This window comes from Streptomyces gardneri, from assembly GCF_006539185.1.
Taxonomy (GTDB): domain Bacteria; phylum Actinomycetota; class Actinomycetes; order Streptomycetales; family Streptomycetaceae; genus Streptomyces; species Streptomyces gardneri.
This window is the reverse complement of sequence record NZ_BJMN01000026.1, coordinates 54,812-109,358: the sequence shown is the minus strand read 5'-3', so window position 1 is coordinate 109,358 and position 54,547 is coordinate 54,812. Positions and strand designations below refer to the sequence as shown.

At 72.7% G+C, this 54,547-nt stretch carries 55 protein-coding genes; 21 read left to right on the top strand and 34 right to left on the bottom strand.

Going from position 1 to position 54,547, the window contains the following annotated elements:
- Window positions 1-165 precede the first annotated feature (165 nt).
- Entirely contained in the window at window positions 166-3,396 is a 3,231-nt protein-coding gene (gene afsR, locus SGA01_RS20460; protein WP_229918171.1) for an SARP-family global regulator AfsR, read from the top strand.
- 232 nt (window positions 3,397-3,628) lie between these two features.
- Window positions 3,629-3,847, top strand: coding sequence for a hypothetical protein (locus tag SGA01_RS20455; RefSeq protein ID WP_141297890.1), 219 nt, complete (start codon window positions 3,629-3,631; stop codon window positions 3,845-3,847).
- 228 nt (window positions 3,848-4,075) lie between these two features.
- Here the strand turns inward: SGA01_RS20455 and SGA01_RS20450 are convergent, their stop codons facing one another.
- Genes SGA01_RS20450 through SGA01_RS20440 form a run of 3 tightly spaced genes read right to left on the bottom strand, consistent with a single transcriptional unit; the run spans window position 4,076 to window position 6,781 of the window.
- A complete protein-coding gene (locus SGA01_RS20450) occupies window positions 4,076-4,498 on the bottom strand; it encodes a VOC family protein (RefSeq protein WP_174867394.1) in 423 nt (140 codons plus the stop codon).
- A 50-nt stretch (window positions 4,499-4,548) separates the two neighbouring features.
- A complete protein-coding gene (locus SGA01_RS20445; protein WP_141297889.1) occupies window positions 4,549-6,108 on the bottom strand; it encodes a sensor histidine kinase in 1,560 nt (519 codons plus the stop codon).
- A complete protein-coding gene (locus tag SGA01_RS20440; protein ID WP_141297888.1) occupies window positions 6,101-6,781 on the bottom strand; it encodes a response regulator transcription factor in 681 nt (226 codons plus the stop codon). The genes SGA01_RS20445 and SGA01_RS20440 overlap by 8 nt, the downstream gene beginning before the upstream one ends.
- Between SGA01_RS20440 and SGA01_RS20435 the strand changes: the two genes are divergently transcribed.
- Entirely contained in the window at window positions 6,780-8,276 is a 1,497-nt protein-coding gene (locus tag SGA01_RS20435; RefSeq protein WP_141297887.1) for a DUF2079 domain-containing protein, read from the top strand. The genes SGA01_RS20440 and SGA01_RS20435 overlap by 2 nt on opposite strands.
- On the opposite strand, the gene SGA01_RS20430 is transcribed toward SGA01_RS20435, so the two are convergent.
- Genes SGA01_RS20430 through SGA01_RS20420 form a run of 3 tightly spaced genes read right to left on the bottom strand, consistent with a single transcriptional unit; the run spans window position 8,264 to window position 10,546 of the window.
- The gene (locus SGA01_RS20430; protein ID WP_141297886.1) at window positions 8,264-8,659 is read right to left on the bottom strand and encodes a hypothetical protein; all 396 of its coding nucleotides are present in this window, start codon (window positions 8,657-8,659) and stop codon (window positions 8,264-8,266) included. The genes SGA01_RS20435 and SGA01_RS20430 overlap by 13 nt on opposite strands.
- The gene (locus tag SGA01_RS20425; RefSeq protein ID WP_141297885.1) at window positions 8,656-8,955 is read right to left on the bottom strand and encodes a hypothetical protein; all 300 of its coding nucleotides are present in this window, start codon (window positions 8,953-8,955) and stop codon (window positions 8,656-8,658) included. The genes SGA01_RS20430 and SGA01_RS20425 overlap by 4 nt, the downstream gene beginning before the upstream one ends.
- Before the next feature lie 34 nt (window positions 8,956-8,989).
- Window positions 8,990-10,546, bottom strand: coding sequence for a FadD3 family acyl-CoA ligase (locus SGA01_RS20420; protein WP_141297884.1), 1,557 nt, complete (start codon window positions 10,544-10,546; stop codon window positions 8,990-8,992).
- 85 nt (window positions 10,547-10,631) lie between these two features.
- Here SGA01_RS20420 and SGA01_RS20415 point away from each other — a divergent pair, with 85 nt between their 5' ends.
- The 3 genes from SGA01_RS20415 to SGA01_RS20405 are packed head-to-tail and all read left to right on the top strand — an operon-like array spanning window position 10,632 to window position 13,003.
- A complete protein-coding gene (locus tag SGA01_RS20415; protein ID WP_141297883.1) occupies window positions 10,632-11,774 on the top strand; it encodes a lipid-transfer protein in 1,143 nt (380 codons plus the stop codon).
- Between the two features lie 20 nt (window positions 11,775-11,794).
- Window positions 11,795-12,226 (top strand): Zn-ribbon domain-containing OB-fold protein, encoded by a 432-nt coding sequence (locus tag SGA01_RS20410; RefSeq protein WP_141297921.1) that lies wholly within the window; start codon window positions 11,795-11,797, stop codon window positions 12,224-12,226.
- Complete coding sequence (locus SGA01_RS20405; protein ID WP_141297882.1) at window positions 12,227-13,003, top strand: enoyl-CoA hydratase/isomerase family protein; 777 nt, start codon at window positions 12,227-12,229, stop codon at window positions 13,001-13,003.
- Here SGA01_RS20405 and SGA01_RS20400 read toward each other — a convergent pair.
- The gene (locus SGA01_RS20400) at window positions 12,990-13,607 is read right to left on the bottom strand and encodes a hypothetical protein (RefSeq protein ID WP_141297881.1); all 618 of its coding nucleotides are present in this window, start codon (window positions 13,605-13,607) and stop codon (window positions 12,990-12,992) included. The two genes, SGA01_RS20405 and SGA01_RS20400, sit on opposite strands and share 14 nt — an antisense overlap.
- A gap of 124 nt (window positions 13,608-13,731) precedes the next feature.
- Between SGA01_RS20400 and SGA01_RS20395 the strand changes: the two genes are divergently transcribed.
- A complete protein-coding gene (locus tag SGA01_RS20395; protein ID WP_141297880.1) occupies window positions 13,732-14,337 on the top strand; it encodes a hypothetical protein in 606 nt (201 codons plus the stop codon).
- A 31-nt stretch (window positions 14,338-14,368) separates the two neighbouring features.
- On the opposite strand, the gene afsK is transcribed toward SGA01_RS20395, so the two are convergent.
- Window positions 14,369-16,822, bottom strand: coding sequence for a protein serine/threonine kinase AfsK (afsK, locus tag SGA01_RS20390; RefSeq protein WP_141297879.1), 2,454 nt, complete (start codon window positions 16,820-16,822; stop codon window positions 14,369-14,371).
- 137 nt (window positions 16,823-16,959) lie between these two features.
- Entirely contained in the window at window positions 16,960-17,745 is a 786-nt protein-coding gene (locus tag SGA01_RS20385) for a VOC family protein (RefSeq protein WP_141297878.1), read from the bottom strand.
- Between the two features lie 333 nt (window positions 17,746-18,078).
- Here SGA01_RS20385 and SGA01_RS20380 point away from each other — a divergent pair, with 333 nt between their 5' ends.
- Window positions 18,079-18,726, top strand: a complete 648-nt coding sequence (locus SGA01_RS20380) for a TetR family transcriptional regulator (protein WP_055642901.1) — start codon at window positions 18,079-18,081, stop codon at window positions 18,724-18,726.
- A 128-nt stretch (window positions 18,727-18,854) separates the two neighbouring features.
- Here the strand turns inward: SGA01_RS20380 and SGA01_RS20375 are convergent, their stop codons facing one another.
- Entirely contained in the window at window positions 18,855-19,325 is a 471-nt protein-coding gene (locus tag SGA01_RS20375; RefSeq protein ID WP_141297877.1) for a nitroreductase family deazaflavin-dependent oxidoreductase, read from the bottom strand.
- Complete coding sequence (locus tag SGA01_RS20370) at window positions 19,326-20,675, bottom strand: acyl-CoA dehydrogenase family protein (RefSeq protein WP_141297876.1); 1,350 nt, start codon at window positions 20,673-20,675, stop codon at window positions 19,326-19,328. It abuts the gene before it with no gap.
- Between the two features lie 106 nt (window positions 20,676-20,781).
- Here SGA01_RS20370 and SGA01_RS20365 point away from each other — a divergent pair, with 106 nt between their 5' ends.
- The 3 genes from SGA01_RS20365 to SGA01_RS20355 all read left to right on the top strand — a co-directional run bounded on the left by SGA01_RS20365 (window position 20,782) and on the right by SGA01_RS20355 (window position 24,014).
- Window positions 20,782-21,945, top strand: a complete 1,164-nt coding sequence (locus tag SGA01_RS20365) for a thiolase C-terminal domain-containing protein (protein ID WP_141297875.1) — start codon at window positions 20,782-20,784, stop codon at window positions 21,943-21,945.
- Between the two features lie 132 nt (window positions 21,946-22,077).
- Window positions 22,078-23,355 (top strand): FAD-dependent monooxygenase, encoded by a 1,278-nt coding sequence (locus tag SGA01_RS20360; protein WP_141297874.1) that lies wholly within the window; start codon window positions 22,078-22,080, stop codon window positions 23,353-23,355.
- The gene (locus SGA01_RS20355; protein WP_141297873.1) at window positions 23,352-24,014 is read left to right on the top strand and encodes a pyridoxine/pyridoxamine 5'-phosphate oxidase; all 663 of its coding nucleotides are present in this window, start codon (window positions 23,352-23,354) and stop codon (window positions 24,012-24,014) included. Before SGA01_RS20360 ends, SGA01_RS20355 begins: the two co-directional genes overlap by 4 nt.
- A gap of 56 nt (window positions 24,015-24,070) precedes the next feature.
- Here SGA01_RS20355 and SGA01_RS20350 read toward each other — a convergent pair whose 3' ends face one another.
- The 4 genes from SGA01_RS20350 to SGA01_RS20335 all read right to left on the bottom strand — a co-directional run bounded on the left by SGA01_RS20350 (window position 24,071) and on the right by SGA01_RS20335 (window position 28,793).
- On the bottom strand, window positions 24,071-25,963 hold the full coding sequence (locus SGA01_RS20350) for an AMP-dependent synthetase/ligase (protein ID WP_141297872.1): 1,893 nt from the start codon (window positions 25,961-25,963) through the stop codon (window positions 24,071-24,073).
- 99 nt (window positions 25,964-26,062) lie between these two features.
- Entirely contained in the window at window positions 26,063-26,701 is a 639-nt protein-coding gene (locus SGA01_RS20345; RefSeq protein WP_141297871.1) for a TetR/AcrR family transcriptional regulator, read from the bottom strand.
- A gap of 121 nt (window positions 26,702-26,822) precedes the next feature.
- Window positions 26,823-28,175: a dicarboxylate/amino acid:cation symporter gene (locus SGA01_RS20340; protein WP_167534145.1), complete on the bottom strand. Its 1,353-nt coding sequence runs from the start codon at window positions 28,173-28,175 to the stop codon at window positions 26,823-26,825.
- A gap of 351 nt (window positions 28,176-28,526) precedes the next feature.
- A complete protein-coding gene (locus SGA01_RS20335; protein ID WP_141297869.1) occupies window positions 28,527-28,793 on the bottom strand; it encodes a DUF4229 domain-containing protein in 267 nt (88 codons plus the stop codon).
- A gap of 156 nt (window positions 28,794-28,949) precedes the next feature.
- On the opposite strand from SGA01_RS20335, the gene SGA01_RS20330 reads away from it, so the two are divergent.
- Entirely contained in the window at window positions 28,950-29,483 is a 534-nt protein-coding gene (locus SGA01_RS20330; RefSeq protein ID WP_141297868.1) for a GNAT family N-acetyltransferase, read from the top strand.
- Window positions 29,484-29,580: 97 nt separating this feature from the next.
- On the opposite strand, the gene mqnE is transcribed toward SGA01_RS20330, so the two are convergent.
- Complete coding sequence (mqnE, locus tag SGA01_RS20325) at window positions 29,581-30,744, bottom strand: aminofutalosine synthase MqnE (protein ID WP_055642892.1); 1,164 nt, start codon at window positions 30,742-30,744, stop codon at window positions 29,581-29,583.
- Between the two features lie 49 nt (window positions 30,745-30,793).
- On the bottom strand, window positions 30,794-31,249 hold the full coding sequence (locus tag SGA01_RS20320) for an Lrp/AsnC family transcriptional regulator (RefSeq protein WP_055642891.1): 456 nt from the start codon (window positions 31,247-31,249) through the stop codon (window positions 30,794-30,796).
- A 113-nt stretch (window positions 31,250-31,362) separates the two neighbouring features.
- Between SGA01_RS20320 and SGA01_RS41125 the strand changes: the two genes are divergently transcribed.
- Window positions 31,363-31,500 (top strand): hypothetical protein, encoded by a 138-nt coding sequence (locus SGA01_RS41125; protein ID WP_167534144.1) that lies wholly within the window; start codon window positions 31,363-31,365, stop codon window positions 31,498-31,500.
- Here SGA01_RS41125 and SGA01_RS20315 read toward each other — a convergent pair.
- From SGA01_RS20315 to SGA01_RS20300, 4 genes are all read right to left on the bottom strand, one after another.
- Window positions 31,497-32,165: a UbiX family flavin prenyltransferase gene (locus tag SGA01_RS20315; RefSeq protein WP_141297920.1), complete on the bottom strand. Its 669-nt coding sequence runs from the start codon at window positions 32,163-32,165 to the stop codon at window positions 31,497-31,499. The two genes, SGA01_RS41125 and SGA01_RS20315, sit on opposite strands and share 4 nt — an antisense overlap.
- A 70-nt stretch (window positions 32,166-32,235) precedes the next feature.
- The gene (locus tag SGA01_RS20310) at window positions 32,236-33,324 is read right to left on the bottom strand and encodes a lipid II:glycine glycyltransferase FemX (protein WP_167534143.1); all 1,089 of its coding nucleotides are present in this window, start codon (window positions 33,322-33,324) and stop codon (window positions 32,236-32,238) included.
- A gap of 26 nt (window positions 33,325-33,350) precedes the next feature.
- Window positions 33,351-34,439 (bottom strand): aminoglycoside phosphotransferase family protein, encoded by a 1,089-nt coding sequence (locus SGA01_RS20305; RefSeq protein ID WP_167534142.1) that lies wholly within the window; start codon window positions 34,437-34,439, stop codon window positions 33,351-33,353.
- Between the two features lie 40 nt (window positions 34,440-34,479).
- A complete protein-coding gene (locus SGA01_RS20300; RefSeq protein WP_229918167.1) occupies window positions 34,480-35,760 on the bottom strand; it encodes a carboxylate--amine ligase in 1,281 nt (426 codons plus the stop codon).
- Window positions 35,761-35,961: 201 nt separating this feature from the next.
- Between SGA01_RS20300 and SGA01_RS20295 the strand changes: the two genes are divergently transcribed.
- Genes SGA01_RS20295 through SGA01_RS20275 form a run of 4 tightly spaced genes read left to right on the top strand, consistent with a single transcriptional unit; the run spans window position 35,962 to window position 40,391 of the window.
- Window positions 35,962-37,797, top strand: coding sequence for a glycosyltransferase (locus SGA01_RS20295; protein WP_141297865.1), 1,836 nt, complete (start codon window positions 35,962-35,964; stop codon window positions 37,795-37,797).
- Window positions 37,798-37,808: 11 nt separating this feature from the next.
- A complete protein-coding gene (locus tag SGA01_RS20290) occupies window positions 37,809-38,204 on the top strand; it encodes a hypothetical protein (protein ID WP_141297864.1) in 396 nt (131 codons plus the stop codon).
- A gap of 40 nt (window positions 38,205-38,244) precedes the next feature.
- Complete coding sequence (locus SGA01_RS20285; RefSeq protein ID WP_141297863.1) at window positions 38,245-39,504, top strand: FAD-dependent oxidoreductase; 1,260 nt, start codon at window positions 38,245-38,247, stop codon at window positions 39,502-39,504.
- A complete protein-coding gene (locus SGA01_RS20275) occupies window positions 39,501-40,391 on the top strand; it encodes a glycoside hydrolase family 16 protein (RefSeq protein WP_167534141.1) in 891 nt (296 codons plus the stop codon). The genes SGA01_RS20285 and SGA01_RS20275 overlap by 4 nt, the downstream gene beginning before the upstream one ends.
- Window positions 40,392-40,405: 14 nt before the next feature.
- On the opposite strand, the gene SGA01_RS20270 is transcribed toward SGA01_RS20275, so the two are convergent.
- From SGA01_RS20270 to SGA01_RS20250, 5 genes are read right to left on the bottom strand one after another with little or no spacing between them, the layout of a single operon-like run.
- Window positions 40,406-41,209 (bottom strand): polysaccharide deacetylase family protein, encoded by an 804-nt coding sequence (locus tag SGA01_RS20270; RefSeq protein WP_141297861.1) that lies wholly within the window; start codon window positions 41,207-41,209, stop codon window positions 40,406-40,408.
- Entirely contained in the window at window positions 41,206-42,189 is a 984-nt protein-coding gene (locus SGA01_RS20265; RefSeq protein WP_141297860.1) for a glycosyltransferase family 2 protein, read from the bottom strand. The genes SGA01_RS20270 and SGA01_RS20265 overlap by 4 nt, the downstream gene beginning before the upstream one ends.
- Window positions 42,186-43,565, bottom strand: coding sequence for a lipopolysaccharide biosynthesis protein (locus tag SGA01_RS20260; protein WP_141297859.1), 1,380 nt, complete (start codon window positions 43,563-43,565; stop codon window positions 42,186-42,188). The genes SGA01_RS20265 and SGA01_RS20260 overlap by 4 nt, the downstream gene beginning before the upstream one ends.
- Entirely contained in the window at window positions 43,562-44,920 is a 1,359-nt protein-coding gene (locus SGA01_RS20255; RefSeq protein WP_229918165.1) for a glycosyltransferase family 2 protein, read from the bottom strand. The genes SGA01_RS20260 and SGA01_RS20255 overlap by 4 nt, the downstream gene beginning before the upstream one ends.
- On the bottom strand, window positions 44,917-45,795 hold the full coding sequence (locus SGA01_RS20250) for a glycosyltransferase family 2 protein (RefSeq protein WP_229918163.1): 879 nt from the start codon (window positions 45,793-45,795) through the stop codon (window positions 44,917-44,919). Before SGA01_RS20250 ends, SGA01_RS20255 begins: the two co-directional genes overlap by 4 nt.
- A 171-nt stretch (window positions 45,796-45,966) precedes the next feature.
- On the opposite strand from SGA01_RS20250, the gene SGA01_RS20245 reads away from it, so the two are divergent.
- The gene (locus SGA01_RS20245; RefSeq protein ID WP_141297858.1) at window positions 45,967-46,719 is read left to right on the top strand and encodes a TetR/AcrR family transcriptional regulator; all 753 of its coding nucleotides are present in this window, start codon (window positions 45,967-45,969) and stop codon (window positions 46,717-46,719) included.
- On the opposite strand, the gene mqnP is transcribed toward SGA01_RS20245, so the two are convergent.
- Together mqnP and SGA01_RS20235 are read right to left on the bottom strand one after the other, a co-directional pair.
- A complete protein-coding gene (gene mqnP / locus SGA01_RS20240) occupies window positions 46,709-47,611 on the bottom strand; it encodes a menaquinone biosynthesis prenyltransferase MqnP (protein WP_141297857.1) in 903 nt (300 codons plus the stop codon). The two genes, SGA01_RS20245 and mqnP, sit on opposite strands and share 11 nt — an antisense overlap.
- Window positions 47,608-49,065 (bottom strand): menaquinone biosynthesis decarboxylase, encoded by a 1,458-nt coding sequence (locus SGA01_RS20235; RefSeq protein ID WP_141297856.1) that lies wholly within the window; start codon window positions 49,063-49,065, stop codon window positions 47,608-47,610. Before SGA01_RS20235 ends, mqnP begins: the two co-directional genes overlap by 4 nt.
- Window positions 49,066-49,155: 90 nt before the next feature.
- Between SGA01_RS20235 and SGA01_RS20230 the strand changes: the two genes are divergently transcribed.
- Window positions 49,156-49,521, top strand: a complete 366-nt coding sequence (locus tag SGA01_RS20230) for a PLD nuclease N-terminal domain-containing protein (RefSeq protein ID WP_141297855.1) — start codon at window positions 49,156-49,158, stop codon at window positions 49,519-49,521.
- Window positions 49,521-50,411 (top strand): LysR family transcriptional regulator, encoded by an 891-nt coding sequence (locus SGA01_RS20225; RefSeq protein ID WP_141297854.1) that lies wholly within the window; start codon window positions 49,521-49,523, stop codon window positions 50,409-50,411. The genes SGA01_RS20230 and SGA01_RS20225 overlap by 1 nt, the downstream gene beginning before the upstream one ends.
- Here SGA01_RS20225 and SGA01_RS20220 read toward each other — a convergent pair.
- Window positions 50,308-51,243 (bottom strand): DMT family transporter, encoded by a 936-nt coding sequence (locus SGA01_RS20220; RefSeq protein ID WP_141297853.1) that lies wholly within the window; start codon window positions 51,241-51,243, stop codon window positions 50,308-50,310. The genes SGA01_RS20225 and SGA01_RS20220 overlap by 104 nt on opposite strands.
- Window positions 51,244-51,414: 171 nt before the next feature.
- Here SGA01_RS20220 and SGA01_RS20215 point away from each other — a divergent pair, with 171 nt between their 5' ends.
- Entirely contained in the window at window positions 51,415-52,029 is a 615-nt protein-coding gene (locus SGA01_RS20215) for a flavodoxin family protein (protein WP_141297852.1), read from the top strand.
- A gap of 62 nt (window positions 52,030-52,091) precedes the next feature.
- On the opposite strand, the gene SGA01_RS20210 is transcribed toward SGA01_RS20215, so the two are convergent.
- The 5 genes from SGA01_RS20210 to SGA01_RS20190 form a co-directional block, all read right to left on the bottom strand.
- Window positions 52,092-52,307, bottom strand: coding sequence for a DUF6243 family protein (locus SGA01_RS20210; protein ID WP_141297851.1), 216 nt, complete (start codon window positions 52,305-52,307; stop codon window positions 52,092-52,094).
- 188 nt (window positions 52,308-52,495) lie between these two features.
- Window positions 52,496-52,846 (bottom strand): DUF1330 domain-containing protein, encoded by a 351-nt coding sequence (locus tag SGA01_RS20205; RefSeq protein ID WP_141297850.1) that lies wholly within the window; start codon window positions 52,844-52,846, stop codon window positions 52,496-52,498.
- A 95-nt stretch (window positions 52,847-52,941) separates the two neighbouring features.
- Complete coding sequence (locus tag SGA01_RS20200; protein ID WP_141297849.1) at window positions 52,942-53,415, bottom strand: hypothetical protein; 474 nt, start codon at window positions 53,413-53,415, stop codon at window positions 52,942-52,944.
- A 12-nt stretch (window positions 53,416-53,427) separates the two neighbouring features.
- Window positions 53,428-53,910 (bottom strand): hypothetical protein, encoded by a 483-nt coding sequence (locus SGA01_RS20195; RefSeq protein WP_141297848.1) that lies wholly within the window; start codon window positions 53,908-53,910, stop codon window positions 53,428-53,430.
- Window positions 53,911-53,912: 2 nt separating this feature from the next.
- The gene (locus tag SGA01_RS20190; RefSeq protein ID WP_167534140.1) at window positions 53,913-54,509 is read right to left on the bottom strand and encodes a zinc metalloprotease; all 597 of its coding nucleotides are present in this window, start codon (window positions 54,507-54,509) and stop codon (window positions 53,913-53,915) included.
- Window positions 54,510-54,547 lie beyond the last annotated feature (38 nt).

Here is a 54,547-nt window from a genome sequence, read left to right as displayed (position 1 = left end):
CGCCGATCTGACGACCCGTCAGCTATCGTGGCGCACAACGGTCCGGCAACGACCCGGTTCCAGGCCCGCTCCGACCCCCGCTCTCGGCCGACCCGATGCTGACGGACTCCCTCCGGACAAGGCAGACTGTCCTGGGCGAAACCAGCGGTACGGGCAGGGGGAGCTATGGACCGTGAAGACGGGCCGCGAGTTCCGGTGCAGCGGGCTCCGAAGACGAGCGCGGGTGCCGACGCGGGCGCGAGCACGGGTTCCGAAGGCAGAACGAACACGGGTACGGGCACGGGAACGGGCCCTGACGCGGGCGCGGGTACGGGCCCCGATGCGGGCGCGGTTACGCGCCCTGGTGCAGGCGCGGTTACGCGCCCTGGTGCAGGCGCCCGCAGCGGCACCGGCACGAGCACGGAGCACGCGACCGGCACCGGCACCGGCACCGGCACCGGCACCGGCACCGAGCGTGCGACCGGCACCGGCACCGAACGTGCGGCCGGCACCGAGACCACGACCGGCGGTGAGCTGCGCTTCGGCGTGCTCGGCCCCGTGCGCGCCTGGCGCGACGGCGAAGCCCTGCCCACCGGCTCGCCCCAGCAGCGCGCCCTGCTCGCCGCCCTGCTCCTGCGCGGCGGACGCACCGCCACCGCCTCCGAGCTGATCGACGCACTCTGGGGCGAGGAACCGCCCTCGCAGGCCCTCGCGGCGGTACGGACGTACGCCTCCCGGCTCCGCAAGGCCCTCGACCCGAAGGTCCTCGTCAGCGAGTCCGGCGGCTACGCCCTGCGCACCAAGGCCCTGGACCTCCTCACCGCACAGGAACTGGCCGCCGGGGCCGAGAAGCTGCGGGCGTCCGGAGACCGGGCGGGCGCGCGGGCGCGGCTCGCCGAGGCCCTCGCGCTGTGGGACGGCGAGGTGCTCGCCTCCGTACCCGGCCCGTATGCCGAGACGCAGCGGACCCGCCTGGAGGAATGGCGGCTCACGCTCCTGGAGACCCGCCTCGACATCGACCTGGAGGTCGGCGCGCACGCGGAGGCCGTCTCCGAGCTGACCGCGCTGACCGCCGCGCACCCGCTGCGCGAGCGGCTCCGCGAGCTGCTGATGCTCGCCCTCTACCGGGGCGGGCGGCAGGCGGAGGCGCTCGCCGTGTACGCGGACACGCGCCGGCTCCTCGCCGACGAGCTCGGGGTCGACCCGACGCCCGAACTCTCCCGGCTCCAGCAGCGCATCCTCCAGGGCGACGCCGAACTCGCCCGCCCGGTCGAGGAGGCGGCCCCGGCCGCCGCACCCGTCGCACGCCCCGCCCAGCTCCCCGCCACCGTCCCGGACTTCACGGGCCGGACCTCCTTCGTACGCGAACTGGGCGCCCGGCTCGCGACCGCCGAGGGCCACGTCATGGCGGTCTCGGCGCTCGCGGGCATCGGCGGGGTCGGCAAGACGACGCTCGCGGTGCACGTGGCCCACGAGGCGCGGCGGCACTTCCCGGACGGGCAGCTGTACGTGGACCTCCAGGGCGCCGGCCACCGCGCCGCCGCCCCGGAAACCGTCCTCGGCTCCTTCCTCCGGGCCCTCGGAACGCCCGACTCGGCCATCCCGGACTCCCTCGACGACCGGGCCGCGCTCTACCGCTCGACCCTGGACGGCCGGCGGGTCCTGGTCCTCCTGGACAACGCCCGGGACGCGGCCCAGATCCGCCCGCTGCTTCCCGGCACGGCCGGCTGCGCGGCCCTGGTCACGAGCCGCATCCGCATGGTCGACCTGGCGGGCGCGCACCTGGTGGACCTGGACGTGATGTCCCCGGAGGAGGCGCTCCAGCTCTTCACGAGGATCGTCGGCGAGGAGCGGGTCCAGGCCGAGCGGGAAGCGGCCCTCGACGTGGTCGCGGCCTGCGGTTTCCTCCCCCTCGCGATCCGTATCGCGGCCTCCCGGCTGGCGGCCCGCCGCACGTGGACGGTCTCGGTCCTGGCGGCGAAGCTGGCGGACGAGCGGCGGCGCCTCGACGAACTCCAGGCGGGCGACCTCGCGGTCAAGGCGACCTTCGAACTCGGCTACGGCCAGCTGGAACCGGCCCAGGCCCGCGCGTTCCGCCTGCTGGGCCTGGCGGACGGCCCGGACATCTCCCTCGCGGCGGCGGCGGCGGTCCTGGACCTGCCGCTCTGGGACACGGAGGACCTCCTGGAGGCCCTCGTCGACACCTCGCTCCTGGAGTCGGCGGCTCCGGGCCGCTACCGCTACCACGACCTGGTCAGGCTCTACGCGCGTGCGTGCGCGGACCGGGACGAACAGCCCCCGACGGAGAAGGAGGCGGCGCTCTCCCGCCTCCTGGACTTCTACCTCTCGACGGCGGCGCGCGTCTACGCGATCGAACGCCCCGGCGACCGACTGGTGGACCACCTGGAACCGACGGCGTACGAGGGCCTGACCTTCACGGACCGCCACGAGGCCCAGGACTGGCTGTACGCCGAGGCCAACTGCCTCCTGGCCACGGTCCGCCAGTCGGCCTCGGCCCCCGGCACCCTCCGCCGCGCGGTGGACCTGCTGTGGGCGTCGCTGGACCTGGCGGAGTCGGGCGCGAACTCCAAGGAGTACGAGGCGGTGGCGACGGTGCTGCGGGAGGCCGCGGGCCGCACCGACGACACCCGGGCGGCGGGCCGTGCGGCGATCACGTCGGCGTACGTCCACCACGTGTCCGGACGGTTCGACCAGGCCGACCAGGAGGCCCGCGAGGCCATGGGCCTGGCCGACCGGGTCGACGACCGGATGCCTCGCTCCTGGGCGGCCAACACCCTCGGCGTCATGGCGGTCTACCGCAACCGGTACGAGGAGGGCGAGGAGTTCCTCAACCGGGCCATCGAGGAGTTCCGGGACTGCCAGGACGAACCGGGGGAGGCCAGCGCCCTGTGCAACCTCTCCCGGATCCACCTGCTCACCGGACGCACGAGCAGCGCCGTCGTCCTGGCCCGCCAGGGCACGGCCATGTACGACCGCATGGGCCATGCCCTGAAGGGCGCCAACGGCCGGTACGCCATGGGAGTCGCACTGACGCAGAGCGGCCAGCTCACCGACGCCTACGCCAGCCTGGCGGCGGCTCTGGACGTCTTCCGGGACAGTCGGCAGCGGCTGTGGGAGGGCATGACGCTGTTCCGCATGGCCGAAGTGGACGTCGCGGGGCGCCGATACGCGCAGGCGGCCTCCAGCGCGGAAATGGCACTGACCGTGCTGCGCGGGATCGGTGGCGAGTGGCGTCGCGGCAATGTCCTCACCGTGCTGGGCCGCGCCCTCACCGGCATCGGCCAGTCCGGCCGGGCCGAGGTCTGCTGGCGGGACGCGCTGGCCATCTACGAAGAGCTGCACTCCCCCGAGGCCACGGAGGTCCGGACTCTCCTCGCACCCGCCGCGGCCGCCTGACGGCCCGGATCACGGGACCGGGCTGGGCGTTCATCGTTCGTTTATCGCCGGAGGCCATGCTTCTCTTATCGATCCGTCGCCTCGGGGGGCAGACGGGTCGCCGAAGAGGCCGTCCAACCGGAGCACTAGGGTGAGCGGCCCTGTAGAGAGACCCCGCCCGGCAGTCCACGGGGGAACAGCCGGGCGGGCCTCGACGACCCATCTGTCTCAAGAAGAACCACGGGAGGTTGCGATGAGCGACGAATCGATCATCAAGCCGACGAACATTCACGTCACCGGCGGCGAGGCCGACATCGAGACCAAGAACATCCACGTCACCGGCGGCGAGGCCGAGGACGCCATCGCCGAGAAGATCGGCATCAAGAACATCCACGTCACCGGCGAGCCGGCTGCCGCCGAGACCGCCGCTCCGCTCGGCAACATCCACGTCACCACGGAGCCGGCCAAGTAGACCATTCCCGACGGGGAAAGGCCGCGGCGGCGACTTCGGGGGAGCCGCCGGGGCCCAGGGAGGTCCGGTCGACGGGGGAGCACACGGGCTCGGGGGACACCCGACGGAACCAGGGGGAACCGTCCGGGCAGGGCCCGTGCGCAACGCGATCGGACCACCGCACGAGGAGGGGCCGGGCAGCTGCCCGGCCCCTCCGGTGTGTACGGCGACGATCTCGCCGGGGTCCCGTCAGGCCTCCGGGCGGAGGAATTCGAGCCGGTTGCCGTGGCAGTCGGCGACGTAGAAGCGCCGGTGGCCGGGGAAGTTGTCGTCCCAGGTGACCTCGGTGCCCAGGGCCGTCAGCCGCGCGGCGAGCCCGTCGAGGTCGGCGACGAGGATGCCGGGGTGGCCCTTGCGGGCCGGGCGGAAGTCCTCCTCGACGCCCAGGTGGATCTCCAGCGCGTCCGACCGCACCCACAGCCCGCCGCGGGCCGCGAGGACCGGCGGCTTCCGGATCTCGGTCATGCCGAGGACGTCCACGTAGAACCGCCGGCACACCTCCTCCTCGCCCGGCGGCAGGCTGAGCTGCACATGGTGCAGTCCGAGCCCGAAGGGCGAGGTCGCCGCCGTGGTGTCGTAGGACAGCGCGTGTTCCCTGGCGTCGGTTGCCATGCCGTTCTCCCCCGTGGTCGATTCGCCACGAGGATAGTCACACCGAGGCGTCATCCGGACGGGCGAGCGCCCGTCGGGAAGCGAGCCGTCAGGCGCGCCCCGCGCGCCGAGTCCTCGATCGTGAGGGTGCCGCCGTGGTGGGTGGCGATGTCGCGGGCGATGGGGAGGCCCAGGCCCGCGCCGCCCGAGGTGCGGGTGCGCGAGGCGTCGAGGCGGGTGAAGCGGTCGAAGACGCGGGACCGGTCGGCGGGCGGGATGCCCGGGCCGTCGTCCTGCACGGTGAGCACCACGGAGGGGCCGTCCGTTTCGACGGTCACCCTGATCGCGGTCTCCGCGTGGCGGCAGGCGTTCGCCAGGAGGTTGCGGACGAGGCGCTCCAGGCGGGTCGCGTTGCCGTGGACGAGCGCCGGCGCCGGGGCCTCGCACGTGAGGAGGAGGCCCGTCGCGTCCGGGAGGTGCTGGTGTTCGCGGACCAGGTCCTCCGCGAGCGCCGCCAGGTCGACCGGCTCCCCCGCCGGCGCTGTCGCCCGGTGGCTCGCGAGGAGCAGCAGGTCGTCGGCGAGGGCCTGGAGCCGTACGACGTCGGCGGCGGCCTCCGCCACCACCTCCGGCCAGTCCGTCACCGAGTCCGGGTGGCGCAGGGCAGTCTCCAGCTGGGCCCGCAGGGCCGCGAGCGGGCTGCGGAGTTCGTGCGCCGCGTCCGCGACGAACTGCTGCTGGCGGGACGAGGCCTGTTCCAGGCGGTCGAGGGTGTCGTTCGTGGTGACGGCGAGCCGGGCGATCACGTCGCCCGTCGGCGGGACCGGGACCCGGCGGTCGAGGGACTGGCCCGTGATGTCGGCGAGTTCGCGCCGGATCGCCTCGACGGGCCGCAGCGCCCGCGCCGCGGTGACGTGGACGAGGACGCCCGTGAGGAGGGCGACGAGGGGCGCGCCGGTGGTGAGCGCGATCCAGTAGGGCTGCCCCGGCGCGTGGTCCGGCTGCGCCCGCCGCAGGACCTCGATGCCCGCCGCGAACAGCGCCCCGGTCGCGACCCCAGCCACCAGAGCCGTCCGGCTGCGGTACGGCAGCCGGTCCTCCCCGCCGCCTCGGCCTGCCCGACCGGCGAGGGTCGCCCCGCCGCCCAGCGCCGCCCACACGGCCGCCGCCGTCAGCAGCCCCGTCGAGGGGCCGATGAACATCAGGCCCCAGCGGTACGCCTCCTTCGCGACGAGCCACGGCTTGAGCGGGTTCTCCTGTTCGAGCCAGCGCGTGTACGTGAAGAGCAGCGCGCCCGACGTCAGGAAGGCGACCGCCGCCGCCCTGAGCCGTACCGCCCACGCGTGCCCGTGGGCGGCGAGCCAGCCGGCCGCGCCGACGGCCGCCGCGCCCCACAGGAAGCCCGGCCAGGCGAGGAACGCGATCTGCGGGCCCACCCGGTCGGTGTGGATCACCTCGGGGATCACCCAGGGGAGCGCCCCCACGGCGAGGTCCTCCGCCTGCAGCCAGATCACCGCCGCCGCGACGACCAGCGCCGCCGCGAGGCCCGCCGCCCACACCGGCCAGTACCGGTGGTGCCGCAGGACGGCGAGCGGGCCGCGCCGCCCCTGGCGTCCCCGCTGCTCAGCCACGGCCGCCACCCGTCACCCGGTACCCCGCCCCGCGCACCGTCTCGATCGTCTCGCGGCCGAAGGGCGCGTCGATCTTCTTGCGTACGGCCCTGATGTAGACGTGCACGATGTTCGGGTCGCCCGTGAAGTCCGCCGACCAGACCTCGTCGAGGACGTCGAGCGTGGGCACCACCTCGTCCTGGCGGAGCAGCAGGCAGTGCAGCACCGCGAACTCCTTCGGGGTGAGCGCGATCTGCGTCGTGCCCCGGCCGCAGGTCCTGCGCGCCGGGTCGAGCCACAGGTCGCCGCACTCCAGGAGCGTGCGGGTGCGGGCGCCGCCGCGGCGGAGGAGGGCGCGGAGGCGGGCCTCCAGGACGACGTACGAGAAGGGCTTCGCAAGGTAGTCGTCGGCGCCCGTGTCGAGGCCCTCGGCCTCGTCGTACTCGCCGTTCTTGGCCGTCAGCATCAGGACCGGCACGTCGTTGGACTCGGCGCGCAGCCGCGAGCAGACCTGGTAGCCGTTGAGACCGGGCAGCATGATGTCGAGGAGGACCGCGGCGTAGCGGTGCTCCCGGGCCAGGCACAGGCCGGTCACGCCGTCGTGGGCGACGTCGACCGTGTAGCCGACGGCCGAGAGTCCGCGCCGCAGGGAGGCGGCGATCCTCTCCTCGTCCTCGATCACCAGTACGCGCATGGGATCGAGTATCGCCGGGCCGCCGGAAGCGGGGCTGAGTAAATCCTCAGGTCTCCTCAGCGGCACCTCAGGGGTCGTCGCCGAGGCTCCCCGCATGGCCCTGATCACCGCTTCTCCCCCCGCTCGCCGCACATCTCGCCCCGCCTCCCTCCCCCGCACCGTCCCCGCGCTCCTCGCCGCCGCCTTCTTCGCCGTGTTCGCCGTGTTCGCGCTGCGCGAGCACGCCCGCTTCCGGACGACCGGATACGACCTCGGGATCTTCGGGCAGGCCGTGCGCGCCTACGCGGAGGGGCGGGCGCCCGCCTCCGGGATACGGGCCGCGACCGCCCCGCCCGGCTTCGCCGCCGACGCGTACCCGCTCCTCGGCGACCACTTCCACCCGGTCCTTGCCCTCCTCGCGCCGCTCTACCGGATCGCCCCGCACGTCGGCACGCTCCTCGTCGCGCAGGCCGCGCTCGTCGCCCTCGCCGTGTACGTCCTCGCCCGCACCGCCCAGCAGCACCTGCCGGAGCGACGGTTCGCCGCGCCGGCGGTCGGGACGGCCTGCGGGCTCGGCTGGGGAGTGCAGCAGCTCATCGGCTTCGACTTCCACGAGGTCGCCTTCGCCGTGCCCCTGCTCGCCCTCGCCTGCCGCGCCCTCCTCGACGGGCGGACCCGCGCCGCCGCGTGCTGGGCGGCCGCCCTGCTCCTGGTGAAGGAGGACCTGGGCGCGACCGCCGCCGTCTTCGGGCTGCTGCTCGCCCGTCAGGACCGTCGCACCGGACTCGCCCTCACGGCCGGGTCCGTGCTCGGCACGGTGCTGATCGTCTACGGGGTGATCCCGGCCTTCGCGCCGGACGGGCGGTATCTGTACGCGGGCCAGGTCACCGGTGCGTACGGGCTCCTCGACGGCTGGCACGTGAAGGTGCTGACCGTCCTGCTGCTGCTCGCCGTGACCGGCGGGCTCGTCGTGCGCAGCCCGCTCGCCCTGCTGCTCCTGCCGACCCTGGCCTGGCGGTTCACCTCCGCCAACCCGGCCCACTGGGAGCCGGGCCTGCACTACTCGGCGGTCCTCGTGCCGATCGCGCTCGCCGCCCTCGTCGACGCCCTGCGCCGGGGCGTACGGCTGCCGCTCTCCGTGCCCGTGGCCGTCGCGCTCCTGCTGCTGCCCACGCAGCCCCTGGCCTCGCCGGCCACGCCGGGCTTCTGGCGGACGAGCCCCCGGGAGGCCGCGGCCCGCGAGGCCCTGGCCCTCGTCCCCGACGGGGCCCGGGTCGCCGCGAGCAACAGTCTCGCCCCGCACCTGACCGACCGGACGACCGTGCACCTGGTCGCGGACGGGGTGCTCGGCCGGAGCCCCGCCGTGGAGTGGGTCGTGGCGGACCGGACGGACGCCTGGCCCGCGGGAGCGGTCGGGCGCGTGCTGCGGCAGGCCGCGGGGGACGGCGGGTGGCGGGTCGTGCGGGACGAGGCCGGGATCGTCGTCCTCGTCCGTCAGCGGGGTCAGACGCGCTGAACCCGCACGTGCGGGGGACACAGCTTGGTCATGTCGTCCTCGTCGGAGGTGAACACCGTCACGAGCCCCCTCTGCCGCCCCGCGATCACCGCGAGCGCGGCGTCGATCGCGTACTTGTGTCCATGAAGGCCGGCGTTCTTCAGGACGCTGATCGCCGAGTCCGCGATCTCCTCCGTGACCGGTTCGACATTGATCCGGGAGAGGAGCCACCTCCAGGCCGGGTACGGGACCTTGGAGTGGTAGGCCTCGATCATCGTCATGGAGCTGGTCGCCACGCGAACGCCGACGCCACGCGCATCCTTGAGACGAGCCTTCATCACGGGGTCGCCGAGCACCGCCCTGGAAAGCCCCTCGCTGTCCAGGACGTAACAGATCTCGGTCATGCGGCGTCCGCCCGCCGCTCCTCCGGGACGTCGGACTCCGCGCGCTCACGCGCCACCCGTTCCTCGTGCCAGCGGATGATCTCCTGCCGCTCGGCCTCGGCGGCCGCCAGCTCCTCCTTGGTGACGGGGCCGAATTCGGTCTCCATCCAGTCCACCAGCTCCCCCAGCCGGTCCTGCTCCCGCTGGCGCTGTATGGCCTGCGTGACATACGCGCTGAAGCCGCCCTGCCCCACCTCGCGGCGGATCTCCTCGGCAAGCTCTTCAGGCAGGGTCACGGTGTACTTCTTCGTTGCCATACCAGTCACCATACCATCGCGCGAGTGATCCACATCACACGGCCTGGCGGTCCCGCAGCTCCCCCTTCACCACCTTCCCGCTCGCGTTCCTCGGCAGCTCCGTCACGAACTCGACCTCCCGCGGCACCTTGTAGTTCGCCATCTCCCGCCGCGACCAGGCGATCAGGTCGTCCGCCGTCACCCGCGCCCCCGCCCTGCGCACCGCGAAGGCCTTGCCGACCTCGCCGAGCCTCGGGTCGGGGATGCCGACGACCGCGACGTCCGCTATGTCGGGGTGCAGGCCGAGAAGTTGCTCGATCTCGGCCGGGTAGGCGTTGAAGCCGCCCACGATGAACATGTCCTTCAGCCGGTCCGTGATCCGCAGGTTCCCCGCCTCGTCCAGGACCCCGACGTCCCCGGTGCGCAGCCAGCCGTCCTCGTCGATCGCCGCCGCCGTCGCCTCCTCGTCCTCGAAGTAGCCGCGCATGACGTGGTGGCCGCGGACGAGGACCTCGCCGGTGGGCGAGAGCCTGACCTCGGTGTCGGGGATCGGGCGGCCCGAGGTGGTGGCGACGGTCTCGGCCGGGTCGTCGCGGCGGCACATGGTGACGATGCCGCTCGCCTCGGAGAGGCCGTACGCCGTGAGGACCGTGCCGATCCCCAGCTCCTCGCGGAGGCGTTCGACGAGCCGCAGGGGGACCACCGCCGCACCCGTCACGACGAGGCGGAGCGAGGAGAGGTCGTGGGCCGCCCGGGCGGGGTGATCCAGGAGCGACTGGTGGAGGGTGGGCGGCCCGGGCAGGACGGTGATGCGCTCGGCGGCGATGTTGGCGAGGACGGTGTCCACGGTGAAGACGGGCTGCGGGACGATCACCGCGCCGCGCATCAGGCAGGCGAGGATCCCCGCCTTGTAGCCGAAGGTGTGGAAGAACGGGTTGACGACGAGATAGCGGTCGCCCTCCCGGAGGCCGGCGAGCTCGGACCAGACCTCGTAGCAGCGCAGGCTCTGGGCGTGGCCGATGACGGCCCCCTTGGGCCGGCCCGTGGTGCCCGAGGTGTAGATGATGTCGGAGGGGTCGGAGGGGGCGATCGCGTCGACCCGGGCGCGGACCCGCGCGGCCGGGACCCGGTCGCCCTCCGCGAGGAAGGCCTTCCAGGTCGTCCAGCCCGTGTCGTCGGGCGCGGTGTCGCCGAGGACGACGGCCTTCTCCAGGTGCGGGAGCGCGATGCCCGAGCGGCGCAGGGAGGCCACGTACGAGGTGCCGAGGAAGGTACCGGTGACGAAGAGCAGGCGGGCCCGGGAGCGCTGGAGGACGTAGGCCGCCTCGGTGCCCTTGAAGCGGGTGTTCAGGGGGACGAGGACGGCGCCGGCGGTGACGGCGCCGAGCGCCGAGACGATCCAGTCGAGGGTGTTGGGTGCCCAGATCGCCACCCGGTCCCCCGTCCGTACCCCGGTGGCGATACAGGCGGCCGCCGCCCGCTCGACGCGCTCGCCGAGTTCGGCGTAGGTGACACGGACGCGTCCGTCGACGACGGCCTCCCGCTGCCCGTACCGCTCGGCCGCCGCCCGTACGAGCCCGGGGATCGTGCCCCACTCCAGGTCGCCGCGCATACCCACCCCTCCCTGTAGCTGACTATCCGTCAGATTAGTTGTAACCTGACGCGCTGTCAGTAGTGCTGCCCCAGAAGGAGGTACGGTGCTCAAGGACGCCACGGCCATCGTCGGCATAGGACAGACCGCCTTCGCGAAGAACCTGCCCGAGTCCGAGAAGGCCCTCGCCTGCCGGGCGATCCTCGCGGCCCTCGACGACGCCGGGATCGACCCCTCCGAGGTCGACGGCTTCGCCTCGTACACGATGGAGGAGACCGACGAGGTCGAGGTCGCCAAGGCCATCGGCGCCGGCGACGTCACCTTCTTCTCCAAGGTCGGCTACGGCGGCGGCGGCTCCTGCGCCACCGTCGGCCACCTCGCCGCCGCCGTCGCCACCGGCCAGGCCAGCGTCGGCGTCGCCTGGCGCTCCCGGAAGCGCGGCTCCGGCCCCCGCCCCTGGAAGAACACCGCCGCCCAACTGCCCACCCCCGGCCAGTGGACCCGCCCCTTCGGGCTGCTCCGCCCCGCCGACGAGATCGGCATGCTCGCCCGCCGCTACATGCACGAGTACGGCGCCACCCGCGACCACCTCTTCAACGTCGCGCTCGCCTGCCGCAACCGCGCCAACCAGAACCCCGCCGCGATCATGTACGAGCGGCCCCTGACCCGCGAGATGTACATGACCTCCCGCTGGATCAGCGAACCCCTCTGCCTCTTCGACAACTGCCTGGAGACCGACGGCGCCCTCGCCTGCGTCATCGTCTCCGCCGAGCGGGCCCGCGACTGCCGCCAGAAGCCGGTCTACGTCCACTCCGCCGCCCAGGGCCTGCCCGCCCAGCACCACGGCATGGTCAACTACTGGAACGACGACCCGCTCTCCGGACCCGCCTGGACCGCCGCCCGACACCTCTGGAAACAGGCCGACTTCGGCCCCGAGGACGTCGACGTCGCCCAGATCTACGACGCCTTCACCCCGCTCGTCCCGCTCTCCCTGGAGGGCTACGGCTTCTGCGGGCGCGGCGAGGGCGCCGCATTCACCGAGGGCGGCGCCCTGGAGATCGGCGGCCGGCTGCCCCTCAACACCGGCGGCGGCGGACTGAGCGAGGCGTACGTCCACGGCTTCAACCTCATCAACGAGGGCGTGAAGCAGCTCCGCGGCAGCTCCACCGCCCAAGTGCCCGACGCCGCCACCTGCCTGGTCACGGCCGGCGAGGGCGTCCCCACCTCCGCGATCCTCCTTCGAGCCTGAGGAGCCGAGACACCATGCCGATGCTGACACCCGTCGCCGACGAGGACGGCGCCCCCTTCTGGGAGTACACCGCCCGGGGCGAGCTCCGTGTCCAGGCCTGCGCGGCGCCCGACTGCGGCGAGCTCCGCTTCCCGCCCCGCCCCTGCTGCCCGCACTGCCACTCCTTCGACAGCGAGTGGCGGCTCATGTCCGGACGCGGCCGCATCTGGTCGTACGTCCTGCCCCACCCGCCGCTCCTGCCCGACTACGCCGCCCAGCCCGGGTACAACGCGGTCCTCGTCGAACTGGCCGAGGCCCCCCGCATCCGCCTCGCCGGCAACGTCGTCACCGCCCCCGACGCCCCCCTGAACTCGCTCGACCCGGGCCGGCTGCGCATCGGCGCCCCGGTGAAGGTCGCCTTCGCCGAGGTCGACGGCGTCACCGTCCCCCGCTGGCTCCTGGAGCGCGGCTAGATGACCGTCCGCGTCGAACGCGACAAGGAGACCGGGGTCGCGGTCGTCACCCTCGACCGGCCGGAGAAGCACAACTCGATCACCCTGGACATGGCCCGTGAACTCGCCGCCGTGTGGAAGGGATTCCGGTACGAGGACGAGATCCGCGCGATCGTCGTCACCGGGGCCGGCGGGCGGGCCTTCTGCACGGGGATCGACCGGGACGCCGTCGGGAACATCCCGCAGCCCTCGTCCCCGTACACGATCGACGACCCCCTCCTCACGATCGGCCCCAAGGCGAACGACCTGTGGAAGCCGGTGATCGCCGCCGTCGAGGGCATGGCCTGCGGCGGGGCGTTCTACCTGCTCGGCGAGGCCGAGTTCCTGGTCGCCGGAGAGGACGCCACCTTCTTCGACCCGCACACCACCTACGGGATGGTCAGCGCCTTCGAGACCATCCACATGGCGCAGCGGATGCCCTACGGGGAGATCGCCCGGATGGCCCTGATGGGCAGCGCGGAACGGGTCTCGGCCCGGCGCGCGTACGAGACGGGGCTCGTCTCCGAGCTGACCCCGGCCGGCGGGGCCCTGGAGGCCGCCCTGCGGGCCGCGGCCGTCGTCGCCGCGCACCCGACCGAGGCCGTCCAGGGGACGGTCCGGGCGCTCTGGTCGGTCACGGAGGCATCCCGCACCCCGGCCCTCGCCCACGCTCCGCACCTGGTGGCGCTGGGGAACCTGCCACCGGAACGTCAGGCGGCGCTGTTCACCCGGCGGGGGGCGGGGTTCAGGACGCGGTAGCGGACGGCGTCGCGGTCGCGGAGGGCGTAGCGGCCTCGGACGGCGTAGCGGTCGTGTCGGAGCTCCGGCGCACGTCGTACACCCAGCAGTCCTTCACCCGGCCGACGGCCTTCGGGGTCTTCATCTCGACCTCGAAGGTCTTCGTCCCGCCGCCCTCGACGGTGACGAGGGCCTCGGTCGAGTCCACCGCGGACCCCGTGGAGCCCTTGAACTCCAGGGTGACCTCGAACGTCTCCGTGTACGCGCTCTTCGAGGTGATCCGCAGGGTCGCCGAGGTGTCCGCCTTCCGGGCCGGCTTGCCCTTGCGCTTCTTCTGCGCGGGCTTCACGCAGTCGACGACCACGACCTCGGCCACCGCGCGGGACGCGGTGGGGGTGGGCGCCGTCGTCTGCGATCCGGAGCCGCCCGAGCCGCTGTAGTCGTCGTTGCCCTTCTCGTCGCTGGAGCAACCGCCGCCCGAGTCGTCGTCGCCGCCGCGGCTCTTGCCGCTCTTGCTCTTCCCGCTCCCGCCACCACTGCTGCTGCCGTGGCCGGTCTGGAAACCGGTCAGCGCGAGCACCACCACCGTGAGCGTCGCCGCCATCTTCAGGCGCGTGCGCACCATCGGTCCTCCTCGTCCTGTCGTGTCCGCGCCACCCTAGGGCATGTTCCGGGCCGCAAATGGCGGGCCCCCCGCACCCGGCGTAGCGTCGGGAACGAGAGCCGGACCCCGTCTAGGAGGCCGAACGATGATCCGCAATGTCATCGGCTCGGTCCTGGCCCTCACCGGAGCGACGGCCGCCGTCTGGAGCCCCTTCCGTGCCTGGTACGACGGCCGTCACGGGCGCGACTACGCGATCGACGAGCTGTTCACCGGCATCACGGATGCGAAGTCCGAGGTCATCGGCTCGATCCTGCTGCCCTTCGCCTTCGCCGCCCTCGTCGCGGTCCTCGGGGTCGTCCTGCGCTCCCGGCTGCTCGTCGCCCTCGCCGGGCTCGTCGTCCTCGGCTTCACGATCTTCTGGATGGTGCGCGTCGGGCAGGCCGAGGGCAGCCTCGTGATCTCCGGCGACGGTACGGGCCTGGGCGACGGGGTCGCCAACGCCTTCGGCGGCGGGGTGCTGCTGCTCCTCGGCGCGCTCGTCATGTCGGGCCGGACCCGCACGCACCGGGTGGACCGCGTGGACCACGGGCCGCGGCCCACGCATCCCACGCTGGACGGGCCGCCGCCCGTCGACGACGTCACCGACGAGCCCCGGCACCCTCCGCAGGCCTCGACCCCGTACGGCGCCCCGACCCAGCCCTACGACGTCCCGACCTGGGACCCGGACCGCGACGGGCCCCCGCAGCGCTAGCGGGGAGCCGTCGTCCGGCGGGAAGCCGCCGTCAGCGGGGCGCGGACCCCCTGCCCGTGGCCGTGCCCTTGACCGCGTCGAGCGCGTACACGCAGCGGTCCTTGCTGCACGCGTACACGACCCCGCCCTTCGCCACCGGGGAGCCGGTGATCTCGCCGCCCGTCGCGAGCTTCCAGCGCAGCTGGCCGCCGGTCGCGTCCAGCGTGTAGAGGACGTGGTCGGCGGAGCCGAAGTGCACCCGTCCGTCGGCGACGACCGGGGAGCCGACGAGCTCGCCGCCCGCCGCGAACCGCCACCTCGGGGTGCCGGTGACCGCGTCGAGCGTGTAGAGCGCGCTGCCGCTGCCCACGTGGACGTTCCCGTCGGCGACGAGCACCGGCTCGGCCGACTGGCGCGGCTCGGTCGCGATCCGCCACCGGTCCTGGCCGGTCGTGGCGTCGAGCGCGTACACCGTGCCGAGATGGTCGGAGAGGTACACCCCGCCGCCCGTGACGGCCGGGCCCGGCGCGAAGGCCGGCGGGGAGAGGAAGACGGCGGGCGCCTCGAAGTGCCAGCGGACGTGCCCGGCGGCGATGTCGATCGAGAGGACCCGGGTGCCGGCCGAGACATACACGCAGCCGTCCTCGGCCGGCGCGACCCGCACGGGCACGTTGGCACAGGAGGCGGCGTCGCCGATGGGGTACGACCAGCGCTCGACACCCGTCCGGGCGTCGAGGGCCTGGAGCCGGGCGTCCTTCCAGACGTACACGGTGTCGCCGTGCACGGCGGGCCCCGCCTCCGGGGTCTCGAAGTCGGTCTGGGCGCCGGTGACCTCCCACAGCTTGGCGCCGTTGGAGGCCTCCCAGCCCTGGACCCCGCCACCGCGCGTCCCGGTGACGACCGTGCCCCGGTCCACCCGGAGGGAGTACACCCAGGCGTCCGTGTGCAGCCGCCAGCGCTCGCTGCCGTCGGTCGCGTCGAGCGCGTACAGCGTGGGCCCGTCGGAGGCATGGATACGGCCCGCGGAGACGGCCATCGACCAAGCCACGTCCCGGGTCTTGAACTGGCGCCGGCCGCTCCCGGTGTCCAGGGCGTGCACCTCGAAGGAGGTCACGTAGAGCAGGTCGCCGTCGACGACCGGGGTGCCCCAGACGTCGTTCGACATCCGGAAGCGCCAGGGCCGCCAGGGGCCGGGCTCCGGCGGCTGCGCCGGGGCGGCGTCCCCCTGCGGGGGTACGGCGACGGGGCGGGAGCCGGGCAGCGGGCCGGGCTCGGCGCCGTGCGGGCCGCCGGCGGGCGGCCTGATCCAGCCGGTCGCCGGGCCCGCGTCGGCGCTCCGGCCGACGGCGAGCGCGGCCCGGGTGTCGGAGACCCGGGGACCGGGGCCGATCGGCACGGTGGCGCCGCCCAGCCGGACGGGACCGCCGGCGCTCTCGGCGGGACCGGCGTGCCGGCCGCCGAGGTGCGCGGGCTCGGGCTGCCTGCCGCCGACGTGGGAGGGCTCGGGCCGTCCGGGGCCGGGCTCCGGGGAGCGCGGGTCGCCGGACCAGTCGGCGGGCTCACGGGGCGGGCGCGGCGGCATCGGCGGGGCGGTCGGCCCGGGGACCGGACGGCCGCCGTTGCGCCGCTCCTCGATCATGGCGGTGGCGCGGTGCGGCAGCCAGGCCGAGGCCGTGCCGCTGTCGTCGCTGCCGGGACCGAAGAGGTGCGGGGCGAGCTGGGCCTGGAGGTCGGCCGGGCTGGGTCGCCGGGTGACGTCCATCTGCATGCAGGAGTCGATGAGGGGCCGGAGCTCGTCCGGCAGGCCCTCCAGGTCCGGCCCCTCCCGGAGCAGCATGAAGACGGTCTCGACCGGGTTGGCGCCGTGGAAGGGCGCGTGGCCGGTGGCGGCGAAGACCAGCATCGAGCCCAGCGAGAACACATCGCTCGCGCCGGTGACGCTGCGCGAGTCGCGGGCCTGCTCGGGCGACATGTAGGCGGGGGTGCCGACGGCGACATTGGTCATGGTCAGGCGCGTGTTGGAGACGCCCGACGCGATGCCGAAGTCGATCACCCGGGGACCGTCCTCGACGACGAGGACGTTGGAGGGCTTGAGGTCGCGGTGGACCAGGCCCGCACCGTGGATGGACTGGAGGGCCTCGGCGACACCGGCAGCGAGCCAGCGCACGGCCTGGGCCGGGAGCGGCCCGCACTCGTTCACTATCTCTTCGAGGGAGGGCGCGGGGACGTAGGCGGTGGCCAGCCACGGCACGGCGGCACGCGGGTCGGCGTCGACCACGGCGGCCGTGTAGAAACCCGAGACCGCCCGGGCGGCCTCCACCTCCCGGGTGAAGCGGACCCGGAACAGCTGGTCCTCGGCGAGCTCCGTACGCACGGTCTTGATCGCCACGCGCCGGCCCGAGGCCGAGCGAGCGAGATAGACCAGGCCCATTCCGCCCGCGCCGAGCCGGCCCAGCACTTCGAAGGGCCCGATACGTCTCGGGTCGTGCTGCGTCAGCTGTTCCACTTGCCTGCCACCTCCCCGTACGGGCCATGAGGGTACGGCCCCGTGGCCCTGATTCTTCCTGTCCGAGGGCCTGGTTGCGAACCCGGGGGCGGATCGGGGTGTCACACCTCATATCGGAGCCATCCGGAGCGGATGCCTCACGGTGTGGCGGACGGCTCCGAGAGGACGGCGAAGCGGGCGCCCTGGTTGTCGTGGAGGACGGCGATGCGGCCGTGCGGGGTGTCGAAGGGCGGGGTGGCGACCCGGCCGCCGAGCCGGACGGTGGTCTCGCAGGCCTCGTCGCAGTCGACGACGACGAAGTAGACGAGGACGTGGCCGGGCATCTCGACGGGGAAGTCGTCGGAGATGACCGCGCGCCCTCCGAAGGCGCTGTCGTCGCCGGGCCGGGAGCCGGGGGGCGACCAGACGCGGTAGTCGAAGCCGGGGTCCCGGCCCTCGTCGCCGGGGTCGGCCTGGCGGCCGAGGTAGCCGAAGACGGTGGCGTAGAAGGTGTCGACGGCGTCCGGCCGGCGTGTGTACACCTCCATCCAGCAGAAGGCGCCCGGCTCGTTCGTCTTCTCGAAGCCGTCGTCGTCGCCGGCCTGGCGGAGACCGAAGACGGCGCCGCCGGGGTCGGCCGCGAGCGCGAGGACGCCGAACGGGCCGACCGGGTAGGGCTCCATGACCATCTGCCCGCCGGCGTCCTTGATCCGCTGGGCGAGGGTGCCCGCGTTCTCGGTGGCGAGGTAGACGGTCCAGGTGGTGGGCATGCGGCCGTCCCGCTTGGGGAGGAGCCCGGCGACCCGGCGACCGTCGAGGAGGGCCTCGTCGCGGTCGGCGTCGAAGGTCCAGCCGAAGAGCTCGCCGTAGAAGCGCTTGCCCGCTTCGAGATCGGGAAGCTGCGCGTCCACCCAGCAGGGGGTGCCCTCAGTGCGTACGGCCATGGCTCCACGCTAGGACGGTGAGGGGCCTCCCGCACGCCCTGACATGCGAACATAAAGGCGATTTATACCCCGGGAACCCTTGGGGCGCTTGAGTTGTCCACCGAAGTTGTCCACAGGCTGTTCATAAGCCAATCCGGGCAAGGGCCTCCACCGGCCGATCCGGCGAACGCGGCGACCCGTCCGCCGCCGTGGCTTGAACCCGCCCCTCCACCCCGGACCGCGGGCCCCCGCCGGCGCACCGCGCCGACCTCGTGGAACGCCCCCGGAACAGGGCCGCACCCCATTTGCAGTCGGCCGAATCGCGCGCCGATCCCCCCTCGGTAAGCTGACGGCATGACAGGACAAGTACGCACCGTCGACGGCCGCGTGGCCGGACGACGCGGTCAGGCGACGCGGCAGAAGCTGCTCGACTGCCTCGGTGAGATGCTCAGCTCCTCGCCCTACCGGGACGTCAAGGTCATCGATGTGGCCCGGAAGGCGGGTACTTCACCCGCGACGTTCTATCAGTACTTCCCGGACGTCGAGGGTGCGGTTCTCGAGATCGCGGAGGAAATGGCCAAGGAGGGCGCCGGGTTGACCGAGCTGGTCTCCGGCCGCTCCTGGGTCGGCAAGGCCGGCTGGCAGACCTCCGAGGAACTCGTCGAAGGCTTCCTGGACTTCTGGCGCAAACACGACGCGATCCTCCGTGTCGTGGACCTCGGTGCCGCCGAGGGCGACAAGAGGTTCTACAAGATCCGCATGAAGATCCTGAACTCGGTCACCAACTCCCTCACGGACGCGGTGAAGGAGCTCCAGGCCAAGGGCAAGGTCGACAAGGAGGTCAACCCGGCCGCCATGGCGGGCTCCCTGGTGGCGATGCTGGCCTCGGTCGCCGGCCACCAGAAGGGCTTCCAGACCTGGGGCGTCAAGCAGGCCGAACTCAAGCCGAACCTCGCCCTCTTGGTCCACCTGGGCATCACCGGCAAGAAGCCGACCAGATAGCCCTTCCCTCCTCCACCCGTCCTGTCGTCGACGCCGACGGCGGTCCCGCCCCGCCCCCACGGAGCGGAGACCGCCGTCGGCGTCGGCGTTTCCCGGGCCGGGGGTCCGGCCGGCCCGTCGGCGCCCGGTCAGCGCCGGGTCAGCCGGAAGAGTCTGATCTCGCGCTCCACCCGCTGCTGGTACGTGGCGTACGGCGGCCAGAACTCCAGCGCCGCCTTCCAGGCCGCCGCCCGCTCCTCCCCCGCGAGGAGCTCCGCCCGTACGGGGATGGACTCGCCCCGCCAGTTGACCTCGACGTCCGGGTGGGCGAGGAGGTTCGCCGTCCAGGCGGGGTGACCCGGGCGGCCGAAGTTGGAGCCGATGAGCAGCCAGCCGCCGTCCGGCTCCGGCATGCAGGCGAGCGGCGTCACCCGCGGCAGCCCGCTCCTCGCACCCCGCGCGGTGAGGATCACCCCCGGCAGCATCCGGGCGCTGAGCAGCACCTTTCCCCCGGTCAGCCGGTGCACGGCCTTGTCCATCGCCGGGATGACGTGCGGGGCGATCCGGGCGAACGTCCGGGTCGAGGACACCTTCTGCATCAGTCTCACGCCGACGGGCATCTACGCCGCCACCTCTCCGAAGAGTCCGGTCCGCTCCGCCGCCCGGGCGCGCAGCCGCCGGGCGGGGCCGAAGAGCAGTTCGTCGGAGGCGGCCCGCCGGTAGAAGTGCCGTGCCTCCCGCTCCCCGGTGGTGCCGCCGCCGTGGAGCCGGACGCTTTCGCCCGCCGTGGCGCTCAGCGCCTCCAGGGCCTGGGCGAGCGCGAGCGGCCCGCCCTCGGGTCCGGGTCCGGGCTCCCGGGCCGCGCAGTACGTCAGGGAGCGGGCGGCCTCGACCCGGACGTAGAGGTCGGCGAGGGTGCTCCTGGCCGCCTGGAGGGAGCCGGCGGGCCGGCCGGGGCGGGCGCCCGGGCCGAGGCCGGCGATGGCCCGGTCGAGCGCCGCGCCGGCCGCGCCGACGGCCTCGGCGGCGAGCATCACGGCGGCGGTGCGGCCGGTGGCGGCGAGCGCGCCGAGGACGTCGGCCGGTTCCTCGCCGAGGAGTTCGGCCTCGGCGTCCCGGAGTTCGAGGGTGGCGTGGGGGCGGGTGAGGTCGAGGGCGGCGCCCCGGGTCCGTACGAGCCCGGGGATCCCGCCGTCCCGCCCTCTCACGAGGAAGAGCAGCGTGCGGCTCCGGGCGAAGCCGCCGGTGTGGGCGGCGACGATGAGCAGGTCCGCGCTGTGCCCGTCGAGGACCTGGGCGGCCTCGCCGTACAGCCGCCAGCCCCTTCCCCCGCTCCCGGCCTTGCTCTCGTCCCTGCCCCCGCTCCCGGCCGTGCTCCCGGCGGGGCCCTCGTCCCTGCCCCCGCTCCCGCCGTCGGCCACGGCGCGCGCCTGGATCCCGCCGGCGCGGCCGCCGCCCGACCAGTCCTCCGCCGTGTTGTCGCCGGTCAGGCCGAGGGCTAGCGCGAGGGAGCCGCCCGGGACGGCGAGGGCGCAGGTCAGGCTCCCGTCGATGACGCGCGGGAGGAGTTCGGCGCGCTGGGCGGGGGTGCCGAGGGCCGCGATCAGCGGGGCGGCGAGCACGGCGGTGGCGAGGAGCGGGGAGGGTGCGAGGGTGCGGCCGGTCTCCTCGCAGGCGAGGGCGAGTGCGGCGGGTCCGTGGCCGCCGCCTCCGTACTCCGCGGGGAGGGCGAGTCCGGCGAGGCCGAGGGTGCCGGACAGCCGGGCCCAGAGCTCGGGGTCGTACCCCTCGGGGGTGGCGGTGGCGGCGTGGTTCTCCTCCGGTCCGGTCCGTTCGGCGAGCACGTCCCGCAGGGTGCGGCGGATCTTCCGCTGCTCCTCGGTGAGCGCGAGCGCGGCTTCGGGTGCGAAGGCTTCGGGGTCGGCGTCTGCCGCTGTGGCGGCGTCGGCTGCTGTATCGGCGGCGTCCATGGAGCTCCCTCCGTATCTGACGGTCCGTCATGCTAGGGCGGTACAGTGCCGGTTGCCCAGAGAAGCGCCGGTCCCGATTCAGCAAATCTGATGTACCGTCAGATTCATGGTCGCCACTCCACGCAGCCCCCGCCGCGTCGCCGTCGTCGGCGTCTCCCTCTCCGACTGCGGACGCGTCGACGAGGCCACTCCGTACGCACTCCACGCCCAGGCCGCCCGGCGCGCCCTCGCGGACAGCGGCCTCGACCGCTCGCTGATCGACGGCCTCGCCTCGACGGGGCTCGGCACGCTCGCCCCGGTCGAGGTCGCCGAGTACCTGGGCCTCCGCCCCCGCTGGGTGGACTCGACCGCCGTCGGCGGCGCCACCTGGGAGGTCATGGCCGCGCATGCCGCCGACGCCATCGCCGCCGGCCACGCGAACGCGGTGCTGCTCGTGTACGGCTCCACCGCGCGCGCCGACATCCGGGCCCGGCGCCGCACCGCGAACCTCTCCTTCGGCTCGCGCGGCCCGCTGCAGTTCGAGGTCCCGTACGGACACACGCTGATCGCCAAGTACGCGATGGCCGCCCGCCGCCACATGCACGAGTACGGGACGACCCTGGAGCAGCTCGCCGAGGTCGCGGTGGAGGCGCGGGCGAACGCGGCGCTCAACCCCGAGGCGATGTTCCGGGACCCGATCACCGTCGACGACGTCCTGGACGGCCCGATGATCGCGGACCCGTTCACCAAGCTGCACTGCTGCCTGCGCAGCGACGGCGGCTGCGCGGCGCTGCTCGTCGCCGAGGAGTACGTGAAGGACTGCCGGACGTCCCCCGTCTGGGTCCTCGGCACGGGCGAGCACGTCTCGCACACCACGATGTCGGAGTGGGAGGACTTCACCGTCTCCCCGGCGGCGGTCAGCGGCCGGCTCGCCTTCGAGCGGGCGGGGGTGCGCCCGGCCGATGTCGATCTCGCCGAGATCTACGACGCCTTCACCTATATGACGCTGGTGACGCTGGAGGACCTGGGCTTCTGCGCGAAGGGCGAGGGCGGCGCGTTCTTCGGGGAGAAGGGCCGGCTGCCGGTGAACACGGACGGTGGCGGGCTCTCGGCCTGCCACCCCGGGATGCGCGGGCTGTTCCTGCTGGTGGAGGCGGTACGGCAGTTGCGCGGCGAGGCGCCCGGACTCCAGGTGCGGCGGCCGGACGGCTCGCTGCCGCGGCTGGCGGTGGCCTCGGGGACGGGGGGCTGGTTCTGCTCCTCGGGGACGGTGGTGCTGGGGCGCGACTGACCCGGCAGTCGCGGCCTCGGCCCGGCCGTCCAAGAATCTATACAAGCGTCATAGACAGTCGTGTAGGACATCCGTATAGTCATGTCTGCGGGCAGGGGAACGGCCCGCAGACACCCGACAAGGAGTCCTGCCATGAACAGCACCGCGAACACCGCCGCGAAGCCCGCCAAGACCGTCCTCATCTCCGGAGCCTCGGTCGCCGGCCCCGCCCTCGCCCTCCAGCTGCACCGCTACGGCTTCACCCCCACCGTCGTCGAGCGCGCCCCCGAGCTCCGCACCGGCGGCTACAAGGTCGACATCCGCGGCACCGCGATCGAGGTCTGCCGGCGGATGGGGATCCTCGACGAGATCCGCGCCAAGTCCACCGACATGCGCGGCGGTTCGTACGTCGACGACGCCGGCCGGACCATCGGCGAGCTGCCCGCCGACATCTTCGGCGGACGCGTCGAGGAGGACGACGAGCTCATGCGCGGCGACCTCGCCCGCATCCTGTACGAGCGCACCCGGGACAACGTCGAGTACCTCTTCGACGACTCGATCGCCGCCCTCGCCGAGGACGCCGACGGAGTGACCGTCACCTTCGACAGCGGCACCGTCCGCCGCTTCGACCTCGTCGTCGGCGCAGACGGACTCCACTCGAACACCCGGAAGCTCGCCTTCGGCCCGGAAGAGCGGTTCAAGCGCCACCTCGGCGCGTACATCTCCATCTTCACGGCCCCCAACCACCTGGGCCTGGACCGCTGGGAGACGTACCACGCCATCCCGAAGAAGCTGCTCTGCGTCTACAGCTCCTCCGGCGAGACGGACGCCAAGAACCTCTTCATCTTCTCCGCGCCCGAGGACGTCCCCTACGACCTCCGGGACGTCGCCGACCAGAAGCGGCTGCTCGCCGACACCTTCGCGGGCGACGGCTGGGAGGTCCCCCGCCTCCTGGAGCACGCGGCCGACGCCGACGACTTCTACCTCGACTCCATGTCACTCGTCGAGATGGACCGCTGGTCCCGGGGGCGCGTCGTCCTCCTCGGCGACGCCGCCCACTGCTCCTCCCCCGCCTCCGGCCAGGGCACCGGCCTCGCCCTCACCGGCGCGTACGTCCTGGCGGGCGAGCTGGCCAGGGCGGGCGGCGACCACACGGTGGCCTTCGCCCGCTACGAGGAGCGGATGCGGCCGGGCGTCGAGCAGAACCAGAAGATGGCCGAGGGCTTCGTCAAGGAGATGACCGTCGACTCGAAGTGGAAGATCGCCCTGCGCATGTTCATGGTGCGGACCCTGCCGAAGACCCCCTGGAAGAACCTCATCGCGAAGAAGATCCGCGACGGGATCCAGGCCGCGGCCAACGCGGTCCCGATCGAGGACTACACCGCGCCCACCGGCACCCCGGCGGCCCCGCACCCTACGGTGACCGCATGACCGACTTCCACCACGCCCTCCGCTCGCTGCGGGTCTGGGACACCGAGCTCCCCTCCTTCGACCCGGCGGGCGCCCCGCCCGAGCCCCTCGCTCTCTTCCACGACTGGTTCACGGCCGCGGTCGCGGCCGGCCAGACCGAGCCGCACACCCTCTCCCTGGCCACCGCGGACGAGGACGGCAGGCCCGACGTCCGAACGGTGATGCTGCACGGCGCCGACGAGCGCGGCTGGCACTTCGCCTCGCACGCCACCAGCGCCAAGGGCCGCCAGCTCGCCGCCCGCCCCGAGGCCGCGCTCGGCTTCTACTGGCCGGCCCAGGGCCGCCAGGTCCGGATCCGGGGCCACGTCACCACCGGCACCCCCGAGGAGGCGTACGAGGACCTCCACGCCCGCACCACCGGCGCCCTCGCCTCGGCGCTCGTCGGCCGGCAGAGCGAGATCCTGGACTCCCCCGAGACCCTGGCTCAGGCGAGCGAGGCGGCCTGGCACCGCGCCGAGACGGAACCGGACGCCCCCTCCCCCACCTGGACCCTCTACGTGGTCGAGCCGGCCGAGGTCGAGTTCTTCCAGGGCGACGCCCGCCGCCGCCACCTCCGCCTCCGCTACCGCCGCGACCCCGCGACCGGCACCGGCTGGCTCCGCGAGCTGCTCTGGCCGTGACGGCGGCGCACCATGGAAGGGGCGCCGCGAGGCCGGCCTGACCGGCAAGGCACCCCCTAGAGGGCGCCCCCCGCCCCGTCCGGTCCGTACATCTCGTCGATCTCGCGCGCGAAGTCCCGCAGCACGGCCCGCCGTTTGAGCTTCAGCGACGGGGTCAGATGGCCCGAGCGCTCGGAGAACTCGGTCGTCAGGAGCCGGAAGCCGCGGATCGACTCCGCCCGCGAGACCAGCCGGTTGGCGTCGTCCACCGCCCGCTGGACCGCGCCGAGGAGCTCCTCGTCCCGGGTCAGCTCCCAGAGCGCCAGATGGTCCTTGTGCCGCATCCGCCGCCAGTGCGTGAGGCCCTCGTGGTCGAGGGTGATCAGGGCCGTGACGTAGGGGCGGTCGTCGCCCACGACCATGCACTGGGAGACCAGCGGGTGGGCGCGCAGCCAGTCCTCCAGCGGGGCGGGGGCCACGTTCTTGCCGGCCGAGGTGATGAGGATGTCCTTCTTGCGGCCGGTGATCCGCAGATAGCCGTCCTCGTCGAGCGAGCCCAGGTCGCCGGTGGGGAACCAGCCGTCGTCGGTGTACGGCACGGCCGCCCCGCGCTGGGCGTCCCAGTACCCGGCGAAGACGTGGGCGCCCCTGAGCCAGACCTCGCCGTCGTCGGCGATCCGGACGGCCGTGCCCGGCAGGGGCCAGCCGACGGTGCCGGTGCGGGGCCGCCGCGGCGGGGTGACCGTCGAGGCGGCCGTGGTCTCCGTCAGGCCGTACCCCTCGAAGACCGCGACACCCGCGCCCGCGAAGAACTCGGCGAGCGGGGCTCCGAGCGCGGAGCCGCCGCAGATCACGTACTTCACCCGGCCGCCGAGCGCGGTGCGGATCCGCCGGTAGACGAGCGGGTCGTACAGCGCCCGCGCGGCCCGCAGCACCAGCGAGGGCGCGGAACTCCCGCCGTACTTGCGGGCGATGACCGCGGCGCGGTCGAAGGCGGCGCTCTTGCCTCCGCGTTCGGCGGTGGCGCGGGCGGTGTTGAAGACCTTCTCCATGACGTACGGGATGGCGAGGAGGAAGGTGGGCCGGAAGGAGGCGAGGTCGGTGAGGAGTTCGTCGCCCTCGACGGAGGGGGCGTGGCCGACGCGGACCCGGGCCCGCACGCAGCCGACGGAGACCATCCGGCCGAAGACGTGCGAGAGGGGCAGGAAGAGGAGGGTGGCGGCGGGCTCCTTGCTCTCCGAGACGAAGACGGGGTGGAGGAGCCGGACGGCGTTGTCGACCTCGGCGAAGAAGTTGGAGTGGGTGAGGGCGCAGCCCTTCGGGCGGCCGGTGGTGCCGGAGGTGTAGACGAGGGTGGCGAGGGTCTCGGGCGTGAGGAGTCCGCGCCGGGCGGTGACCGCCTCGTCGGCGACCCGGGCGCCGGCCCTGCGGAGCAGGTCGACGGCGCCGGTGTCGAGGGCCCAGAGGTGGGCCAGGCCGGGGAGCTGCCGCCGCTCGGCGGAGACGAGCCGGGCCTGCTCGGGGTCCTCGACGACGCAGGCGGCGGCGCCGGAGTCCTGGAGGATCCAGCGGGTCTGGAAGGCGGACGACGTGGGGTAGACGGGGACGGTGACGAGTCCGGCGGCCCAGGCGGCGAAGTCGATCAGGGTCCACTCGTAGGTGGTGCGGGCCATGAGGGCGAGCCGGTCGCCGGGGCGCAGGCCGTGGGCGATGAGCCCCTTGGCGACGGCGTGCACGTCGGCGGCGAAGCGGGCGGCGCTGACGTCGTACCACTGCCCGTCCGCGTCCTTCCGGGAGAAGAGGGGGGCCTCGGGATCCTGGCGGGCGTTGTCGTACGGCAGGTCGGCGAGGGAGCCGCGGGCCACGCGGGGGACGAGCGCGGGGACGGAGACCTCCCGCACCCGCCCGTCCACCAGGACCTTCCGCGGCTCGACCGGCTCGATCTCGGATGCGACGGTGACGACGGACACGTGCGGCTCCTCGGTCTGCGCGATGAACTGAGGTCGTGCGTCGGTACGTTGAGCCCTGTGATCCTTTGACTAGCCGGTAACCTTACTGCGCGGTAAGGCTCAACGGGGAGACCAGCGCTCGCTTTTCATGAGGTTCCCGAGCCCGGCCCACGCGAAGTTCATCAGCGTCGCGGCGGCCTCCTTCGCCGTCACCCCCGGGGTCTCGTTCGCCCATGTGGCCAGGGACTCCGCGGCCCCCGCCAGCGCCTGCGCGAGCGCGTTCACGTCCCGGCCGGTGACGACCCCGTCCGCCTCCCTCGCGGCCTCCCCGATCAGCCCCGCGACGAAGCCCACGATCTCGTCCCGCAGCCGGGCCAGCTCCCCGGCGAACGGCTCCCCCTGCGTCCGTGCCCGCAGGCTCAGCACCATCCATGAGTCCGGGTGCTCGGCGGCGTACGTGAAGAAGGCGAGCAGCCCCGCCCAGAGCCGCTCGTCGGGCGGCAGCCCCGCCCCCTCGGCCCCGGCGGCCACGGCCCCGAGCAGCGCGCCCGCCTCACGCCGGATGCAGGCGGTGAACAGCTCCTCCTTGGAGCCCAGATACAGATACACGAGCGGCTTCGACACCCCCGCGAGCTCGGCGATCTCGTCCATGGACGCCGCCCGGTACCCGTGCCGGGCGAAGCACCGCACGGCCGCGTCCACCATCTGCCGCTCCCGCACGACCCGCGGCAACCGCCGCGCCTTCACCGCGTGTTCCATGGCACCCACCCCTGTTTCCAAGATCAGCCGGCTGCCCCGCAGAAGACTACGTGCCCCCCGCCCGGACGGGGCAGGGGGCACGTAGGCGTTCAGGACAGGCCGTACGGGACGACCGGCCGGGTCAGGCGGCGGCCGTGACCGCGACCTTCTCGTCGGTCCCGCCGACCGCGACCAGCTCGTCGATCGGGGACGAGGAGGCGTTCGCGTACGCCGTGTGGTCGAGGATCTTCTCGCGGGCGGAGACGATGACCGGGACCAGCGCCTGCCCGGCGACGTTCGTGGCCGTGCGGATCATGTCGAGGATCGGGTCGATCGCCATGAGCAGGCCGACGCCCTCCAGGGGGAGGCCCAGGGTGGAGAGGGTCAGGGTCAGCATGACCGTGGCGCCCGTCAGGCCGGCGGTGGCCGCCGAGCCGATGACCGAGACGAAGGCGATCAGCAGGTAGTCGCCGATGCCGAGCTGCACGTCGAAGATCTGCGCGATGAAGATCGCGGCGAGCGCCGGGTAGATCGCGGCGCAGCCGTCCATCTTGGTCGTGGCGCCGAACGGGACGGCGAAGGAGGCGTACTCCTTCGGGACGCCGAGGCGCTCGGTGACCCGCTGGGTGACCGGCATGGTGCCGACCGAGGAGCGGGAGACGAAGGCCAGCTGGATCGCGGGCCAGGCGCCCTTGAAGAACTGGATCGGGTTGACCTTGGCGACCGTCGCGAGCAGCAGCGGGTAGACGACGAAGAGGACCAGGGCGCAGCCGATGTAGACGTCGGCGGTGAAGGTCGCGTACTTGCCGATCAGGTCCCAGCCGTAGTCGGCGATGGCGAAGCCGATGAGGCCGACGGTGCCGAGCGGGGCGAGGCGGATGACCCACCACAGCGCCTTCTGGAGGAGCTCCAGGATCGACTCGGAGAGCGTGAGGATCGGCTTGGCGCGGTCGCCGAGCTTGAGGGCGGCGATGCCGGCGACGGCGGCCATGAAGACGATCTGGAGGACGTTCAGCTCGGTGAAGGGCGTGATGACGTCCGTCGGGATGATGCCGGTGAGGAAGTCGATCCAGGAGCCCTCGCGCTTCGGCAGCTTGCCGTCCTGCGGGGTGAGGCCGGTGCCGGAGCCCGGGTTGGTGATCAGGCCGATCGCGAGGCCGATGGCGACCGCGATCAGCGAGGTGATCATGAACCAGAGCAGGGTGCGGGTGGCGAGCCTGGCGGCGTTGTTCACCTTCCGCAGGTTGGTGATCGACACCAGGATCGCGAAGAAGACGAGCGGGGCGACGGCCAGCTTGAGCAGCTGGACGAAGATGTCGCCGACCTGGCCGAGGGTCTCCTTCAGCCAGGAGACGTCCTGGCTGCGGGCGATCCAGCCGAGCAGGGCGCCGAGGACGAGGCCGGCGATGATCTGGGCCCAGAAGGGGACCTTCGGTATGCGTGAGGAAGCCGGGGACTTCTGCTCGGGTGCGGTCGCGGACGCGGACACAGACACACTCCACAGGTGCGTATCGGGAAATACGGGACGGGGGTGCGGCACACACGCGTTTTCACGCGGGCCGCTGCATGATGCCGGGTCAGAGCTCGCGGCAACAGACCGCGGACATACAGCGGCACAGATCGACGTGCAGGCGCGCCACGAGCGGGGTGCTCGCGGCATGAGAGGGGCGCACTGCTGTCGTCATGTCGAACACGTTAACACTTGAACTTTGAGATCCTCAAAGCCATTCTTTGGGGCGCGAGAGCGCCGTTCCGCCTCCGAAACGCAGAACACCCCAGGCTGGAGCCTTGGAAGGCCCTACCTGGGGTGGACGTCTGTGAGGAAGCTTACGCAGCCTTTACGGCCCTAGAGCGCGTCCTCCTGGGACCGGTTCGAGGCCAGCTTGTCCTTCGCGCGGTCGACCTTCGCCACGACCTCGGCGCTCGCCTCGTCCCGCACCTTGCGCAGGAGGACGAAGCTGAGCGGGGCGGAGACCACGATGGCGAGGATGAGGACCCAGAGCAGGTTCGAGTCGCCCAGGCCGCGCGGCAGCACGCCGACGTAGACGAGACCCCACAGGGCGAAGAAGCACCCGGCGAAGATGCCGAGCCGCATCAGCGAGTAGCGGAGCATGTCAGTCAGTCCACTCTTCCGTTCCGAAAAGTTCCCATACGGGACGAGCGCGCCTCCAGTGAAGCACGGAGACTGGTGATCACCGGCGCGGGGGGTTGGAGGGGGCGGGGCCGACATCTCTTGAGCCCGCCTGTCCGTAAGGGCTAAGCTCACCACATGACCCTTACGTTCGAGGTGGACCCGGCCGTCGACCGGACCCTGCGCGACGGCGTGCTCTCCCTCTGGGCCGACGTCTCCAACGCGGGCGGCGCCGTCGGCTTCGTTCCCCCCGTGACCCCCGACGAGATCCGCCCCGCGCTGCTCAAGCACCTCGTCGCCATGACCGAGGGCGGTACGCGCCTGCTGGTCGGCCGCGACGAGGACGGCGAGGTCGCCGCCACAGCCTTCTTCACCTTCAACACCCACCCGCTGATGACCCACTGGGTGTGGCTCTACACGGTGATGGTCCACCCCCGCCACCAGGGCAAGGGGTACGGAGCCGACCTCATGGCGGCGGTCGAGCGCACCGCCCGTACCGCCCCGGGCTTCGAGGCGATCGAGGCGATCCGCCTGACCTGCCGGGGCGGCACCGGGGTCGACGCCTTCTACGCCCGGTCCGGCTACAAGGAGGTCGGCCGCGTCCCCGACGCGATCCGGGTCGCCCCCGGCGACGACCGCGACGACATCATCATGCTGCTGCCCCTGAACTGACCGGGGACGCGAGAACCCGGGGAGGCGAGAACCCGGAGACGCGAGGAAGGGCCGGCGGGAGATCCCGCCGGCCCTTCCTTCACACGCGTGTCAGACGTCAGAACCGCATCGACTGCGGCGTCTCGCGCCGGTCCGCCTCCGGACCCGGGTACTCGCGGATGATCTCGTACCGCGTGTTCCGCTCCACCGGGCGGAAGCCCGCGTCACGGATCAGTTCGAGCAGGTCCTCGCGGCCCAGCTTGTTCGGCGTGCCGTAGTTGTCGGCGTCGTGCGTGATCTTGTACTCGACGACCGAGCCGTCCATGTCGTCGGCGCCGTGCTGGAGCGCCAGCTGCGCGGTCTGGACGCCGTGCATGACCCAGAAGACCTTGACGTGCGGGACGTTGTCGAAGAGCAGCCGGGAGACCGCGAAGGTCTTCAGGGCCTCGGCGCCGGTCGCCATCGTCGTGCGCGCCTGGAGCTTGTTGCGGACCTTGCCGTCCTGCATGTCGACGAAGTCGTGCTGGTAGCGCAGCGGGATGAAGACCTGGAAGCCGCCGGTCTCGTCCTGGAGCTCGCGCAGCCGCAGCACGTGGTCGACGCGGTGACGGGGCTCCTCGATGTGCCCGTACAGCATCGTGCTCGGGGTCTTGAGACCCTTCTCGTGCGCGAGGCGGTGGATCCGGGACCAGTCCTCCCAGTGGGTGCGGTGGTCCACGATGTGCTGCCGGACCTCCCAGTCGAAGATCTCGGCGCCGCCGCCGGTCAGGGACTCCAGGCCGGCCTCGATCAGCTCGTCGAGGATGTCGGAGGCGGACATCCCGGAGATCGTCTCGAAGTGGTGGATCTCCGTGGCGGTGAAGGCCTTGAGGGAGACGTTCGGCAGGGCCTTCTTGAGCTCGGAGAGCGAGCGCGGGTAGTACCGCCAGGGCAGGTTGGGGTGGAGCCCGTTGACGATGTGCAGCTCGGTGAGGTTCTCGTTCTCCATCGCCTTCGCGAGGCGCACGGCCTCTTCGATGCGCATGGTGTACGCGTCCTTCTCACCCGGCTTGCGCTGGAAGGAGCAGTAGGCGCAGGAGGCGGTGCACACGTTCGTCATGTTGAGGTGACGGTTGACGTTGAAGTGCACCACGTCGCCGTTCTTGCGGGTCCGGACCTCGTGGGCCAGCCCGCCGAGCCAGGCGAGGTCGTCGGACTCGTACAGGGCGATGCCGTCCTCACGGCTCAGCCGCTCACCGTCCCGGACCTTCTGCTCAAGTTCGCGCTTGAGTCCCGCGTCCATGTACGGCCGCCTCCCTTTGTCTCCGAAATCAGGCTCCACCACCGTACTCTCAGCCCTCTTCGGGCAGGTCTCCGACCCGGTTCTCCCACTTGGTGGAGAGCACGATCGTCGTACGGGTGCGGGAGACGCCCTTCGTGCCGCTGAGGCGGCGGATCGTCTTCTCCAGGCCGTCGACGTCGCTGACGCGGACCTTGAGCATGAAGGAGTCGTCGCCGGCGATGAACCAGCAGTCCTCGATCTCGGCGAGGTCCTTGAGGCGGCGGGCCACGTCCTCGTGGTCGGCGGCGTCGGAGAGGGAGATGCCGATGAGGGCGGTGACGCCGAGGCCGAGCGAGGCGGCGTCGACGGTGGCGCGGTAGCCCGTGATGACCCCGGCCGCCTCAAGACGGTTGATGCGGTCGGTGACGGAGGGGCCGGAGAGCCCGACGAGCCGGCCGAGCTCGGCGTACGAGGCGCGACCGTTCTCACGCAGAGCCTGGATGAGCTGCCTGTCCACGGCGTCCATAGGTATGAAGCCTTCCATTGTCCAGCGATACCGCGAGTTTGGGTATAGAATCTAAGGTACACAGGGAAGACACCCTGTGAATCTTTCAGTAGATCAAAGACGATCTTTCAGGAGTGGTGTTCACCGTGTACACGATCGAGATGGCCTACGCCCGTATGCGCGAGCTGCAGGACCTGGCCAACCGCTCGCGTGCCCACCAGTCGGTCTCCGCCTCGAAGCGCGCCGCGAAGAAGCGCGCCAAGAAGCGCTAATCAGCCTGGAGAGCGGAACCCAGCTCTCCCTCCCACCGGCGGTACAGCTGGTGCGGCACACCTGCCGCGTCCAGTACCCGCCCGGCGACGAAGTCCACCAGATCCTGGATGTGCGTCGCCCCCGCGTAGAACGCCGGAGAGGCGGGCAGCACCACGGCGCCCGCCTCGTCCAGCGTCACCATGTGCTTGAGCGTCTGACCGTTCAGCGGGGTCTCCCGCACGGCGACCACCAGCGGCCGCCGCTCCTTCAGCGTGACACTCGCGACCCGCTGGAGCAGGTCCTTCGAGAGCCCCAGCGCCACTCCCGCCACCGCGGCGGTCGAGGCCGGCACCACCAGCATCCCCTTCGCCGGGTACGAGCCCGAGGACGGCCCCGCGGCCAGGTCCCCGGCCGCCCAGTACCGCACGTCCGCGAGCTCCGAGGACACGTCGAACGTGCCGGGCTTCCCGTCGGCGCCCCGCGCCAGCCAGGTCGCCAGGTCCTCGCGCCAGTGCGCGTCCCGGAAGGAGATGCCCGTCTCGTCGAGGAGCGTGAGCCGCGAGGCCCGCGACACGACGAGGTCGACACTCTCCCCGGCGGCGAGCAGTCCCCTCAGCACGGCGGCGGCGTACGGGGTGCCCGACGCACCGGAGACCCCCACGATCCAGGGCCGACGACTCTTCAATTCCTGCGACTCCACGACAGAGAGCCTATCCGGCCAGGAAAAAGCGGGCCTGGGCGCGGCACCGTCCGGGTCAGGCGTCCCGGAAGCGCAGCAGCCGCTTCGCCGTGGTCCGCAGGAGGCGGTCCGTCTCGGTGAGGGGAAGGCGTTCCCGGCGGCAGCGGAGGGAGGGGAGCCCCTCGGCCCCGAAGCCCTCCTTGAAGTGCGCGAGCGGGGACCCCGGGCGGGAGTCGCCCATGACGTAGGCCGTCCGGCCCTCGGTGCACGCGTCCTCGATCGCGAGCCGCTGCAGCAGGAAGTTGGCCCGCACCGGATGGGCCAGGTCCCGGTCCATCGCACCGCGCCAGTACTTGGCCCGGCCGCCGTACGACAGCACCACCACGCCGGCGGCCGGCTCCCCGTCCACCCGGGCCAGGTAGACGGCGCACGAGGCACCGAACCGGTCGGCGACCTCCTCCAGGTACCGCCGCGGAAACGCCCGGGACTGGCGCAGGCGGGCGAACGCCCTGGGCTCGTGCTGCTGCCCTGCCCACCGCACCATGGACGTCTCGTACAAGCCGTAGAACTCCCCCACCAGCCGGCCCTCGCGGTCGGCCTCCACCTCGACGGGCGAGCGCTCCGCCTTGCGCACGTCACGCCTCACCCGCCCGTGGAAGCGGTGCGCCCAGACCTCGTCGAAGCCCCCGCTCAGGTCCAGCACGTATGTCGTCAGGGCCTCGGTGGCGAAGTCGGGAGGGGCTGCGGCCGGCCACACCGGGTCGGCGTCAGGCCCGAACCGCACGCCGACCCGCAGCGCCGGGCGCCGGGCCAGATCGCGGAGGACGACCGCGGCCTCCTCCTCGTCGGGCGCGCCCGGGGCCGCCAGCGGTCCGCCGATCCCCCAGCCGGACGGCCAGGACTCCTCGGCGCTCAGCCACCCGGGCAGTCCGCGGCGCCGGGCGAGGGGGACGACGAGCCGGCGGCCGCCCTCGAAGACGTACAGCCGGCTGGCGTCCTCGAAGGGGCCGGCCGCGCAGAGGGAGTCGAGCCAGGTCGGCGTCTGGGTGACGAGCGTGGCCGGGTCCTCCTCGGCCAGCCGCCACCACTCCTCGCGCGGTGCGGGGGTCGTCACCCGCACCGGGCCCGCCTCGGTGGTCCGGTCGAGGACCTCCACGGTGCTCACCGCCTCCCTGCTCACCGCTTCCCCGCTCACCGCCGCGCCACCTCGGTGAGGACCGGCACCACGTTTCCTGCCACCCAGCGGCGGCTGCGTCCGTAGCGCGCGGACTTGGCCGCGTTCCCCGCCACGTGCCACAGCCAGGTGAGCAGCGGCAGCAGGGCCTCGTCGGTCTCCTGCCGCGGGGGCGGGACGTCGGAGTGGGCGAGCAGGTCGCGGTCCTCGGGCAGCAGGCCGCCGCGGCGCACGGCGTCGGCCACGATCCGCCCCAGCTCCCGCCGCTCGCGCTGCTGGCGCAGGGTGAGGACGAAGAGGTACGAGTCGACGGCGCACGGGCCGTCGGGGCGCGCGTCCGCCCAGTCGATCACCCCGGACAGCGCTCCGCTCTCCTCGTTCACCAGGATGTTCCCGGGGTGGTAGTCGCCGTGGGTCCAGGCCGTGGTGAGGGTGCGCCCGGCCAGACCGCCGTGGAGCCGGTCCCGCAGGGCCCGTACGGCGGTCGCGCCGTGTGCCCCGCCGCACCAGGGGACCTCCCGGGTCAGCACCGCGAGGCGGGTGTCCACCCAGTCGGCGGTCCTGCGCTCGGCGCGCTCCGGGCGGCCGGTCGCTCGGTGCAGGGCCGCGACGGTGCCGAGCGCCGCGACGGCCAGCGGCAGGGTCCGGCCGGGGGTGCGCCGCAGGAGTACGTCCCCCTCGACGCCCGGCAGGCAGCGCTCGGCCACGAGCAGCAGCCGGCCCTCGTACCGCAGCTCCTCGGCCTGCGGCAGCAGTCGTCGCCACTCCCCGACCCGGTCGTCCCCGGCCAGTCCGCGCAGGGCCGCGCAGCCGTGGGTGAGGGAGCCGGCGGCGCGGGAGCTGCGCGGGTGCTTGATCACGAGGGGTTCCGCCGCGTGGTCCTCCAGCCGGAAGACCAGCAGGTCGGAGACGGTCCGCTCCAGCCGGTGCAGATCGCGGAAGCGGACGCTCCCGCCGCGCAGCAGTACGGCGAGACGGTGGGCCCGCACGAGGTCGGACGGGCGGGTCAGCAGCGGGTTCGGATCGAGCGGAAGGAGACTGCTCCATCCCGAACGTCCGGGGCCGGGCCGCTCCCCCGGCACGGTCCGGGAGAGAGCGGTGTCCACGGATCCTCCCGGCCACGCATCGAAATGCGAACATTTCACTCTAACGCGGCCATAGCGACCCCCGCGCGGCCCTGGCGCGCACGTCCCGCCCGACACGGCGGGCGACGGTGCCGAGGAACCGGACCGCCTCGACCGCCGCCGGCAGCGGGTCCTCCCGGCTGAGCCAGGCGCGCTCGGCCTCCGGCCCCGGGAGCAGGGCGGGCGGGAGCCGGTGCTCCTCGCGCAGCCACGCCAGCACCGACGGCAGGTCGAGCTGCCCCGCCACGAACACCCGCCCGTCGACCTGCGGGCCCTGCGGCACGTCACGACCCGTCAGGTCGAGGTGCATGGCCCGTACGACGTCCACGCCGCAGACGTTCTCGAACAGCCGGAACTGCGCGCCGGTCCGCGGATTGAAGTCGACCAGTTTGTAGCGCTCGTCGCGGCGGTCGTAGCGCCAGTCGAGGTCCGCCGCACCGCTGTAGCCGATCCGGCGGCACAGGTCCGCGGCCAGCTTCACGAGCGTGGGGTTGCTCAGCGCCACGGCCCGGGTCGTCACCCCGGCGTGCGGCGGCCAGGAGCGCAGCTTCAGTCCGGTGAACGCGACCCGGGTCTCGCCGCCGGTGCCGCAGTACAGGTGGGTGATCCAGTCCTCCGCCCACTCCCTGGGGATGTACTCCTGGACCAGGAGCGGGGGCAGGATGCCCGGCGCGAACCGGTCCAGGAGGTCGCGCTCGTCACGGACCGCGGTGGTGCCGCCCACGGCCGGGTCGCGCAGCCTGGTCCACGCGTCGCGGTTCTTCAGCACGACGGGGAAGCCCAGCTCGCGGCCCGCGTCGACGAGTTCGTCGCGGGTGACGGGCGCCCTGGTGCGCGGCGAGGCGATCCCCAGCTCCTCGCAGAGCACGTGCAGGCTCGCCTTTCCGGCCAGCAGTCGCGGAAGGGCCGGGGGCACCCGGGGCAGCAGGAAGCACTCGGACAGGGTCGCGTAGTGCTCGGCGAAGAGGATCGCGGCCTCGTCGTCGGTCGGCACGGGGACGCAGGGCGCCCCGACGGACCGGCCGATGTCGAGCATGGCCGCGACGAGCGCGTCCTGCCGCTCCAGGCCGGTCGTCGGCCGGACGAACGCGCGGGACAGGTGGCGGGAGAGCGCGACCGGGGTGAGCCGGTCCTCGACGACGGCGTGGACGGTGACACCGGCCCGGCCGAGGGTGCGGACCACGCCGAGCCCGCCGTGGTGCTGGGGGTATCCGCCGATCTTGGCGAGGAGCGCGGGCACCGCCGGATCGAGCGCGGGCACCGCCGGTTCGAGGAGCGGGTCGTCCGGCGCGCGCGGGCTCACACGACTCTCCCTTCGGGTGCCCCGAGGCCCGATGTCCCATCAGGCCTCACACCAGGGGGCGTTCTAGAATCACACCATAATGTCCTTTTTGCGGCTTGCCGGAAGGTGTGGTCCCGCAGAACAGCTCACGGACGTGTTCCGGTGAGCGGGCACCACCGCCGGCCCCACATGTCGGGCGGCCGTCCGACGGGCGGGAAGGTCATGACGAACGACGCCGCCCCACCGGGTCGCCCCGGTCACGCTGTCGAGAAGCCCGCCGCCACGCAGGACAACACCACCCGAAACCCGCCCCGGAACCGCCCCCGGACCCGGTCCGCCGCCGCCCGCGTCTGGGCGTCCCGCCTGATCCTCCCCCTGTCCGTCGCCCTCTGGCTGCTATCGCTGCGCTCGGTCCCGATCGACCGGATGCGCGACCTCGGACTCCTCCAGGTGCTGCCCCCGCTGTTCTGGGTGGCGGCCGCCCTGCTCACGCTGGGCTTCTGCCTGGCCCTCGCCGACCGCCGCACCCACAGCGCCTGGCTGACCGGCTACGTACTCGCGCTGGTCGCCCTGCTCCACGCCACCCCCACGCTCCTCTACCCGACCCTGCGCTACTCCTGGGCCTGGAAACACCTGGCGGTCATCGACGCGATGATCCGGCACGGCGGCGAGGTGCCGAACGCGGACAAGTTCTCCGTCTACAACGACTGGCCGGGCTTCTTCCAGCTCCACGCGCTGTTCCTGCAGACCACCGGGCTCGATTCGAGCGTCGGGTACGCCGCCTGGACACCCCCGTTCGCCAACGCCCTGCTGCTCGCGCCGCTGCTCCTGCTGTACAGGTCGGTGACCCGCGACCGACGGCTCGTGTGGGGCGCGGTCTGGATCTTCTACAGCTGCTCGTGGGTGGGTCAGGACTACTTCGCGCCGCAGTCCTTCGCCTTCCTGCTCTTCATGACCGTGGTCGCCCTCCTCTTCCGGCAGCTGCGGTCGTCGGCGCTCCCCCGCCCGGATCCGCGCAGGCGGGACGGCTGGCCCCCCGGGCTCCTCGTGGTGGTCGTGGTGATCGTGGCCACGATCGTGGTCTCGCACCCGCTGACGCCCCTGATGCTGATCAGCGCCATGGCGCTGCTGTCCCTGCCCCGCCGCAGCCGACGGCTCGCGCTGCCGGTACTGATCGCCGCGGTCGTCCTCACCGCCGCCTGGGACGCCACCGTGGCCCGGTCGTACATCTCCGTGAACATCAGCAACCTCATCGATTCGCTCACCGAGCCCGACAAGAACGTCTCCTCCGGACTGGCCGCCCTGGGCGACGCCGCTCCGGGGCAGATCCTGCTGTCCTGGGTCGACCGCGGGCTGTCGGCGGCGGTCGCCGTCCTGGCCCTGGCCGGTCTCCTGGTCCGCCGGTGGACCCGGCGCACGGGCCTGCCCCTGCTGGCCGCGGCCCCGCTGCCGCTGCTCGCCGTCAACGCCTACGGCGGCGAGATGCTCTTCCGGGCCTATCTCTTCGCGCTGCCCGCCGCCGCGTTCCTGGTGGCGGCTCTCGTGCTGCCACCGGGTGACCGCCGGCCCGTCGCGCGCACGCTCGCCGTCTACCCCCTCCTCCTGACCATGTTCGGCGCGCTGGTCTTCGGCTACTACGGCAAGGAGGCCCTGAACCAGTACACCCTCAAGGAGGTCGCCGCCGCCCGGTACGTGATCGAGCACGCCCCACCGGGCTCGACGCTCGTCACGCTCACCGAGGACGTGCCCGACCTCGACGTGGACTACGAGAAACACCCCCGGGTCAAGCTGGCCTACCAGGAGAAGGACGAGTTGCGGGAGCTGGTGCGCGACCCGGTGGAGGGGGTGGAGGGCTTCGTCTTCGGCGCCACCGAGGAGCACCCCGCGTACATCGTGCTCTCCCGCGCCCAGGACATGAACCTCTACGTCACCGGAGCACTGCCGGCCGACCTCCCGGAGCGGATGCAGTCCGCGTTGTCGGACGCGCCGGGCTTCACGAAGGTCTACGACAACGGCGACGCGATCGTCTACCGCTACGTGACACCGCCGCCCGACTGAGGAGGCACCCCATGACACTCCTGCGCCTGGGACTCGCCGCCTCCGGGTGGCTCGCGCTCCTCGCCATATCGCTGCCCGACGCCGCCCCGCTGCGGGTCGCCGCCGTCACCGCCTTCCTGCTCGTCTGCCCGGGTCTCGCGACCCTGCTCGCGCTGCGGCCGGGCGGGGCGCGGCGGGCCGGCGGGGCGCGGCGGGGCGGGCACCCGGCCGTGTTCCTGGAGACCGCCCTCGTCGCCCTCGTGCTCGGCCTCGCCCTGACGACCCTCGTGGCCGTCGCGCTCTTCCTCGGCGGCGTCTTCACCGCCACCCGGGCCCTGCTCGCGCTCGCCGTCCTGACCACCGCCATGGCCCTGCTGCCCGTCCACCCCGGCGCGCGGAACCGGGACACGGAGGTGCACGCTGGTTGAAGGGCCCTTCCTCGCAGGATCGCCGGAGAGGAGACGCGCGATGGCCCAGGACTCCCAGGGCTCCCGGGACTCCCGACGCCGCCGGCTTCCCGTGGTGGTCGTCGGAGCCGGTCCGTTCGGGCTCGCCACCGCCGCCTGGCTGGGTGCGGGCGGGACCACCACGCGCGTCCTCGGCGAACCGATGGAGACCTGGCGGACCCATATGCCCGACGGCATGTTCCTCAAGTCCGTCCCGGCGGCGTCCTCGATCTCCGCCCCCGGGGACGGGCACCGGTTCGCGGACTTCCGGGCGGAGCGGGGTCGCCCCCCGGTGGGCGACACCTATCCGATCCCGGTGGAGGAGTTCGTCGCGTACGGCCACTGGTTCCGGAAGCGCCTGGTGCCGGACGTGGAGCGTACGGCGGTACGCGAGGTGCGGCGCGCCGACGGCGGTTTCGCCGTCTCCCTGGACTCCGGCGAGGAGGTCGCCGCGCGGGCCGTGGTGGTCGCCACCGGACTCGTCTCCTACGCCCACCGGCCGGCCGGACTGACACCGCTCGCCGCGGCGGGCCTCGCCTCCCACACGTGCGACCACCAGGACCTGGCCGCCTTCGCCGGACGGCGCGTCGCCGTCGTCGGCGCCGGCCAGTCGGCCCTGGAGAGCGCCGCCCTGCTGCACGAGGCGGGCGCCGAGCCCGTCGTGATCGCCAGGACCCGCGCCCTGCTCTTCGGCGACCCGCCGCCGACGGACCGGCCGGCCGCCCGGTCCTGGCCAGACCGGCTGCTCAAGCCCGGCTCGGCGCTGGGCCCCGGCTGGTCCCTCTTCGCGGTCAGCCGCGGCCCCGCCGCCTACCGCCGGCTGCCGCGCCCGGTGCGCGCGCACTTCCTGCGCACCGTGCTCGGGCCGTCCGGCGCCTGGTGGCTGCGCGACCGGGTCGACGGCCGCTTCCCGGTGCTGTGCGCGCACCGCCTGGTGGGGGCCCGGCAGGAGGACGGTGCCGTACGCCTGGAGGCGGAGGACACGGCGGGGAGGCGGGACGTCCTGCACACCGACCACGTCCTGGCGGCCACCGGCTACCGGGTGGACGTGGAGCGGATCCCCGTCCTGGAGCCGGCGCTGCGGACGTCGGTGCGGACCTGGCCCGGCGGCGCGCCGGTGCTCTCGGCGGAGTGCGAGTCCTCGGTGCCCGGCCTGTACTTCACCGGTCTGGCCGCGGCCCCCACGTTCGGCCCGCTCCTGCGGTTCGTCCACGGCACGACGTTCGCCGCGCCCCGCGTCGCGGCCTCGGTCGCGGGCGGTGGCGGGGGCGGAGAGCGGTGAACGGGCCGGGCGGCCGCCGGTCCCTCCGGCAGGCCGCGGCACTGGCGCTGTCGTCCGTCCTGCTGCTGACGGCCGCCGCCTGCACCGGCACCGCCGAGGGCACCCGGCCGGCCGGGATCACCGGGGAGGCCGGGATCACCGGGGAAGCCTCCACCGGGCCGACACCGCCCGACGAGTGGCGGCTCGTGCTGAACGACGAGTTCGACGGCACGGAGCTCGACGACCGGACGTGGACGACCTGCTACGACTGGAACAAGGACGGCTGCACCAACAGCGGCAACGACGAACTGCAGTGGTACCTGCCGGAGCAGGTCTCCGTCGGGGACGGCGAGCTGACCCTCACCGCCGAGCGGCGCGAGACCCGCGGCAGCGACGACGACTCCTATCCGTGGACCTCGGGAATGGTCTCCACCGGCCGGGACGACTGGTACGCCGAGCCCCGGCGCACGTTCACGTACGGCTACTTCGAGGCGGCGATCAGGATCCCGCCCGAGGAGGGCATGTTCCCCGCGTTCTGGTTGATGCCCGCCTCGCGCTTCACCCCGCCGGAGATCGACGTCATGGAGTTCCTGGACACCACCCGGCAGGTCAGCATGTACGTGCACTGGCGCGACGCGGACGGCGACGAGGAGCGGCAGCGCGGCACGTACGGGCCGGTCGACTTCCCTGCCGAGTTCCATGTGTTCGGCCTGCTGTGGGAGGCCGACGAGCTGGTCTGGTACGTGGACGGCGTCGAGCGCCTCCGTGTGACGGACACCGAACGGATCCCGGACGTGCCCATGGAGATCCTGCTCAACCTCGCGGTCGGGGTGCCGAAGGCGCCCCCGGAATCGGTCGACACGGCCCGGATGCACGTGGACTGGGTACGGGTGTGGGAACAGCGCTGAGCCTCCCTGCCCCCCTAGGAGACCGCCTTGTACGGCACGTTCAGGCGGGCCCTCATCCGCCGGTAGGCGCGCCAGCCCTTGGTCCGGGGCCCTTCGGGAAACGGCGCGACCGGCGCCGTGGCCCCCAGGGTCCACTGCCGGAACCGGTCCCGGTCCGTGTCGGCGCGCACCATCAGCCGGGCGATGCGCAGCGGATCGTCGCCCGCCGAGCTGAACGCGTCGCGCACCGCCGTCGCCGAGGTCCACCCGGCCGCGCGCACCTGCTCGCGCACCGCCGGGCTGGAGTAGCCGTGCGGGTAGGCGAACGAGGTGACCCGGCGCCCGAGGAAGTCCTCCAACTCGCGCCCGCACCCCGCCACTTCGTCCCACACCCGGCGGGCGGACAGGGTGTCGAGCTGGGGGTGGGTGCGGGTGTGGCCGCCGACCTCCACGCCGTACTCGTCGAGACCGACGAGCTGGCGCCAGCCGAGCATCCGGGACTCCGGAGGGAAGACGTCGTCCGCCGGACCGCGGCCGCGCAGCGCGCCGGTGGTGACGTACAGGGTGGCGGGCAGGCCGAGGCGGACGAGCAGGGGCAGCACGGTCGAGTGGAAGTCGGCGAAGCCGTCGTCGAAGGTGAGCACCGCGGACCGGGCGGGGAGCGGCGGGCCGCCGCGCTGCGCCTCCACCAGCATCCGCAGCGGCACGAGCCGCAGACCGCTGTCGACCATGGTCTCCAGCTGCTCGGCGAAGACGCGCGGGCCGACTGTGAAGGGCGCGATCCAGGACGGCGGATCGGTCGACACCGAGTGGTAGAGGAAGACGGGCACGGCGGTCATGACCGTCCTCCGTCCGCTCCTCCCGCCGGGCGCCGGGCCCGGCCCACGACGTAACCCGCGACGGTCACCCCGACCCCGCCGACGAGCGCGGAGGCCGTACGCAGACCGCCGGGGCGGCCGGGCCGCAGCGCCCGCACGAAGGCCCGCGGAACGGTCGACCGCAGATAGGCGCGCTCGCTGGACAGGGCCGCGCGGGTGCTGCCGAGCTGGGCGACGCGCGCCTTGGACAGGCCCTCGGCGTAGCACCGCGCGACGAAGTACGCCCAGGTGGCGCGGGCCGCGGGCACCCGGTGGCGGACCGCGGCGGCCGGCTCGTGGAGCAGGACGGCGGCCGGGCGGCGGGCGGCGACCCGGAGGCACAGCTCGGTCTCCTCGCAGCCGAGGGGGCGCTTGCCCACCCGCCCCAGGTCGGTGCGGAAGCCTCCGGCGGCGATCACCTCGGCCCGCCGGAAGGACATGTTGGCGCCGATGAAGTTCCGTACGGGGGAGGTCCGTTCGGGAAGCCCCCGGTACGAGCAGCCGACCACCCAGTCGAACTCGCGCGGGAACCACACCGGCCGCCGGGTGACCCACCAGGGCCGGACCAGGCCGCCGACGCCCACGACGGCCCGGTCGGCATAGCGGGCGAGGAGCCGCGCGGACCAGTCCGGATCGGCGGCCGCGTCGTCGTCGAGGAAGGCGACGACCTCGCAACGGGCGGCCGCCACCCCGGTGTTGCGGGCCCCGGACAGCCCCTGGCGCTCGCGGTTCGCGAGCACCCGCACCTCGGGGAAGGCGGCGGACGCCCGCTCGTACAGCTCACGGCAGTGGTCGACGACCAGGACGGTCTCCTCCACGGGGTGCCGCTGGTCCCGCAGCGACCCGATGGCCGTCCGCAGGTCGTCCCAGCGGTCGAGGGTGTAGGCGCAGACGACGACGGTCAGGCTCGGCGCGACGGTACCGGTCCCGGTCCCGGCGCCCGTCTCGGTCTCGGTGTTCACGAGGACCTCCGTGATGCGGTCGTGAGCCAGCGCGCCCGCCAGATCATCAGCGGCGCGGCGAGCAGGCACATGGTCACCAGCCAGGCGACACCCGCACCGGTGAGCCCCAGCGTCGGCAGCAGCAGCTTGGTGAGCCCCAGGACCAGCACGCACATCACGATCTGCACACCGACCGCCCAGCGCAGCCGCCGGCGCGCCCGCCACACGTCGATGGCGAGGCTGACCAGGATGTTCGGCAGGGCGGACAGGGCGAGGAGCCGCAGCAGGGTGGTGCCGTTCTCGGCGTACTCGGGGCCGAAGAGGGAGAGGATCTGCGGCGCGAGCGCGACGACGAGGACGATGGCCGCGCCGAGGAGCAGACCCGTGTGGCGCAGCATCCTCATCGTGTGCTCGACCAGCCGCTCCGGACTGCTCACCGCCTCCACGACGAGGGAGCTGCCCAGGTTGCGGGCGATCAGGTAGAGCACGTAGCCGACGATCCAGGCGAGGGAGAAGTAGGCGCTCTGCTCGGCGCCCAGATTGTTCAGGACGAGCAGCGGGACCAGGGTGTACGCCGCCATCCGGAAGAGCGAGCCGACGTAGTCGGCGGCCGCGTACCGCAGCGCCCCGGCCGGTCGCTGCGCCTCCGTCGAGACCCGTACGTGCTCGGGCACGGCCCGCCGCAGCAGGACGAAGTTGGCGACGACGAGGGAGACCGCGAGCGCCCCGACCCAGGAGAGCAGGATGCCGGAGAACAGCGCCAGCGCCGCGCCCATGCCGAGCAGTCCGATCTTCACGCAGGCGAAGATCACGTTCTCGCCCACCACCCAGCCGGGCCGCCGCACGGCGGTCAGTGCGCCGTCCTGCATGACGAAGACGGCGTATCCGGCGGTGGCGGCGACGAAGCAGGCGGCGGTCACGGGGGTCAGCAGGAAGTCGAGGCCGGGCGCGACCTTGGGGACGAGCAGCAGGAAGCCGATGGCCACCAGGGAGCTGACGACGGCGCTCACGGCGTAGCAGAGAAGAATCAGCCGGCGGGTGTGGTGCCCGGCGGAGGGCACGAACCGGACGAGGAAGTCGGAGAGGTTCAGCTGTCCGATGCTGGCGAGCAGCAGGGTCATGGAGAGCGCCGAGTAGCTGAGGCCCACGACCTCGTCGTCGTACCAGTGCGTGGCCAGGACCCAGAAGATCGAGCCCAGCGCGGAGCTGACCAGGGAGCTGATCGCGAGGAGGTGCCCGTTGCGCAGCAGCGGGTCCCGGGGGAAGACCGCGGCGACACCGGACCGGACGACCGCGCCGAGCGAGCGCCGCGTGTCGAGGGGAGCCCGGTCGCCTTCGGCCTCGGGGTCGGCCACCAGGGCCACGGGGGTGGGGGGTGCCGTGCGCGGCTCGGTCATCGTGCTCCGCCCCGCCTCCGGGGCCCGGGGTCCGCGGGATCACCGTGCCGGCGCCCGGTCCCGGTCCTCTGTCGCAGCCGCCGCTCGATCCGCCGGCTGAGCAGGTAGCCGTACGGGCCGTAGAGCAGGCCGCGCAGTTCCAGGCGGGCGAGCCTGGTCGGCCCCGCGCTCGGTCCCGCGCGTTCGCGGTTCCTGGCGATCACGTACCGGACGCCCCCGGGCAGCCGGCGCAGCAGCGCGGGCAGCATGCGGGGTTCGTGGACGAGCGCCCCGGCCAGATAGGCGCCGAACCCCGCGCCGTAGCCGAACGCCTGTGCGTCGAGGGCTTCGGGGGTGCGCCGGTGCCGGTGCCAGACGATCGCGGCGGGCTCGTAGGCGAGGGAGCGGCCGTGGGCCAGCACCCGGAAGAAGGAGAGCAGGTCGTCGCCGCCGTGCGCGGGGGTACCGACGCCGGTGGCGGGGTCGAAGCCGCCGAGGTCGTGCAGCAGGTCCGTGCGGAACGCCATGTTCGCGCCGGAGCCGAAGCGGCCGGCGGTGAACGGGAACAGCGGGTCGGCGGGCGGGGCGCGCAGCGACCAGGTGCGGGGGGCGTACCCCTTCGCGAACGCGCCGTGCCGTTCCAGCGCGACCTGCGCCTCGGTGTCCAGCTCGGCGGGGACGATGAGGCCGGTGACGCAGCCGGTCCCGGGGTCCGCGAGGAAGGGCGCGGCGAGCGCGGTCAGCCACAGCGGGTCGACGAGGGTGTCGTCGTCGGTGAAGGCGCTGATGACGCCGCGGGCGGCGGTGAGCCCCCGGTTGTGGGCCCGGGCGAGACCGGGCACGGGCTCGCGCAGATAGCGGACGGCGGGGCCGTGACCCGGCGGGGACCTGCCGTACTCCCTTCGGACCAGCTCCTCGGTGGAGGTGTCCGCCGGGGCGTTGTCCACGACGATCACCTCGAACCGCGGGTACTCGACGGCCAGCAGCGAGTCCAGGCAGTCGCGGAGCATCCGGGCGCGGTTCCGCGTGGCCACGATGACGCTGATCGCGGGCGCCTCGCCGAGCTCCGGCGCGCGCCTCGGGTTCTCGTCGGGCGGGTCGAGTCCGGGGGCCGAGCCTGGGACCCTCTCGTCGGGCGGGAACTCCCGTCGCGCCGAGGCCGCGAGGGCCTCCCACAGCTCCTCGGGCCCGCCGCCGGACGCCTCGGCCATCCCCAGCGGGCGCCCGTGGAGCCGTACGAGACCGAGCGCGCGGCCCGTCGGCCTGATCCGGGCCCCGCCGCCCGGGCGCCGGAACGCCCCGGGCTCGGCGAGGTCGATGTCCACGACCGGCAGCGGCCCCGACAGCGCGAGCGGCCGTACGGTCACGCCGGTCACGGCGTGCTCCGCTCCCGCGGTGCGGTCGCCGGCCGGCCGTTCGCCTTCTGGCCGTTCGCCTTCTGGCCGTTCACCTGCTCGGTCTGGGCGCCGGGACGCTCGGACAGCAGCGTGCGCAGCACTCGGCGTCCGTCGGAGATCGCGTGCAGGTTGGACCGTCCGTTGCGGCGGGGCAGTTCGAGGCTCGGGACCTCGGCGATCCGGAGTCCGGAGCGCAGCGCGTGCACGATCATCTCGGCCTCGATCTCGAAACCGGTGGCGTGCAGGTCGAGTTGGTCGAGGAAGCTCCGCCGGAACGCGCAGAAGCCGTAGCAGAGGTCGGTCAGCGTGGCGTCGTAGAGCCGGTTCACGAGGGCGAGCAGGGCGTGGTTGCCGAGGCTGCGGAAGCGGGTGATGTCGAGCGAGCCGCCGCCCTCGACGAAGCGGGAGCCCTTGACGAAGTCGTAGCCGTTCTCCAGGAAGTGCACGAAGTGCGGGATCTCGGCGGGGGACATGCTGCCGTCCGCGTCCATCATCACCACGTAGTCGCCGCGCGCCGCGAGGAATCCGGTGCGCAGGGCGTTCCCCTTGCCCTTGCCGCTCTGCGGGATGCTGCGGACCGTGGGCAGGATCCGGGTCGCCACGCGGACGGTGGCGTCGTGGGAGTCTCCGTCGATCAGCAGGACCTCGCCGACGCAGTCCGGGATCTGTTCGAAGACCCAGGGGATGTTGCGCGCCTCGTTCAGGGCCGGGATCACCAGGCTCACGGCGAGGCGGGTCGGCGCCTTGTCCTCGGCGCGCCGCATGGGGTGCGGGGGCGGGTCGGTGGAGCGGCGGAGCGGGTGGTCGACGGGCCGGGAGTCTGTGCTGCGCGGCAGGGTCGGGTGAGTGGTCATGATGGCTCCGGATCGAATCGGTGCACGGTCGCGTGGTGCTGTCGTGCTGGCGTGCTGCGGAGGCCGTCCGCCGGAACGTGGCAATCGGAGGGTTCTCCCTGCCGATGCACCATACGTTTACGACGTATATGTACACTTTATCCCTGGTTGTCCCACGGTCAAGGCGGGCACATGGCGATCAAGAAGGACCCCGCGGCGGGAACCCCCGCATCCGGGCGGCGCGCGCCGGGCCGGCGGGCCGGTGACCACGGGCGCTACGGCCGGCTGAGCCGCGAGCGCGTGCTCGCCACCGCCCTGGAGCTGGTCGACCGCGAGGGGCTGTCCGCGCTGAGCATGCGCCGGACCGGCGCGGAGCTCGGGGTGGAGGCCATGGCGCTGTACCGGTACGCGGCGGGTAAGGACGCGCTGCTCGACGGTCTGGTGGAGGCGCTCTACACGCAGCTGGAGGAACAGCTGGCCGCCTCAGCCGAGGCACCCGATTGGCGGGACGAGCTCCATCGGATCGCCGCCGCGACCTACCGGGTCGCCCTCGACCACCCCCACGTGGCCCCGCTCCTGGCCACCCGCATGCTGGCGGTCCCGCTGGCCCGCCGCCCGCTCGCCGTCCTCAGGGACCACGAGCGGATCCTGGCGCTCCTGAAGCGGGCGGGTCTGGACGAGGAGGCCACGGTCATGGCCTTCCGGGCCGTCACGGGCTGGGTCCTCGGCTACGTCCTCGGAGACCTGCGGGCGATGGTCGACAACCCCGACGAGCCCGAGCCCGCGTTCCGTCTCGGCCTGCACCGCATGCCGGCCCGCGAGCTCCCCTGCCTGCGCGCCGCCGCCCCGACACTCGCCCGGCCCGGCGCCCCGGAGGGCCTGGCCGCCGGCCTGGACGCCCTCCTGGACCGCTTCGTCCCCGGGACGGGCCCTGCTACGGGGTGAGCCCCCGGACCAGCAGGTCGAGCAGCGCGCACACGAAGAGCGCGATCCCGATGAAGCCGTTGACCGTGAAGAACGCCCGGTTCAGCCGGGACAGGTCGGTCGGCTTCACGATCGAGTGCTCGTAGCAGAAGGCCGCCGCCACGATCACCAGACCGGTCCAGAAGAAGAGCCCCGCGTCCGTGACCAGGGCGTACCAGACGAGGAGCCCCGTCGTCACGACCGCCGAGGCGCGGGCCCCCCACAGGGCGGCCGGGATGCCGAACCGCGCGGGCACCGACATCACGCCGCCGGCCCGGTCCGCCTGGACGTCCTGGCAGGCGAAGATCAGGTCGAAGCCGCCGATCCAGACGCCGACCGCGAGGCCGAGGATCACCGCGTCCCAGGACCACTCGCCGGTGACCGCGAGCCAGGCGCCGATCGGCCCTATGGCCTGGGCGAGCCCGAGGATGGCGTGCGGGAAGTTCGTGAACCGCTTGCCGTACGGGTAGACGACCATCGGGATGACGGCGAGCGGCGCGAGCGCCAGACAGAGCGGGTTGAGCAGGGCCGCCGCGCCGAGGAAGACGACGACGGCGATCCCGGCCCCGGTCCACGCGGACCGCACGGACACCGCACCGGTCACCAGCTCGCGCCCCGCGGTCCGCGGGTTACGGGCGTCGATCTCGCGGTCGATGATCCGGTTGCAGGCCATGGCGAAGGTCCGCAGGCCCACCATGCAGACGGTGACGAGGAAGAGCGTCCACCAGTGGATGTCCTTGTCGAGCTGGAACATCGCGGTGAGCGCGGCGGTGTACGCGAAGGGCAGCGCGAAGACCGAGTGCTCGATCATCACGAGGCGCAGGAACGCCTTCGTACGCCCCGGATCAGCGCCCGGTACGGCGGCCGTGGTCACAGCCCGTACTCCTTCCAGCGGCGGTCCACGAGGGCCGCCGTCGCCGGGTCCGACTCCACCATGTCCGGCCAGCCGCCGTCCCGGGTGTAGCCCTCCTCGGGCAGCTTCTTGGTGGCGTCGATACCGGCCTTGCCGCCCCAGAACTGCTGGTAGGAGGCGTGGTCGAGATGATCGACGGGTCCTTCGACGACGGTCAGGTCACGCGCGTAGTCGGTGTTTCCGAGGGCCCGCCAGGACACCTCGTGCAGATCGTGCACGTCGCAGTCCTTGTCGACCACGATGATCAGCTTGGTCAGCGACATCATGTGCGCGCCCCAGATGGCGTGCATGACCTTCTGCGCGTGCTTCGGGTACTTCTTGTCGATCGAGACGATCGCGCAGTTGTGGAAGCCGCCCGACTCCGGCAGGTGGTAGTCGACGATGTCCGGCACGATGATCTTGAGCAGGGGCAGGAAGAACCGCTCCGTGGCCCGGCCGAGCGGCCCGTCCTCGGTCGGCGGCCGGCCGACGACGATCGACTGGAGCAGCGGACGCTTCCGCATGGTGATGCAGTCGATCTTCAGCGCAGGGAACGGTTCCTGCGGGGTGTAGAACCCGGTGTGGTCGCCGAAGGGCCCCTCGGGCAGCATCTCGCCGGGCTCCAGCCAGCCCTCGACGACGACCTCGGCGTTGGCCGGGACCTGGAGCGGGACGGTCTTGCAGTCGACCATCTCGATGCGCTTGCCCTGGACGAAGCCGGCGAAGAGGTACTCGTCGATGTCACCCGGCAGCGGAGCCGTCGAGGCGTACGTGACGGCGGGCGGGCAGCCGAAGGCGATGGCGACGGGCAGCCGCTCGCCCTTCGCGGCGGCGACGGCGTAGTGGTTGCGGCTGTCCTTGTGGATCTGCCAGTGCATGCCGATGGTGCGCTTGTCGTGGCGCTGGAGCCGGTAGAGCCCGAGGTTCCGCACGCCGGTCTCTGGGTGCTTGGTGTGGGTGAGCCCGAGGTTGAAGAAGGAGCCGCCGTCCTTGGGCCAGGTGAAGAGCGCCGGAAGGAGATCGAGATCGACGTCGTCCCCGGTGAGCACCACCTCCTGCACGGGGGCGGCGTCGGACTTCACCTTCTTCGGCGGCACGTGGACCATCGAGCCGAGCTTGCCGAAGGCCTCGCGGATGCCGATGAACCCCTGCGGAAGCTCGGGCTTGAGCAGCCCGCCGATCTTCTCGCTGATCTCGCCGTACGACTTCAGGCCGAGGGCCTTGAGCAGCCGGCGGTCGGTCCCGAAGACGTTCATGGCGAGCGGCATCGAGGAGCCCTTGACGTTCTCGAAGAGAAGCGCCGGGCCTCCTGCCTTGTTCACCCGGTCGACGATCTCCCCGACCTCCAGGTACGGGTCGACTTCGGCCTTGATGCGCTTGAGGTCGCCTTCACGCTCCAGGGCCCTGAGCAGCGAGCGGAGATCGTCGTAAGCCATAAGGGCCAGTATCGGTCACCGGCTACCCTGGACCTGTCACCGGGGCCGCCGAAACGCGCCTCCGCCACCGCTTCCAGGGGGCTGTCCCACATGCTCAGGGCGCTGTTGTACATCCTGCCGCTGGCGCTGACGATCTACGCCTTCATCGACTGCCTGAACACCCCGGAGGAAGAGACCAAGCACCTGCCGAAGGTGGTCTGGGTCATCATCATCCTGCTGTTCTGGATCGTCGGGCCGATCGTCTGGTTCTTCGCGGGCAAGGCGCGGCGCCCGGCCTCGGCGCGGGGCCGCGCGGGCGGCTGGGTGGCCCCCGACGACAACCCCGAGTTCCTGAAGTCCCTGAAGCAGCAGGACGGCCCGGACGACGAGGCCGTCCTCAAGGACTGGGAGGCGGACCTCCGCCGCCGCGAGGAAGAGCTGAAGAAGCGCGAGAGCGGCGAGGACACCGACAAGTGATGGAGCTCAGGCTCCTCGTCACCTTCGAGAAGGTCGCCGACGTCCTCTCCTTCACCCGGGCGGCCGCCGACCTCGGCTACGCCCAGTCCAGCGTCACCGGACAGATCCGCTCCCTGGAGACCTCCCTGGGAGTCGACCTCTTCGAGCGGCTGGGCTCCCGGATCCGCCTCACCGAGGCCGGGGAACGCCTCCTCCCCTACGCCCGCCGGATGACCGAGCTGGCCGAGGAGGCCCGGGCGGCCGTCGCGAGCGCGGGGGACCCCGAGGGGACGATCGCCGTCGGCACGATGGAGTCGCTCACCTCCTACCGGCTGCCGCCGCTCCTGGAGTACTTCCACCACCGCTACCCGAAGGTCCGGCTCACCCTGCGCCCGACGCTCGGCGACGCGACCCGGCAGGCGCTGCGCCAGGGCACGTACGACGTGGGCTTCCTGATGGAGCCGGACACGGAGCACGAGGGCCTGGAGACGGAGGTCCTCGCACCCGAGCCGCTGGTCCTGGTCGCCGGCCCGGGCCACCCCCTGTCGGGGCGTACGGGGCTGACGAGCGCGGACCTGGCGGCGGCGCACCTCGTGGGCACCGAACCGGGCTGCCCGTACCGCGACCTCTTCGAGGCGGAGCTGCGGGAGTGGGCGCCGCCCTTCATGGAGTTCGGCACGATCGAGGCGACGAAGCGGGGCGTGACCTCGGGCCTGGGCGTGGCCCTGCTCCCCCGCGTGGCGGTCGCGGAGGAGCTGGCCTCGGGCACCCTCGTCGCCCTGGACTGGGAAGCCCCCTTCACGCTCTTCACGCAGCTCGCGTGGCGACGGGGGAAGCGGCTTCCGGCGCACGTCCGGCTGTTCGTGGAGCAGGCGCGGCGCCTCGTGTCCGAGCAGAGCCGGCCAGCGTGACCCTGAGGCTGGCGAGCACGATGAGTGGGACGCCGAGCGCCTGGACGAGCCCGATGTGGTGCCCGTACACCGCCCAGTCGACGCCCATGGCGACGGCGGGGTAGGTGAAAGCGAGGACGGCGATCTTGGCGGTCGGCAGCTTGGCGTAGGCGGCGTACATGAGCACGTACATCAGCCCGGTGTGGATCAGCCCGAGCCCGACCAGCCACGCCCACCCGGCACCGAGGCCCGCCGTGGCGGACAGGTCGACGAAGGGCAGCAGCAGCGGCAGTCCGACGAGGACCTGGACGAGCGCGACGAGGTGCGGCCGGATGCCGGTGATCCGCTTGGTGACGAAGACCGAGAGGGCGTAGAGGACGGCGGCGGCGAGCGCGAAGCCGAGCCCCTTCAGGGACGCGGTGTCGCCGGGCCGCACCCCGGACACGAGCACGAGCCCGACGAAGGCGACGGCGAGCCACCCCAGCTTCCCGCCCGGGATCCGCTCCTTCGCGAAGACCGCCCCGAGCAGCACGAGGAAGAACGGCTGCGTGTGGTAGACGACGGTGGCGAGGGAGATCGAGGTCGCCTCGTAGGCCTCGAAGAGAAACACCCAGTTGAAGACGATGAACACGCCACCGAGAGCGGCGAGCCCCAGCTTCTTCGCGGTGAACCCGTGCCCGGTGAAGAACCCCCGGGCCAGGCTGTACGCCCCGAGCGCGGCGGCCCCGAAGAGGCACCGGAAGAACACCACCTCGAAGGGCGACGCCCCGGACTCGACGACGAAGACGCCGAGCGTGCCGGAGAGCACCATGGCGAGGGTGAGTTCGACGGTTCCCCTGGTCTCGTTTCTCATGGGGACGACGCTACGAGCGCCCCGGGAGCGGGTCCACGAGCCAGTGGACCGTCCTCCCGATGGGACCGATCGGCGGGGCCGATGAGGCCGTCCGGAATACCCCAGGAACAAGGAAAGTTGGCCACGACACACGACACACGGCACCGAGGCACCCACACCACCGGAGCAGACATGACCCTCGACACGGCACGCGGCGACGCGGACGGCCCGGACCTCCGGGACCGCTCGTTCCTCTTCGTCCTCGGCAGCTCGCGCTCCGACGGCAACACCGAGATCCTCGCCCGCGCCGCCGCCGCGCAACTGCCCTCCTCCGTCCCGCAGCGCTGGCTGGACCTGAACGACCTGCCGCTGCCCGACTTCCAGGACGGCCGGCACGAGACCGCGGAGTGGCCGGCCGGAGAGACCGAGGAACTGCTGCGCCGGGCGACGGTGGAGGCCACCGACATCGTCATAGCCTCGCCCCTGTACTGGTACACCCTCTCCGCACAGACCAAGCGCTACCTCGACTACTGGTCGGGCTGGCTGAACGTCCCCGCGTCGGACTTCAAGGAGCGGATGGCGGGCGGGACGCTGTGGGGCGTGACGGCCATGTCGGACGACGACCACGCGGTCGCGGACGGCCTGGTGACCGCGCTGAACCATTCGGCGGCCTACCTGCGGATGCGCTTCGGCGGCGTACTGACCGGAACCGCCTCCCGACCCGGCCGGGTCCGCGCCGACGAGCAGGCGATGCTCCGCGCCAAGACCTTCTTCCGGAACGAGACCCCGCTCGCCCGTTTCCGCTGAGGGTCGTCACGCAACAGGGCCCGGACCGCACGCAGCGGTCCGGGCCCTGAGACGGCGATGCGTCAGCTCTCAGCGGCTCCGTCGCCCGCCTGCCCGGCACCCTCGGCCACGCCGGTCTTCTCACGCATCTTGCGCACCAGCTCCGCCTTCTTGTCCGCCGCACTCTGCCGGTCGAGATTGCGGTGCGGCCCGTTGTTCTGCCGCTCGGCGCGGGACTGCCTCTTACGCTGGCCGCCGCCCTGGCCCACGGGGTTGTTGATGTTCTTGCTGTCGGTCACGGGTTCTCCCGGTCATGAGGTGAAGTGATCTACGGATTCAGCGGTGGGGAAATGGGCGTCGACGTCGAAGACGCCGGCAGAGGCCCATCCCGCTCTCACTCGTGAATCGACGCCTGGAAGAACATGCCAAAGACGTTACCCGCTTCCGCGGACCCCGCACGCCAACCGTTTCCTCTGCGGCCCCGGGGCTACCCGGCGGCAGGCAGGGACTCCCGCAGGGCGTTCGCGGTGACGGCCGGGTCGTAGCCGGCGGGGACGCCCTCGACCAGGACGATGTCGGCGGGCATGTGCCGGTACCTCAGCGGCGCGATCTCCTGGTACGCCGGCGAGTCCCACCAGGCCCGCGCCTCGGCGATCCCGGGGAACCCGATCATCACGACCGCACCGGGCCAGTCGCCCTCCTTCACCTCGTGCGCCGTCCCGTGCACGAGGAAGCGGCCGCCGTACGGCGCGAAGGTGGCGGGGATGCGCTCGATGTACTCGACGACGTCGGCGTGCGGGGCCTCGGTGTTCAGCTTCGCGATGGCGTAGGCGGTCATGGTGCCGGTGTCCTTCCGATCGGCCGGGCTGGGTACGGAAACGATCGTGACACCGGCCCGCACCGGAGGTCGATGACGTCCCAGGTAATGGCCGGCTACTCCGGTGCCACCGGAAGCGCCGCCGCCTCCTTCCACACGGCCGGCTGCGCATCGTCCACGGGCTTCATCTCGCCCTGGTACATCAGCCAGTAGCCGTCGGCGTCCTGCCCCTGGGTCGCGAACACGTACGTCTCGCCGTCCACCAGCCGCTGGGCAGGCTCCTTGTCCGAGGCGAAGGGGACGAGCACCGTGCCCCGCACGTTCCCTCGCAGCACCGAGACCACGTCGACCCGGTAGATGTCCGTCGTCCAGTCGTCGATGTCCCGCTGCTCCTCGAATGCCTTCACGCGTCCGGTGAAGACGTTCTCGGAGTGCGGCGCCGTACCCGCCGGTGTGTAGGCGTCGTACCCCCGCAGCACCTCACCCGCCGCGACCTGCGCCTCCAGCTGCTGGTAGCCGAACCAGCCGCCCACCACCAACGCTCCGGCGACCACCGCGCCCGCGGCGAGCCCCACCGCCTTCCCCCTCACGTCCACGCCTGCCTACCGAGGCGCCATCGGCAGCGCGACCGCTTCCTTCCACGCGGCCAGCTGCCGCTCGTCCAAGGGCTTCATCTCGCCCTGGTACAGCTGCGCGTGACCGTCCTTCACGGTGTCTGCCCAGGCGTGGGTGGCGAAGAGGTATGTGCTGCCTTCCTCCAGCCGGCCGGCGGTGCCCTCGTCCAGGCCGTACGTCACCCGGACCGTCCCGCGCACGGTCCCCCGCAGCACGGAGGCGACCTCGACCCGGTAGACGTCCTGCGTCCACCCCTCGATCTCGCGCTGCTCCTCGAAAGCCGCCACGCGCCCGGCGAACACGTTCTCGGTGTGCGGCGCGGTGGCCGCCGGGCTGGTGGCGTCGTAGCCCCGCAGGACCTCTCCGGACCCGAGCGGCTCCTCCAGATACCGGTACCCGAACCAGCCGCCCGCGACCAACACCCCGGCAGCCACCGCGCCTGCCAGAAGAGCCGTCCTCTTCCTGTTCATGCTCATGATCGTCCCCAGAGTGCGTGATACGCCGTGATGTCGTGCGAGGTCGGCCCGTTGATCCGCTTGCCCTCGATGAGGCCGTAGTCCGCCCACATCACCGAGTGGTGCGTCCCGTACCCGTAGGCCTTGTGGCAGAAGCCGAGCGCGTGCCCGAGCTCATGGGCGGCGACCCGCCTGCGGTGCTCGGCCTTGCCGTACCGCTTCCCGTCGTCCAGGTAGGCCCGGTTGAGCGTCAGGTGATCCGTCCCGTGCCGCGCGGCCCACTTGCCGTAGACATCGGTCCACTGGCCGGTGACGCTGTTGGCGTCCCGCCACTCCAGGTCGGCGTACGACGTCGCGCCGTCGGGCTTGACCGTCACCTGCTTGAGCGTGCCCGCCGTCCAGACCTTGATCGCGTGCTTGCGCGCGTCGTCGAACTTCGACTCGTCGTCCCACGCGATCTCACGGCCGTCCACGGACGACCGCCCACGCGAGTCGACCTCGCCGCCCTCGCACCGGTGCGGGGCCGCGGCCGAAGCCGCGTGGACGGGCACGGGGACCGCTAACAGGAGGACGGCCGCCGAAGCGGCCGCCAGAGCCAGGTCGTCCATCCTCATAGTCACCGGACGATAGCGCTCCGTCACACCTCCGGGTG

What these genes read in the sequence shown, in the direction of transcription:
- afsR (WP_229918171.1), top strand. Translation starts at nt 166, where the DNA reads ATGGACCGTGAAGACGGGCCGCGAGTTCCGGTGCAGCGGGCTCCGAAG.
- SGA01_RS20455 (WP_141297890.1), top strand. Translation starts at nt 3,629, where the DNA reads ATGAGCGACGAATCGATCATCAAGCCGACGAACATTCACGTCACCGGC.
- SGA01_RS20450 (WP_174867394.1), bottom strand. Translation starts at nt 4,498, where the DNA reads ATGGCAACCGACGCCAGGGAACACGCGCTGTCCTACGACACCACGGCG.
- SGA01_RS20435 (WP_141297887.1), top strand. Translation starts at nt 6,780, where the DNA reads ATGGGATCGAGTATCGCCGGGCCGCCGGAAGCGGGGCTGAGTAAATCC.
- SGA01_RS20440 (WP_141297888.1), bottom strand. Translation starts at nt 6,781, where the DNA reads ATGCGCGTACTGGTGATCGAGGACGAGGAGAGGATCGCCGCCTCCCTG.
- SGA01_RS20430 (WP_141297886.1), bottom strand. Translation starts at nt 8,659, where the DNA reads ATGACCGAGATCTGTTACGTCCTGGACAGCGAGGGGCTTTCCAGGGCG.
- SGA01_RS20425 (WP_141297885.1), bottom strand. Translation starts at nt 8,955, where the DNA reads ATGGCAACGAAGAAGTACACCGTGACCCTGCCTGAAGAGCTTGCCGAG.
- SGA01_RS20420 (WP_141297884.1), bottom strand. Translation starts at nt 10,546, where the DNA reads ATGCGCGGCGACCTGGAGTGGGGCACGATCCCCGGGCTCGTACGGGCG.
- SGA01_RS20410 (WP_141297921.1), top strand. Translation starts at nt 11,795, where the DNA reads ATGCTGACACCCGTCGCCGACGAGGACGGCGCCCCCTTCTGGGAGTAC.
- SGA01_RS20405 (WP_141297882.1), top strand. Translation starts at nt 12,227, where the DNA reads ATGACCGTCCGCGTCGAACGCGACAAGGAGACCGGGGTCGCGGTCGTC.
- SGA01_RS20400 (WP_141297881.1), bottom strand. Translation starts at nt 13,607, where the DNA reads ATGGTGCGCACGCGCCTGAAGATGGCGGCGACGCTCACGGTGGTGGTG.
- SGA01_RS20395 (WP_141297880.1), top strand. Translation starts at nt 13,732, where the DNA reads ATGATCCGCAATGTCATCGGCTCGGTCCTGGCCCTCACCGGAGCGACG.
- SGA01_RS20385 (WP_141297878.1), bottom strand. Translation starts at nt 17,745, where the DNA reads ATGGCCGTACGCACTGAGGGCACCCCCTGCTGGGTGGACGCGCAGCTT.
- SGA01_RS20380 (WP_055642901.1), top strand. Translation starts at nt 18,079, where the DNA reads ATGACAGGACAAGTACGCACCGTCGACGGCCGCGTGGCCGGACGACGC.
- SGA01_RS20375 (WP_141297877.1), bottom strand. Translation starts at nt 19,325, where the DNA reads ATGCCCGTCGGCGTGAGACTGATGCAGAAGGTGTCCTCGACCCGGACG.
- SGA01_RS20370 (WP_141297876.1), bottom strand. Translation starts at nt 20,675, where the DNA reads ATGGACGCCGCCGATACAGCAGCCGACGCCGCCACAGCGGCAGACGCC.
- SGA01_RS20365 (WP_141297875.1), top strand. Translation starts at nt 20,782, where the DNA reads ATGGTCGCCACTCCACGCAGCCCCCGCCGCGTCGCCGTCGTCGGCGTC.
- SGA01_RS20360 (WP_141297874.1), top strand. Translation starts at nt 22,078, where the DNA reads ATGAACAGCACCGCGAACACCGCCGCGAAGCCCGCCAAGACCGTCCTC.
- SGA01_RS20355 (WP_141297873.1), top strand. Translation starts at nt 23,352, where the DNA reads ATGACCGACTTCCACCACGCCCTCCGCTCGCTGCGGGTCTGGGACACC.
- SGA01_RS20345 (WP_141297871.1), bottom strand. Translation starts at nt 26,701, where the DNA reads ATGGAACACGCGGTGAAGGCGCGGCGGTTGCCGCGGGTCGTGCGGGAG.
- SGA01_RS20335 (WP_141297869.1), bottom strand. Translation starts at nt 28,793, where the DNA reads ATGCTCCGCTACTCGCTGATGCGGCTCGGCATCTTCGCCGGGTGCTTC.
- SGA01_RS20330 (WP_141297868.1), top strand. Translation starts at nt 28,950, where the DNA reads ATGACCCTTACGTTCGAGGTGGACCCGGCCGTCGACCGGACCCTGCGC.
- mqnE (WP_055642892.1), bottom strand. Translation starts at nt 30,744, where the DNA reads ATGGACGCGGGACTCAAGCGCGAACTTGAGCAGAAGGTCCGGGACGGT.
- SGA01_RS20320 (WP_055642891.1), bottom strand. Translation starts at nt 31,249, where the DNA reads ATGGACGCCGTGGACAGGCAGCTCATCCAGGCTCTGCGTGAGAACGGT.
- SGA01_RS20295 (WP_141297865.1), top strand. Translation starts at nt 35,962, where the DNA reads ATGACGAACGACGCCGCCCCACCGGGTCGCCCCGGTCACGCTGTCGAG.
- SGA01_RS20290 (WP_141297864.1), top strand. Translation starts at nt 37,809, where the DNA reads ATGACACTCCTGCGCCTGGGACTCGCCGCCTCCGGGTGGCTCGCGCTC.
- SGA01_RS20285 (WP_141297863.1), top strand. Translation starts at nt 38,245, where the DNA reads ATGGCCCAGGACTCCCAGGGCTCCCGGGACTCCCGACGCCGCCGGCTT.
- SGA01_RS20270 (WP_141297861.1), bottom strand. Translation starts at nt 41,209, where the DNA reads ATGACCGCCGTGCCCGTCTTCCTCTACCACTCGGTGTCGACCGATCCG.
- SGA01_RS20260 (WP_141297859.1), bottom strand. Translation starts at nt 43,565, where the DNA reads ATGACCGAGCCGCGCACGGCACCCCCCACCCCCGTGGCCCTGGTGGCC.
- SGA01_RS20250 (WP_229918163.1), bottom strand. Translation starts at nt 45,795, where the DNA reads ATGACCACTCACCCGACCCTGCCGCGCAGCACAGACTCCCGGCCCGTC.
- SGA01_RS20245 (WP_141297858.1), top strand. Translation starts at nt 45,967, where the DNA reads ATGGCGATCAAGAAGGACCCCGCGGCGGGAACCCCCGCATCCGGGCGG.
- SGA01_RS20235 (WP_141297856.1), bottom strand. Translation starts at nt 49,065, where the DNA reads ATGGCTTACGACGATCTCCGCTCGCTGCTCAGGGCCCTGGAGCGTGAA.
- SGA01_RS20230 (WP_141297855.1), top strand. Translation starts at nt 49,156, where the DNA reads ATGCTCAGGGCGCTGTTGTACATCCTGCCGCTGGCGCTGACGATCTAC.
- SGA01_RS20225 (WP_141297854.1), top strand. Translation starts at nt 49,521, where the DNA reads ATGGAGCTCAGGCTCCTCGTCACCTTCGAGAAGGTCGCCGACGTCCTC.
- SGA01_RS20220 (WP_141297853.1), bottom strand. Translation starts at nt 51,243, where the DNA reads ATGAGAAACGAGACCAGGGGAACCGTCGAACTCACCCTCGCCATGGTG.
- SGA01_RS20215 (WP_141297852.1), top strand. Translation starts at nt 51,415, where the DNA reads ATGACCCTCGACACGGCACGCGGCGACGCGGACGGCCCGGACCTCCGG.
- SGA01_RS20205 (WP_141297850.1), bottom strand. Translation starts at nt 52,846, where the DNA reads ATGACCGCCTACGCCATCGCGAAGCTGAACACCGAGGCCCCGCACGCC.
- SGA01_RS20195 (WP_141297848.1), bottom strand. Translation starts at nt 53,910, where the DNA reads ATGAACAGGAAGAGGACGGCTCTTCTGGCAGGCGCGGTGGCTGCCGGG.
- SGA01_RS20190 (WP_167534140.1), bottom strand. Translation starts at nt 54,509, where the DNA reads ATGAGGATGGACGACCTGGCTCTGGCGGCCGCTTCGGCGGCCGTCCTC.